Origin of the sequence: Nocardioides endophyticus, from assembly GCF_039543845.1 — a bacterium.
GTDB lineage: Bacteria > Actinomycetota > Actinomycetes > Propionibacteriales > Nocardioidaceae > Nocardioides > Nocardioides endophyticus.
Map to the genome: position 1 here is coordinate 170573 of NZ_BAABKN010000019.1, position 57671 is coordinate 228243.

The following is a 57671-nucleotide window of genomic DNA, read 5'->3' on the forward strand; positions in this document are numbered from 1 at the left end:
GGCTTCGTCGTGAAGGTCGCCGGGACGTCGGACATCGCGAGTGCCATCCGGCGAGTCGGCGCGGGCCGCTCGCTGCTCGACACGTCGGCCAGTGAACGGGCACGCACCCTGCTCCGTGACCGCGCGAGAGCGGCGCGACCGTCCCTGTCGGAGATTGAGCTGGAGCTGCTCGATCACCTCGCCGCGGGCGCTACCGACCGCGAGCTGGCGGATCGGCTCAACGCCTCCGAGACGGAGATCGAGGCCGTGGTCACCGATCTCGCGCTGCGAGTGGTGACGGTGTCGCGCCCGGCGACGACGTTCCTGAACTCCGCCGGTCCAGGCAAGCACCGTCGCCAGGTCTAGCGCAGCTCATCGCCGGACGACCAACAACATTCCTACGCACGAGAGGGCCATCACGACCAGGCCGGTCACGATCAGGACGTTGCCCAGCGTGCCGAGAGCGGGCACCTCGGCGCCGACCGCGACGTTGGCTGCAACGGGGGTCGTGCCGTCGCTGTTCATGACCACCAGAGTCCAGCTGCCGTTCGCGGGCTCCCACGTGATGCTCTGCTGTCCTGGGCCGCTGGCCGACGCCACCCAGAAGTCCGCGGCGGCCGGGGCGACGGAGGGCGGCCCGCCGGCGAAGAACCGTGCCATCGGCATCATGACGTTCCGGTGGTGGCCCGCCGGGTCGACGATCGTCGAGTGGGCGACGCCGCCCAGGTATCGGTCGACATCGACGCTTCGAGCGACGCCGATGAAGACGGGTCCCGGGGCCGTCGGGTCGGCCGTGGCTGTCATCGTGCCGAGGACTCGACCAGGGAGATCCACGATCGTCGCGTCGGCGTGGAACTCGGCGCGCTCGGACTGCACGGCGTACCCCGGCGACCACCAGGTCTCGGCCGGACTCATGAGGAAACCGTGGTCGTCGCGGCCGGGCCCGTCTGCGAGGCGCGCGGCACCTCCTCCCAGGAGCAGGCCCGTGCCGAGCAGCAGGAACAGGACGGCGGCGACGGCAGCGACGACGCGGCCTGGTTCCCAGCCAGAGCCAGGGCGTTGGGTGGGTGTAGGAGTGATGGGTGTCGAGATGGCCATCACGATCACGACCTTCAGATAGGACCGAGAACTACTGAAGGCCAGCGTCTCGCCGCGGGTTGCGCCGCAGCAGAGCAGAAGGTCCTCGAGGGGCTGGGGAGTTGGCCACGACCCGCGGTTCGGCTCTAGGCGTCCGGCTCGTCCCCGACGGGGACGACGGCGACCGAGCAGTGGGCGTGCTCCACCACCCGGGGTGCCACGGATCCGTAGATGAGCTCCTGGAGGAAGGGCTTGCGCCGGTGACCGAGGACGAGGAGCGCTGCACGACGCGACGACGCGATCAGCTGGACATCCGCGAACCCCCGACTGAGGAGATGGTGCACCGCCACGGACGGGTAGCGGCGAGATGGCGGGCCGGCCGCCTCGAAGAGGACGGCCAGTTGGTTCGCGTGGCGCGGGTCATCGGCGGGAACCTCACGGGTCTCGGCCTGTCCCACCGCGTCCCAGAAGGTGTGCACCAGCGTGACCGGAAGTCCGCGGGCGTCGGCCACACGGAAGGCGAAGTCGAGAACGGTGGCGTCGTGGCCGTCCCCTGCGACGCCGACCATGACGCCGACGTCGCGGTTCTTCTGCTCCGCACCCCGGATCACGGCCACCGGACACCCGGCGTGCTTCACTGCTGCCATCGCCACGGAGCCCAGGAGCAGCTGACGGATCGGGCCGAGTCCGCGGGTTCCTACGACCAGCGCCGAGGCACCTGCCGCTGCTTCGAGCAGCGCCGTACGAGGGTCCGACATCCGCACCCGTTCGTAGACCTCCGAGACATCGTGCTCGGCTCGCACCCTCTGCGCGGCATGCCGGAGGAGGGCGTGGCCGTCGCTCTCCAGCCGAGCGAGCAGGTCGCCGTACTCCATGCCGCTGGACTCCACGTACGCCATGGCGCCGAGGGACGGCGGGTGCACGGCGTGGAGGAGCACCAGGGGACGGTGCTCCAGTGAGGCTTCCCGCGCGGCCCAGTCGAGGGCGAGCTCCGCACAGGCGGACCCGTCGATGCCGACCACGATCGCGTCGGTCGGGATGCTGGTGTCAGTCGAGGTGGTCATGATCGGTCTAGTTCCCGTGTCCAGTTCGTGCAGTGAGGACGGTCATCCGCGAAGGCGGATGACCGTGTTGGGTGAATGTCTGCGGGCTACCGCAGAACCTTGTTCTTCCGGACCGCATCGGTCTGGCGCCACTGGCGACCGAGGCCCCAGGTGTCGCCGGCGTTGAACGCCGCCAGGACGACCAGGCTGATGGCGCCGAGGACGTGCTCGTCGAGGACGGGGTTGTTCTCAGGCGGCAGCACGACGCTCCACATCAGCAGGTAGAGAAGTGCACCGGCGGCCGCGGCGATCCGCATGCCGATGCCGAACGTCAGCGCTAGGCCGATGGCGAGAAGGCCGAACATGAAGAGCCAGTCGGCCCAGGCGTCGCCCGCGATCGAATGGTAGAAGCTGTCGAACGGGCCGTCTGCGCCGAACTTCAAGAAGCCCTCGGTCGGGCTGCCGCCGTGGATCCAGGCGGCGTCTCCGAAGCGGTCGAGGTTGCCCTGGGCGTCGTACCCGGTGTGGAAGCCGAGCGCGAACGTCTTGTCGACGAAGGCCCACAGGAAGGTGAGTCCGAACGCGATGCGCAAGGTCGCCAGCGCGCGCCGAGCGAACGGGGTGGGTGTCTCGTCGATGCCGACCGAGGTGTCCGCCTCGGTGCGGTGGTGGGTCGTGGTCATGACATGACCTCCTCGGTCGTTGGTGTTGATCTGTCGAGGCAAGCGTTTCGCCGGGACCGGTGTGGTGTCAGGGCCTGAGGTCCCGCTGGCCGGGGTTCGTTGGTCCTGCTGACCGGGGGACCACGGCGACGACCGTGCGGGCGTGCTCCACGAGGTGGCCGGCAACGTCGCCGGCGGCGGCCCTGGACAACATGTTGGGAGATCGGCTCCCGACCACGAGCAGGTCCATGCGCTCGGCGGCCGACCTCAAGGTCTGCTCGGGCAGGCCTGGACTGACCTGGACCGTCACGTGGACGTCGGGGTACTTCTCGGTCATCCCTGCCACCGACTCGGCGAGGATCAGCCGCGCGTCCTCGAGCCTGCGCTCCGAGGGCGGAACGACGGCCCCCTGGTACTCCACTGCGAAGGTGTCAGACACGCAGTGCATCACCGTCAGCGGCAGACGGCGGATCGACGCCTCCCGGTAGGCGAAGTCGAGTGCGGGCTGGGATTCTGAGGTCCCGTCCGCGCCGACGAGGACGCCGCGGCGTACGACGCCGATGCGGTGCGGCCGGACGACGACGACCGGGCAGGTTGCGTGCCTGGCGACCGCGGAGCTCACCGATCCGAGCAGCAGGCTGCGGACCGGGCCTCTGCCGCGAGAACCCACGACCACCATGTGGGCACGCTCGGCGGCAGCGAGGAGGGCCTGGCGGGCGTCGTCGGTGACGACGCTGGTGAGTGTCTCGTTCGCAGAGTGTCGTGAGGCAACCTCTCGTGCCGCCGCTGCGGCGACCTCCTCGCCGTGCCGTCGCATCTCCTGGACGACGGGATCCACGCCGGTGAGCCAGACCGTCCCGGGGGTTCCTAGGGTGCCGACCGCGTTGATGAGGACCAAGGGGCGGTGGTCGAGCGCAGCCTCCTCGGCCGCCCACGCCAGCGCCTGCGAACACGACTCGGAGCCGTCGACACCGACGACGATGCTGCCAGGCGGGATGTAGGTGGTTTCCATGGCTCAACGATCGATCTCCGAGTTCGTGGGCGACACGGCCGCATGACCCGTCGGGGTCAGGACCTAGTGCCCGCCCGGGCCGTTCAGGTGATCAGGACGTCGTCCACGGGACGCCGCGGAGTGAGCGGCCGGGTGCTGTGGCCGATCTCCTGCCATCCGATCCGGAGCAGGGCCTGAGGTGCGGCCCTACCTCCGAGGAGCTCGTGCGTGAGGGCCAGACGCGTCTCCTCGATCTCGACGACCTGGCTGAGTGGGACCACGGAGAGCCCATCCGTCGTGGCGCGCAACCATGCCGCGCTGAGGACCTCCCCTGCCTGCAACCAGGCCGCTCGGTCGTCCTCCTCCGTGCTGATCAGGAGCAGACCGTCTGAGCTCTGGACGAGTTCGTCGAGGTCCATCGGGTCATGGGAAGTGAACCGCGACATCCGAGGCCGCGGATCCGCGCCGGCGCAGACCGCGGCGGACGGGATGCCGTCCGCGGGACTGCGGTCGATCCACTGCCGCTGCTCCTCGTCGTACCGCGGATCGGAGCTCTCCCGTGCGATCGCGCGACGGAGCAGGAACTCGAGTCGGAAGCGCTCGGACACGTTGGTCATCGGCACCACCTGGACGCCGTCACGGCTGACCGCCCTCGACAGCGCTGCGAGCCGCTCGTCTGACATCGGCCACGACGTGAACCTGCTGCGGTCGGTGCGTCGGCGCTCGAGCGCGCGCAGGTCTGCCGTGGCGTGGGCCGACCTCCGCCCGGGAGCCAGGTCGATGGTGGCGAGGTGGTCGTGGCTGCCTGGGGTCGGGAGCCGGGCCACCCGTGCATCGAGCCCGACGGCATCGGCGGCGACCTGCGCGTGGTGCAGTGCGGCGCCGCAGCTGACCGTCAGGCTCCGACCTCGACTGTCGGCGACGGGCAGCTGCCGGGTGGGGTCGCCGTACAGGTCGATCCGGGTGTCCGAGATCCGCCACAGCCAGGGTTGGGTGTTGTGGATGCTCGGCGCGCGGCACGCGAGTTCGACGATGCGGCGCAGGGTCGTCGGTCCGGGCGAGGTGCGGGCGCTCACGACGTCCCCTGGAACGTGAGGTCGCGGCGCGCGAGGACGGTGAGGAGGACGAGAGCCGGGACGGACCACAACCAGAAGCCGAATCCGAACAGCATCAGCAGGACGTGGAACGAGATGACGCCGTACCAGCCCCACCGTGCGGCGCGACCGCCGATGAGCAGGAGGGCGCCGAGCACGATCTCGCCGCCCATCAGGAGCAGGCCCCAGACGGTCGGCGCGGCCATCACGATCTCCTGCCAGCCGTCGCGCACGAAGGCGAACAACCCCGCGTCGGCGAACGGTCGGTAGATCTGCGGATCCGCGGCGACGAGGCCGAGGTGGACACCCCCCATCACCAGGAAGAACCCTCCGACGAGCTGACGGCCGACGGCATGCCGGGTTCGGACCCGTTCGGGCCTGGTCCGTTCCGTCGCGGGTGTCGTCGGCGTGCTGGCCATGCTGGACCTCCTCGTGTCGGCTTCAACGCTGCGTCGTGGCGGGTCGTGGGCGTAAGGGACGAAGGTCCCGGGAAAGGCGGGTCGATGGAGGGGGACAGGCGCGATCGGACGGATCTACATTGTCGCTATGCCCGAAGAACCGCAGCCGCCCGCGCCGATCACGGTCTTCCTCCTGGACGACCACGAGATCGTGCGCCGTGGCATCCGGGAGCTCCTCGAGTCCGAGGGGGACATCACCGTCGTGGGTGAGTCCGGCTTGGCCGAGGAGGCCGCGCGCCGGATCCCGGCGCTACGTCCCGATGTCGCCATCCTCGACGGGCGCTTGCCTGACGGGTCCGGCATAGACGTCTGTCGAGAGATCCGCTCGCGGGACCCGGAGGTCGCGGCGCTGATCCTGACGTCGTACGACGACGACGACGCGCTGTTCTCGGCGATCATGGCCGGAGCCGCTGGCTACATCCTCAAACAGGTCCGGGGCAACGACCTCATCGACACGGTCCGCCGGGTCGCCGCCGGCCAGTCGATGCTCGATCCCGCTGTCACGGCGCAGGTTCTCGAGCGCCTGCGGAACGGCCCCAAGACAGACCACTCCCTCGACCACCTGACGTCCCAGGAGCATCGCATCCTGGAGCTCATCGCCGACGGGCTGACCAACCGGCAGATCGCCAGTGAGCTCTTCCTCGCCGAGAAGACGGTCAAGAACTACGTCTCATCGGTGCTCGCGAAGCTCGGTCTCGAGAGCCGGACCCAGGCGGCCATCTTCGCCACGAAGCACCTGCCCGAGTGAGGTCACGTCTCCACCGGCGGAGGCAGCAGCTTGCGGCCCGTCAGCTCGACCGGTTCGACCCGGACGAACAGGGGTCGCGGCCCTGCAGGCCAGACCTGGAAGTCGGCCAGGTGCTCGGGCACGTCGTTGCCGTCCAGGATCTCGGCGACTCCCCGGACCACGGTGCTCCATCCCGCACCGCCCTCCAGGTCGAGGCCGTCGACCTCGACGGTGATCCACTGCCCGCCGCACTCGCGGGCGAGCTGGGAGTACGGCGTGGTGCGGAACCACATGGCGCCGTCCGCGATGGTGTAGTTCACCGGCACGACTGCGACGCCCCGGGGCCCGTTCCAGGCGACCCGCGCGATCTGCGCCAACTCCAGCAAGTGCCGGCAGTCGAACGCAGGGATCTCGACCAGTCGGGCGCCGGGTCCAGGTGTCGGGTTCATGTCCTCGCCTCCTCGAATATGGGCATCCTCATGCTCGCCGCCACGGCCAGGTGGAGCCAGGTGAAGGTGGCCCGAGCTTCCCGGGACCTTTGGCCCGTCCGAGCACTACGATGCTCGTGACGACCGGAGGAGGACGTGACTGCTGACGAGCCCAAGCACGCGTCACAACCTGGGGTAGCGGTCCGTCCGGGTCTTCTTGCCGATGCGGACTTCGACGACCTGGTGCATGAGGTCCTCATCCGGATGCACGGGGTGCTGGATGCCCAGGTCCGATGGCGGCTGCTGCTCGACGCCGTCGTCACGATGGCCGCGGACCTCTCCCTGGACCGGCTGCTGTCACGGATCGTCGAGATCGCCGGCGACCTGGCGGGCGCTCAGTACGCCGCCCTCGGCGTGCTCGACGCCGGGCCTGAGCGACGACTCCGGACGTTCGTCACTCACGGGCTGTCGCCCGCCACGGTGAGCGAGATCGGAGACCTGCCCACCGGCCACGGCTTGCTGGGTCTGCTGATCGACCACCCGGAGCCGGTGCGCCTCCACGACATCGCCCAACACCCGGCGTCGTACGGCTTTCCGGCGAACCACCCGCCGATGCGCTCCTTCCTCGGCGTACCGGTCCGCATCCGTGATCGGGTCTTCGGGAACCTCTACCTGACGGAGAAGGTCGGCGGAGGCGACTTCACCGAGCAGGACGAAGAGATCGTCGTCGCGCTGGCCGCGGCCGCCGGCGTCGCCATCGAGAACGCCCGGCTGGCCGAGGACGCGACCAGGAGGGAACGGTGGCTGGCAGCCACCGCCGAGTTCACTGCGCTCCTCTCCGGATCGACTTCAGGACACGATCCGCTCGAGCTCGTCGCGGACCGGGCACGAGAGGTCGCGGAGGCAGACGTGGCGTGGGTGGTCACCGGGACCTCCGTCGAGAGCCTCCGGGTCCGAGTCATGTCGGGGGCTGTGGCCAGTCCTGCTGCCCTGGACTCCCTCGACCTCGAGCAGTCCTTGGCGAGCCGCGTCGTCCAGTCGGGGCTCCCCGTCTCGGTCGAGGATCTGGCAAGCGACCCGCGAGCGATCGATGTCTCGGCTGCGCTCGGCCTGCCCGCCCTCGGCCCTGCCATGGTCGTCCCCCTCCGCAGCCAGTCCGGGATCGAGGGCGCGCTCGCGCTCGCCTGGACGCCGGACCACATCGCCCGCTTCCGCGAGGTCGATCCCGCCATGCCGGCCAACTTCGCCGAACAGGCTGCGCTCGTACTCCAAGTCACGCGCGGCCGCGACGACCGCGAACGTCTCGCCGTCCTCGAGGACCGCGACCGGATCGGCAGAGACCTGCATGACCTCGTCATCCAGCGGCTGTTCGCGATAGGACTCGGGCTGCAGAGCACGTCCAGACTGGTCGACCACGAGGAAGCGACGAGTCGTCTCGATGCCGCGGTCGACGACCTGGATGCGACGATCAAGGACATCCGGCGGTCGATCTTCGCCCTCGGCGCCGTCGGCGACACGGCCGACATCCAGGCCGAGGTGACCCGTCTGGTCGACCGGGCCGCCGGCACGTTGAAGTTCCGACCGTCGTTGACGTTCGAGGGCCCGGTGCGCACACTCGTGACCGAGGTGGTCGCGCCCGACCTGCTGGCCGTGCTGGCCGAGGCCCTGTCCAACGCCGCCCGCCATGCTGAGGCGAAGCTGGTGGAGGTGGTGCTGAGTGCGGGCGCGGAAGGCGTCACCCTCACGGTCTCCGACAACGGTCGGGGGATTCCCGGCGAGATCGTGGAGAGCGGGCTCTCCAACATGCGCGAACGCGCGGAGCGACTCGGGGGTCGATGCGAGGTGACGTCCTCCGGCGAGCAGGGCACGACAGTCCGCTGGTCGGTGCCGTCCCACTGACCTCCAGAGGGCGTGCCGTCCTCAACCGGCCGGCACGAGCGCGCGGCGAGCTGCCACCGCAACGGCACGACCCCAGACAGCTGCGCGCTCGAGCTCGCCGTCGACCAGCGGCCCGTCGGTGTCCTGCACCAGGAACGGAGTCGGCCGTGCCACCAACGAGAAACGATGGTGCGCGAGGAGGTGTGCCGCCCTCGTCGATGCTGCCTTCGGCAGGCGCCGCGCCTTCGTGACGCGGGTGTCGAAGGCTGCTGCCGGACGGCCCCGTCCCTCCCCGGGTGGCGTGGCTGTGAGCCATTCCCGAAGACCAGTAGTGGCGGCGTCAGGCCGGCCACCTTGCCGTACGGCGTCGGCACGGGTCGCGGGGCGGCTCAGGGAGAACGCATGGGTCGGCGCACCGACGACGAGGACGTCGAACTCCGCCTCGGCCGCGGACAGCGCTCTCCCCACGTCAGTCACGGCAACCGCCAGTCCTTCGGCACGCAGTCCGTCAGCGACGGCATGGGCGGCCCGTTCGGTGCAGCCGAACATGGACTCGTAGACCACGAGTGCCCGCAGCGGGTTGTCAGAGCTTCTCATCTCATCCTCCTTCGGTGTCCGACTTCAGCCTCGCGCCGACCAGGGTCGAGGAGATGGGCCGTGGGACCCCCCGGGGCCGTGACCTAGGTCCTGGTCGCCGGGAATCCCACGCCGACGGGGTCGAAGGTCCCTACACGGCCCGTGCGGCGCCGACGAGTCTGGAAGTGAGTTCCCCAGCTGAGGAGGCCACCATGCTCGACTCCACCCCCCGCAAGATCCTGGTCGGTGTCACCGGTGACCAGGACATCCGCGCAGCCCTGGCGTTCGCTGCAGGAGAAGCACGGCGACGCGGCACCGGGGTGCACCTCGTCCATGCCGTGCACCCCGTCCACATGGCCCCAGACGGTGCCACCGTCACCGTCGAGGACCATGCGGTCCGCAAGCTCGGCCGGAAGGCGCTCGCGGATGCATCGCTGGCGCTCGAGCACGAGCTCGGCGAGGACCTTCCCGTCAGCACGGAGCTCGTCCGCGGCACAGCACCTCACGTCCTGGTCGACATCGCCCAGCACGCGTGCCTCGTCGTACTGCAGCACCAGCGGATGGGCAAACCGATGTTGGTGCCGTCCCTGTCCACCACCAATCCGGTGGCTGCCCTGTCGCCCGTGCCCGTCGTGGCAGTGCCTGCTGAGTGGGCCGAGACCGCGGACCGACGCGGGGTCACGGTGGGGGTGGACGATCCCGATCGGTCCCGCGAGATCGTCCGCGCAGCCCTCGAGGAGGCACGCAGACGAGGCACCAGCGTGCGCTTGCTTCACGCATGGCACTACAGCACGGCGTACGACGACCTCGTCTTCGAGGGCGATGCGGGTCGCCGTCATGAGGCCGAGCAGGCGGAGGGACTGACGGCCGGCCTAGAGGCGATGCTCGCCCGTTACCGGGACGTGCAGACCGAGGTCGTGGTCGTTCACGCCCGGGCGGCGGACGCCCTCGTGGACGAGTCCCACCGGGCGGCCCTGCTCGTCGTCGGTCGCCACCGGCACGCGATCCCTCTCGGGCCGCACTTGGGCTCTGTGGCGCGCGCGACGCTGCGGCACGCCACCTGTCCTGTCCTGGTGGTCGACCCGGTCAGGGCAGCGACCCAGCAGCCCGCAGTCGCGACGTCTACGACGTCCGTCGGCTCAGGAGGTGGGTCATGACTCTCCGCTCCGGCCCTGTCGTCGTCGGGGTCAACGGGTCCGCCCTGGACGAGGGCGCACTGCGAGCCGGCGTGGCGGAGGCGCACCGCCTCGGTGTCGGCATCACCCTCGTCCACGTGGTCCCGGACTACGTGTCGGTCTCCCCGTTGCTCCCAATCACCCCGACCGACCTCGATGGTCTCGGCTCTGAAGTCGTTGCGCGGGCGGCGAAGCTCCTGCGTGAGATCGACCCCGAGATCGCGGTCAACCAGAAGCTCGAGCACGGCTCGCGCACCAAGCGCCTCGCCGAGGCCGCCGCCCAGGCACGCGCACTCGTCGTCGGCCGGGACGACCGGTCGCTGGCGGTTCGACTCCTACGAGGCAACGCGGCGACCGGCGTGGCCGCAGTTGCAGTCTGTCCGGTGCTCGCCGTACCCGCCGGTTGGCAACCGGTGCCTCGCCGTGGGCAGATCGTCGTCGGCATGAAGTCGCGGGCGCACTCGCCCGAACTGCTCGAAGATGCGTTCGCCCTGGCATCGGCGCTCGGCGACAAGCTCGTCCTTCTCCATGCGTGGCGGTTGCCGACCGGTTACGACGACATCATCGAGTCCCGGGTGGCGGTTGATCAGTGGTCAGAGCGGATCGTCCTCGCCTTCGATGCCCTGGTGAAGGACTTCCGGACCGCCTATCCCGACGTGGACGTCGAGATCAGGGCGGTGCACGACCGTCCGGTCTCGGCCCTCGTCGAGGCATCGCGGGACGCTGACGCGCTGGTGATAGTCCGGCGCTCGCACGGCGTCCCGGCGGCGGTCCTTCTTGGTGGTACCGCCAGAGCCGTGCTGCGATCGGCGTACTGCCCGGTGCGAGTCGTCCCCGCGGCCTTGCGGCTCGACGCCCTTCCGGGGCTCGTGCTCGAAGAGGCCGGGGCGTTGGCGAAATGACGGACGGTCCCGCCGCGCCGGCGGGGCTGAGCAGCGCCGAGGCTGCCGCCCGGCTTCGCGACGTCGGACCGAACCTGCCGCCGCGAGCACACCCACGGAGCTTCATCAGCCGAGTCGGCGACCAGTTGCGGGATCCGATGATCCTGCTCCTGCTCGGCGCGTTCGTCGTCGTCGGCGCGCTCGGCGACGTCGCAGACGCGAGCATCATCGCCGCCGTCGTCGTGCTGAACACCGCGATCGGCGTGGTCCAGGAGGTGCGTGCGGCCAACGCCTTGGCCGCACTCGACGAGCTCGCTGCACCCCAGGCGACCGTGACTCGCGACGGCCAGCTGGTCCGGATTCCGGGCGCGGACGTCGCGCCCGGTGACCTGCTCCGCCTCGAGGCCGGGGACGTCGTCGCGGCCGACGGCGATGTCATCGACGCTGCGGGCTTGCAGATCGACGAGTCTGCCATGACGGGGGAGTCGGTGCCGGTCGCACACGGCCAAGACGAGCCGGTGCTGGCGGGCACGGTGGTCACCCGCGGCCGCGGGACGGCCATCGTCAGCCGTACTGGCGCCGACAGTGGTCTGGGTCGCATCGCCGCCGGCGTGCTGGCCGCTGGTGTGCGTCCGACACCGCTCCAGCTCAGGCTCGCTCGGCTCTCTCGCCAGCTGGTGCTCGTCACGCTCGGCCTGGCTGCCTTGGTCCTCGTCCTCGGACTTCTGCGCGGTGAGGCCCTCGACGACATGGTGATCCTGGCCGTGAGCCTGGCAGTGGCCGCGATCCCTGAGTCGTTGCCGGCCGTCGTGTCGATCGCCCTCGCTCTCGGTGCCTACCGGATGGCCAGGCGTTCGGCGCTCGTGAAGCGGCTGCCGGCGGTCGAGACGCTCGGTTCGGTGACGGTGCTGGCGTCCGACAAGACCGGTACCCTGACGGAAGGGCGCATGGTCGTCCAGGAGCTGTGGACACCGACGGGCACCTGGACGGTGACCGGTAGCGGCTACGGTGCGGACGGCGAGGTGGTCGGTGGGTCCGACGGGGCGGCTCTCGAACCGTTGCTACGTGACCTGGTGCTCTGCAACGACGCCCAGATCGACGGACCGGAGGCCGGCCAGTGGTCGATCGTCGGGGACCCGATGGAGGCCGCATTGCTGGTCGCGGCGGCCAAGCACAGCCGGACGACGTTGGCGTCTCGGGGGCAGTGGACACGCGTTGACGAGGTCTCGTTCGACAGCGTCGCCAAGCGGATGACGACGGTGCACCGGTCGGCGGCCGACAACTGGCTGGTGGTGTGCAAGGGCGCGCCGGAGGCCGTCCTCGAGCTGCTCGCTGAACCGATTGGCGCGGAAGCCGCACGTCGAGCTGCGGCGGAGCTGGCGGCGCGAGGCTTCCGGGTCCTGGCCGTGGCCGATGCGTCGTACGACGCTCCGCCGGGCGCCGACCATCTGCACCGCGGTCTCGTGCTGCGCGGTCTCGTCGCGCTGTCCGACCCACCCCGTGACACGGCGCGCGAGGTCGTCCAGGCCTGCCGTGACGCGGGAATTCGCACCGTGATGATCACCGGTGACCACCCGGCGACCGCCCGCGCCGTCGCCGACGAGCTCACCATCACCCGCGAAGGCCCCGAGGTCGCAGACGGTGACGCGGTCGTGCGCGGCGAGCACCTCGATCAGGTCGAGCAGATCGGCGTCTACGCGCGCACTCAGCCTGAGCACAAGGTAGACATCGTCACCGCGTGGCAACGACGCGGCGACGTCGTGGCGATGACCGGCGACGGAGTCAACGACGCGCCCGCGCTTCGAAAGGCCGACATCGGAATCGCCATGGGCGACCGTGGGACGGAGGTGGCCCGTCAGGCCGCAGACCTGGTGCTCGCCGACGACGACCTGCGCACCGTCGTGGTCGCGGTCGGCGAGGGCAGACGCATCTATGCCAACATCCGGCGCTTCCTGAGGTACGGACTGTCTGGTGGCTTCGCCGAGGTCCTCGTCCTGGTCGCCGGCCCGTTCATCGGCATACCGATGCCGTTGGGACCGGCTCAGATCCTGTGGATCAACATGATCACCCACGGGCTTCCCGGCGTCGCGTTCGGTGGCGAGCCGATCGATCCCACCGACATGCGCCGTCCCTCGCCCTCCCCGGAGCATTCGGTGCTCGGCAACGGCCTCCTGGTCCAAATCCTGCAGTCGGGCGTCCTCATCGGCGTCGTCGCGTTGCTGGCAGGGTTGGTCTGCCCCGACGCGGCGAGCGTGCAGACGTGGATCTTCCTCTGCCTGGGGCTGTCCCAGCTCGGTGTCGCGCTCGCACTGCGCGCTCCTCGTGCCGGATTCGCCTGGCGATCGCGCGGGCTTGAGGGTGCCGTACTGCTGGCGGGGACGCTCCAGGTCCTGGCGGTGGCGTGGGCGCCGCTCCGCGACCTGCTGGGCACGACCCTCATCAGCCCTACGGCGGCAGGCGCAGTTTTGGCACTCAGCGCGGTGCCGGGATCGGTCCTGGTGCTGCGTCGCCAGTGGCATCGGCACCGAGCCGTGCGCGGCGCCACTTAGCCAACCCGTCGACCAGCACCAGGACGATCCCTCCACCTAATGCCAGGCCCCAGCCGAGGGTCCCGGGCCAGGTGCCACCCAGCAGCTCGGCGAGATCGGGGACGCCGAGGAAGACGACCAGCAGCGCGGCTTCGGCGGCGACTGCGACCAGGACGAGCGGGTTGCCGCGAGGATCGAGCCGCCAGACGGGGCGTGTCGTGCTCCGACAAGCCACGGCGTTCGCCATCTGGCAGATGGCGATGGTGGCGAATGCCGTGCCCGAAGCGTGCGCGAGCAAGGCCGCCGACGGCGTGGCACCCCATGACCAACCGCCCCGAACGAGTACCACGGCAAATGCACCGAGTGAGGCCGCTGCCTCGGTGGCTCCGAGCACGAGGAACGCCTTGGCCAGGACTGCGCGGTCGATCACGGAACGGCGTCGGTGACCCCGCATGATGCCCTTGCGCGGCGGCTCCGTGCCGAGCGCGAGAGCAGGCAACATGTCGGTGCCGATGTCCAGGGCCAGGACCTGGAGCACACCGATCGCGAGCGGGAACTGACCGGCAGTCAGCGCCCAGAGGACGAAGGGGGCGAGCTCCGCGACGTTGTCGGTGAGGTGGAACGTCAGGAAGCGACGGACGTTCTGAAAGGTGGCTCGGCCGAGCTCGACGGCGGCCACCATGGTCGCGAAGTTGTCGTCGAGGAGCACCAGGTCGGCGGACTCGCGCGCGACATCGCTCCCACTCGCACCCATGGCAACCCCGACGTCGGCCTCCCGAAGCGCGGGGGCGTCGTTGACCCCATCGCCCGTCATGGCAACCACGTGGCCGCCGGCACGCAGTGCACGAGCGATGCGGAGTTTGTCGGCAGGGGTGACCCGAGCGACGACCGCGCCGTCACGATTGTCGAGGAGGGCCGCGATCGCGGCATCGTCTCTCGGAAGATCTGATCCCTCGATGACGACGCCGTCGGGACCCATGAGACCCACCTCGTGGGCGATGGCGCACGCAGTTCGCGGATGGTCGCCGGTCAGCATGGCGACCCCGATCCCGGCATCACGGCAGGCGCGCAGGGAAATGGCGACGTCGGGCCGGGGCGGGTCCTGGAGCGCGAGCAGGCCCATGAGCTCGAGGTCCCGCTCGATGTCGTCGCTCCAGCCGTGGGTCCACGCACGCGAGGCGACGGCCAGCACCCGGCGACCTTGTCCGGTGAGCCGTCGCAAGTCGTCCTCCACGCCGGCGGCAACCTGCGCACACCGAGCAAGTACGTGCTCTGGAGCGCCGAGGACGTACAGGCGTCCGGGCACCAGGCATGAGCTGATCATTCGGTCAGCCGTGAAGGGCCGACGTTCGCCCTCGACGGCAGCGGCTGCGGGGGAGTGGCCCGCCCGCAACGCAAGGCAGTGGATCGCGGCGTCCATCGGGTCGCCGTCGACCGTCCACGTGGTTCGGTGGACCACCCGACCCGTGACACACGTGAGTGCCGCCTCAGCGATCGGTGCGACGACCGCCACCGGCTCCTCGGCGCCGCTGAACGTGGCCACCGGCTCGTAACCGGTGCCGGACACGTGAACTCGAGTGCCGGGAACGACCACCTCCACGACGCTCATCCGGTTCTGCGTGAGGGTGCCGGTCTTGTCGGTGCAGATGAAGGTCGTCGCGCCGAGCGTCTCGACCGCGTCGAGCCGCCGGATCAGGGCATTTCGCCGGGCCATCACCTGGGCCCCTCGGGCCAGCGAGAGGGTCACCGTGGGAAGCAGCCCCTCAGGCACCAACGCGACCGCCACTCCCACGCTGAAGAGGAAAGCCTCGGTCAGGGGAAGGCCGAGGGCGACGGACACCGAGCCCAAGAGCACGCCCGTTCCGGCGGCGATGATCGCGACGACACGCACCACTCGATGCAGCTGGACCGTCAGCGGGCTCGGCGGCCGCTGAGCGGTGGCGCTGAGCGCAGAGATGTCAGCCAGGGTGGTGTGGGAGCCGGTCGCCGCCACCTCGGCTCGCGCTTCGCCCTGGAGCACGAACGTCCCCGCCATCAAGGTGTCGCCCGCGCGGTGTGCCACCGCGCCGCTCTCACCGGTCGTCAGCGACTCATCGAGCGTCAGATTCTCGGAGGTCAGCACCCGCATGTCGGCACCCACACGGTCGCCAGCGCCCAGCAGGACGAGATCGCCGACCACGAGGTCGCGAACCTCGACGGTGCACACCGCACCGTTGCGGACCACCCGCGCACCCGCGGGGAGCAGGGCACGCAACCGCTGCGTTGAGCGGTCGGCTCGATACTCCTGCCAGAAGGCGAAGACGGCATTGAGAACGACGATGACGGCGATCGCGATCGCGAGGGACGGCATCTGAGCCAACAGCGCGAGGCCGGCGGCCACCCAGAGCAGCACCGCGAGCAGGTGGGTGAGCTGCCGTACCAGGAGCCGGACCGGTGTCGGGGAAGCAGCATCCGGGAGCTCGTTCGGCCCGTCATCGGCGCGACGGCGCTCGGCCTCGGCAGTGGTCAAGCCCCGGGGGTGCGCTGCCATATCAGAGCACCCGCGTGCCGTCTCAGTGCTCCCTCGCATCTCGGGCACACCGGCCGGCGTTCACGTAGCGAGCTGCCGGGCACTCGGAGCACGGTGCTCCGCCCGGTCGGGGCCAGTGGGGACTACCACGACGATCGTGGACGCGTGGTGGACCAGGTAATCCGACACCCCACCTGCTGTCGTGTGCGAGTGCCCGGACGTGTCGTCTCTGCCGATGACGAGCACGTCCATGGTTGCCGCCTCGACCGACAGCGCGCGTTCCGGCCCGCCTCGGTGCGATGCGGCACTGTGGACGTTGACCTGGACCTCGGGATGCAATGCGCGTAGAGCGTCGAGCGACTCGACGAAGGGGGGTTCGCCCCCGGCGCCGGTGCTGCAGGGCATTGCCCGGGCGGCGGTGCGGGAGTCGAAGGTCATCACCGTCAGCGGAAGCCTGAACGCGGCTGCCTCACGGAAGGCGAAGCCCAGGACCGGCAAGGAGCGGGAATCTGCGTCGACGCCGACCAGTACTCCCCGACGCCGCGGCCCGGGAGGGTACGGCCGCATCACGATGACCGGGCAGGAAGCTCGCTCGGCGAGCTCCGCGCTGACCGAGCCGAGCATCCGCCTGCGGATGGGACCACGCCCGTGCGAGCCGACAACAAGCAGCTGAGCGGTCTCTGCAAGATCGAGCAAGACCTGACGAGGATCGCCGCTCACGACGCGCGTGCGCACAACCAGAGAGGGATGGCCGGTGGTTGCGTGCTGGGCTTCCTCGGCAAGCACTTCGTCGGCGCTGGGGACGGTGGAGGCGGCCCGTGGACCGGGCTCGGGCAGGTTCGGGCTTTGCCGCGAGACGGATCCGTCGAGCGCGTGGATCAGCAGAAGTGTGGAGTGTCGCGCCGCCGCCTCGTTGGCAGCCCACCACACGGCGCGCTTGCTGTCCGTGGAACCATCGACGCCGACGACGATCGTCGCGGGCGGAACAAGTGACGTTTCCATGGAACCACTGTGTTCCGACCGCGGCAGGCCCGGGCACGGGCGGATGACCTCGGCCGGCGGGACCTAGGACCCAAGCCTGTCGCACCGAGGCGATGCGCGAATCGTCCCAGGTCGCAGGGACCAACGGCACTGTGTCAGTCCCGACTCGCCCTCCAGGATCGGAGTACGTAGTCAGACGTCGAACGGAGGAGCACCGATGTTCGCGGCAGCTGGTGATCGCCTGATCGTCCACGGCAATCGCGTGGGCCAGACGATCCGCGATGGAGAGGTTCTCGAGGTCCGTCGGGCGGACGGTGCTCCGCCGTACCTGGTCCGGTGGTCGGATACCGGCCGCGAGGCCCTGGTGTTCCCAGGGCCAGATGCCGAAATCCACCACTTCGAGCATTCGACCAGCGCCTTAAGGTGCGTGCAGGTCTGAAACGCGAGATCTCGGTCGCCCTGGCGATCAAGAGCAGGCTTCGCGATCCGTCAACACATGGGTGGGTCCGATGTGTACGTCCGCACAGTCTCGACCTCAACCTCCGCGGCCGGCACCTAGCGTCGCGGGCACGGGATCCTTGGACGGTTCGACGCCGCCATGGCACGCGCTTCGCTGCGTTGGCAGCACTCGGAAGACACCCGGTATGCCGTCGTGCCGCCGCCTTGCGAGGCACGCACCCCGACGACGCCAACCATCCAACTATTTCGCACCCGCGCCACTAGGACGGCTGCGCCCCGGGGGGCGGTGCGGCGATGCACTCTCGGAAGACCTCCTCCATCAACGGGTCCAGGCCCGCTGGTCGGCTCGTCCAGCACGAGCAGGTCCGTGTCTTCGGCGAGCGCCGCGACCACGGCCACCTTCTGGTGGCTGCCCCGCGAGTAGGCACGCGCCCTGGTCGTGAGGTCGAGCCTGGATCGCTCCACCAGTTCGATCTTGCGGCTTGCGCAAGGCTCGATGCCGCGCACCCGCAGCAGCAGGTCCACCGTCTCGCCGCCCTACAGGTTCGGCCAGAGCGCCACGTCGCCGGGCACCTAGGCGAGCCGGCGGTGCAGATCTGGTGCATTGGTCCAGGGGTCCTGCCCGAAGAGGCGCGCGGTCCCGGCTGCGGCGCGCATGAGACCCAGCAGGATCCGCAGGGTCGTCGACTTGCCGGCACCGTTGGACCGAGGAGCCCGTGGACCTCTCCTGACCGGACCCGTCAGGTCCATTCCGTCGAGCGCGCGAACGCGACCGACGGTCTTCACCAGGCCGCGCACCTCCGCCACCGCGTCGCCGGTCTGTGGGGGTGTGTCTGAGCTGCTCATGTGGTCTGGCCTCTCCGTCGGGTGGGTCTCGGCCAGCGTGATGCCGGTCAGGAACCAGAGTCAGGGGTCGTTTCGGGTAGCGACACCAACCACTCTGCGATGCGATCGCCCGCAACGTCCGGCTGATAGATGGTCTCGTGATCTGCCGTCGGCACGATCTGCACGGTGGTCGGGTGCCGGGCATCCTTCAGGGCCTTCGCGAACTGGTTTGTGAAGGCGACAGGCACCGTCTCGTCGACCTCCCCATGCAGCAGGAGGACGGGTACGTCGGGACGCAGGTCGGCGCGCTCCACCGGGTTCGCGTCCGACCAGGTCTCGGGGTCGTCCGACGGGCTGCTGCCCAGCAGCGCGACTGCGACGTCGGGGATCTGGCTGATGTCGTAAGGCCCGCTGAGCCCGACCAGGGCATCGGGTCTCACGGCGGGGGAGTCGCAGCTCGGCGAGTAGTCGTCGACCGCCAGGACCGACAGGGCGGCAAGCTGCGCTCCGGACGAGTGCCCGAGCACCGCCACCGGACCGGGGAGGTACCCGTGAGACTGGATGCTCTCGGCCGCAGCAGCCACCGCGCAGAGCACGTCCTCGACCGGAGCGGGGTAGACCACTCCGTCCTCGGCGGCCCTGATGTGAGTGGGTGCTGCAGCGATGCCCCTGGCCGCGAGATCCGACGCCAGCCCGGCGAGACCGGCCGGGTCGGCTGTGGTCCAGGATCCACCGGGGACCAGCACGACCAGCGGCACCCGCCCCTGGTGCCCCGGTAGGTAGACGTCCTCCGTCAGCCCGGGCGAGTACTCAATCGTCATCGAGGGACGTACGCCGGACGATGGGACGCCGGGCGTCGGGCTGGTGGATCCGCCGCACGACACCAGGAGTGCGACGGCGACGGCGATTGACGTCACCGTGCAAGCACGGCCACGTCCGGCTCGGATCGACATCACGCTCCAGCTCATGCCTCAGTGTGTGTCGCGGACGAGACTCTCGACAGAGTTGAGCTCGGAGGCTGGCTGGCGTGTCGTTGCCCTCCGGTGATGCTGGAGCACTCGGAGAGCCAGCTCCTTCACGCGACGTGGTGCGTTGGTGCGGTCGGTGCCTTCGAGCCAGCCGTTGGGTAGCGACAGTCGCAGGACCTTGTGCCACGCGCTCGCGACCTGCTGAGGCATCGGCGCGACGTTGTAGGTGAACCCGTACCGCTCCATGAGGGAACGAACCTGCGGAGCCAGCTCGGCGTACCGATTGCTCGGAAGGTCCGGGAAGAGGTGGTGCTCGATCTGGTGAGAGAGGTTGCCGGTCAAGAGGTGCAGCAACGGTGGACCAGAGATGTCAGCCGATCCCAGCATCTGGCGCAGGTACCACTCACCGCGGGTCTCTTCCTCGGACACCGCCTCCTGCTCGAACGTCGCGACCCCCTCGGGGAAGTGCCCGCACATGATCACCGAGTGGCTCCACAGGTTCCGCACCACGTTGGCGGTGAGGTTCGCTGTGAAGGTCGATCGCCACGCGCGCCCCGACAAGAGAGGGTGAACGATGTAGTCCTTGGTCACCTGCTTGCGAACCTTGCGGAGCATCTGGCCCACGCGGGGCTTCATCTCCGGGGCGATGTGGCGCTTGTCCCGCAGGGTCTCGCCCAGGTCGAGGTCGTACATCGCGATGCCGTACTCGAAGATCACAGCGTTGATCAGGTTCCAGAGCGGCTGGGCCAGGTGGCGAGGCTCCCACGGTTGGGCCTCGTCGACCCGCATGATCCCGTAGCCGAGGTCGTTGTCCTTGCCGAGGATGTTGGTGTAGACGTGGTGGACCTCGTTGTGCGCACGCTTCCACTGCTCAGGTGGTGACGCGTGGTCCCAGTCCCAGGTCGTGGAGTGGATCTTGGGGTCACGCATCCAGTCCCACTGCCCGTGCAGGACGTTGTGGCCGATCTCCATGTTGTCGAGGATCTTGGCGGTCGCGAGCATCGCTGAGCCGAGGAGCCAGGCGGCTCTGTTCCGGCTGGCGAGCAGCACGACTCGGCTGGAGAGCTCGAGAGCGCGCTGTGTGCCGATCACTCGCCGGATGTACGCGGCGTCCGCGGCGCCCCGACTCGCGAGCACTTGCTCTCGCAGCTGGTCGAGCTCGCCGCCGAGCTGCTCGACGTCGGCCAGCGTGAGATGCCGGAAGTACGGGTGCGCCGGACTGGCGAGGACCGTCACCGCGCCTCCACTCCTTCGCGGCGGCAGCTGACCTGGAAGGTCTGTGGTCCGCTCATCGGTCTGCACCCGACTCGGCGCTGCGCTGTCGGCTGTGGTGATCCATCGAGACTCCCGGCGGTCCGTAGTAGTGATTGCGCCGGGGTCCGGGGCGACTGACTGTCTGGTACCCGATATGGGGAACCTCGATGCGGATGGGGACGACGTCACCCAGGTACCCGACGTCGTGACGTGGCTCGAACGCACACGCGGTGGCGGGTCGATGGGCCAGCGACGGCTGTCACCTCGATCTCACCGAGTGCCGTACGCCGTTTCGGGTACCTAGCCAGGACTGGCGTGCCCGTCTGCCGGATGCGGACGCCACCACCACAGCATTCCGGTGTCCAAGGGAGGCGCACATGTCGTCGTTGTGGCTTGATCGCGAGCACATCTCTGGTGACGAAGAGCTGTCGGACAGGTACGACGACGTGGTCGTCGGCGCGGGCCTGACCGGGCTGACGACTGCCCTCCTTCTGGCGCGGGCAGGCCGTTCGGTGGTGGTGTTGGAAGCGCGGCACATCGGTGCCGGCGCCACCGGCAACACCACCGGCAAGGTGTCCTTGTTGCAGGGCACGAAGCTCTCCACGATGCTGCAGTACCAGTCTCGTTCCGTGGTCGAGCGCTACCTGACGGCCAACCGGGAGGGCCAGGCGTGGCTGCTGCGGTTCTGCGAGACCCACGCCGTGCCGTTCCAGGTCCGAGACGCGGTCACCTACGCGCCCGATGCTGGGCCTGGCCTGCGGTCGGCGCGAGCGGAGTACGAGGCTGCGTCCTCGCTCGGACTCGACGTCCGCTGGGACGAGAGGTTGCCGGTTCCGTTCCCGCACGCTGGAGCCGCTGTATTGCACGGACAGGCCCAACTCGACGCGATGGACGTGCTCAGCACCTTGGTGCAGCAGCTTCGTGGCCATGGAGGCCACGTTGCCGTTGGCCGCCGGGTCGTCGCGGTCACCCGCCGGGGTACACCGGTCGTCTCGCTCTCGGACGGAACCCGCGTTCGTGGCCGCACCGTCGTGCTGGCCACCGGGGTGCCCACCCTCGACCGGGGACTCTACTTCGCCAAGGTCGAGGCCAAGCGCTCGTACGCGTTGGCGTTCTCCCACCCTGGGCCCCCGGCCCTGATGATGCTCTCCGCGGGGCGGCCGTCGCGTTCAGTACGAGACGCGCTCGGTCCGGGCGGTTCCCCCATGTTGCTGGTTGGTGGTGATGGGCACGCCGTCGGACGAGTGCGCAGCGAGAGTGAACACCTCGAGCGGCTCCGGTCGTGGACCGGTGAGTTCTTCCCGGACGCGGTCGAGACTCATGCCTGGTCAGCACAGGACTACTCCTCGCACGATGGCGTGCCGTACGTGGGGCCACTGCCTCGCGGTGGCGGCGACATCTACCTCGCTACCGGCTTCGACAAGTGGGGGATGACGAATGCGGTCGCGTCCGCGCTCGACCTCACCGGTCAGATCCTGGGGGAGGCGCCGTCCTGGGCGAAGCCCGTGCACCGTCGCATCACCCGACCGCGGGGTGTGCTGCGCATAGGGCGGATGAACGCCGACGTCGTCGTGGCAGCGGCGACCGGCTGGGGTGTCGCCGAGCTGCGGTCGCCACCCGACGTGGCTCCCGACGACGGCCGCGCCGACGTCGGGCGGGTCGGTCTCCGTCCCGTGGGTCGGTCGAACGTCGACGGGAAGGCCTGCTCCGTGGTTGCCGTCTGCACGCATCTCGGGGGTGTGCTGAAGTGGAACGACGCGGAGTCTTCGTGGGACTGTCCGCTGCACGGGTCGCGCTTCGCGGCGACCGGTGAGGTCTTGGAGGGCCCGGCGACCGTGTCGCTGCGTCAGCCGCCTCCTGAGCACCGGGAAGCGTGACCGGAAGCGCCTCGCAGGTCCGGGCTCCCGGGCAGCGACCTTGCCGGAGGCCGGAGCCGGCCGCGATGGGAGGAGTCATCTTGATGGCGGGTCGGTCAGGACCGGTGTTCGAGTCGAAGTAGCCACTGATCGGCCGTTGACGGCCGGGGTGATGGCGGTCGGGCTCACCTGCCTTGGTCGCATCGGATCGAGTTGGTCCCGAGTCGAGCAGCGTCCAGCTCTCGGTCCACGAGGGCGAAGACGACCGCGCATGGTCCGGACCACCCCCGCCGGGGCAGCGCAGCGGCCGCGCGTCGGGGGACGAGATCGCTCATCGTCGTTGACGGCCAAGGACCCCCGCCTGGGAACTGGTCCGTGTCCAGGCACCGTTCTCCCGGACGATGAGCCCGCGGCGTTCGAACTCGTCGAGCCAGCCCTGCATCGGCCAGGAGCCCCAGCGACGCCGATAGATGTCCGCGTTGCGGAGGATGTCGTCGAGATGCTCGACGGGAGGTCGGGAGACCGGGTGATGCTGGTGGTAGGCCCGGGCGTCACCGGTCCATCCCAGGTCGATCCCCTCGGCGCGCAGGATCTGGCCGAAGTCGGTGTCCTCTCCGCCGTAGCCGACGTACTCCTCGCAGAACCCTCCAGAACGGCGCCACGACTCTCGCGAGAGCGCGAACGACAACGACCAGAAGAGCTCCGGACTGGCTCCACGTCGAGTCTCGCTGCGGTTGAGTCGTGGGCGGGCGGGGTGTGGGTCGTCGAACGCGTCAAGGGCTGCCAGCGGGTACCCACCCGCTGGTGGCGGCGGGAGGTACGTGACCGGTCCCTGCCATACGGTCTCGGGAGCGTTCGACACGAGGCGGTGGTAGTCCGCGACCAGGTCAGGGGAGACGAGGCAGTCGACGTCCAGGGCGATCACGACGTCGCAGCCGGCTGCGAACACGGAGTCGATGCCTCGGTTGCGGGCCGCAGCCAACGGAAGGCCAGCTGGATCGGTGGCGATCGGAAGGATGCGTGGTTGGAGGCCGTCGCGCACGTGCCCCGCGAGGAGAGCGGGATCGTCCATGGCAACCACGACGTAGACGTCTACCTGGCGGGTTGAGCCAGCGAGCGAGAGTTGTTGCAGTCGGAGATGCTCATGTCGGCCGTGAGCGATCGTCACGACGCCCACGGAACTCACGTCGCGACCAGGTCGGCGAAACGTTGCGCGGCGTGACCGTCGCACCACGACGACCAGAGGCTGCCGTCGAGCTGCGATGCAGTCTGCAGCCGCTCCGACCAGCCTTCGTCCGGGAATCGGTCCTCCACCATCACCGGCCAGCCCCCGGCCGCGAGCACGGTGGCCGTGGTCCGTTGCTCCATGAAGGGTCGGGCCTGCGGGACCACGACCGCCGGCGTCCGTGACGCTGCGATCTCCGCCAGGTTGTTCTGGCCGGCCGCAGTCACCACGACGTCGGCCTCGGACAGCGCGCTGCTCGGGTCGTCGGCCCATACGCCGTGACGGCCCAGGACGGTCCACTCCCACTCGGGAGACTGGAGCTGCGCACGCTCGATCTGTGCGGCACGAAGGTCGTCGCCCCCGGCGCCGGTCATCAAGAGGACGCGAGGCCGACCGGGGGCCCGCGATGTGCGGACACGGACCGGATGACGCGAGAGGGCGCCGACCGCACACACGCGTCCGCGGATCGTGCGGGGCAGCCCGGGCAGCATGCCGCGAGCTGACGGCGGCCACATGGCAACCAGGCGGGTCGACACGTCGTAACCGAGCAGGTGAGCAGGGTCCGATCGCTCTCCAGGGAGCACGACGGTGACCACCGGTACGCCGTGCAGCCGAGCCAGCACTGCGATCTCAACCGAGACGTCGACCACGACCAGTCGAGGTCGATGCTCGTCGAGCCAGTGCGAGATCTGGGCGGTTCTCGCGCTGAGGCCGATGTCTGCTGTCGGAACCCAGTGCAAACGTCCTCGTGCCGTTGGGTCGCTGACCGTGGAGGACAGGTCGTCCTGGTCGAGACGTACCCAGGCGCCGGGCCAACCCTCTGGGGCAGGGAGCGAGGACAGTCCCGTCACGGGCTCTGTGAGGTGCCGGGCGAGCTCGAGCGCTCGATGTGAGTGGCCACGGCCGTGGTGGTGGACGTAGTAGCCGATCATGCGGCAGACCTGATGTCGATCACTTCGGAATAGCGCGCCTCGTAGCCGTCCACCATCTGCGCCGCACTGAAGCGGTGGACGGCGTGCTGGCGGACCGCCCCACGATCGCAAGCGAGTGACTGATCGATGGCAGCGGCCAGATCGGCCGGGTCATCGCCGGCCGCGAGGGCTCCGGTGCCTGCCGCGACGATCTCGGGCAGCGCGCCATGCGCCAAGCCGGCGACAGGGGTTCCGCAGGCCATGGCCTCGATGGCCACAAGGCCGAACGGCTCCTCCCATACGGGCGTCACGACAGCAACGGCCGACTGGGCGACGAGCTCGGCCAGCCGTTGATGATCGAGGTGCCCGACGTACATGACGTCGCCGCTCAGGCGAGGCTCGATCTCACGGGCGAAGTACGCCGTGTCCGGTGCTGGCCCGGCGAGGACGAGAGGGATGCCAGCTAACAGTGCCGCTTCGATGGCCACGTGTGGGGCCTTCTCGGCGACGAGTCGCCCCGTCCAGACTGCCGATCGGCCCCCGACACCGGGCTGCCAATGATCGAGGTCCACACCGTTGTGGACCACTGTGGCGTCGGCGACGTGGCGCCAGGCCGCAGCGGTGCACAGGCTCACCGCAGTGCACTCGACCGGTGCTGTGGATGCTCTCATCGCCGATTCGAGCCAGGGCGTCGGGGGAGTGTGAAGGGTGGTGAGGACGGGCACGTCCAACATCGCCGCCATCGCGACCGGCAGGTGATGAAGGCTGTTGTTGTGCACGACGTCGAAACGGTGCGATCCGGTGCTGGACAGGTCCAGCATGAGCGAGAGATAGGCGTGGTGGTCGGCCATCCACTCCTCAGCGGGGGCGTGGACGTCGCGCAGGGCTGCTGAGGTGAACTGGATGCTCTGGACGTCGAGCGCGGCGACGGGGAGGGCCGGATCAGAGCCAGGTGCGGCGAACAGGGTGACCTCGTGCCCTCGCCGGACCAGCTGACCGGCCAACTGGTGGGTGAGCGACTCGAGGCCGCCAGCGAACGGCTGACGGACCGGGTATCGGTTCGAGGCGATCAGGCAGATCCGCAGTGGTCTCACCGGGCGAGCGATTCATAGAGTCGGTCGTGTGCCGCTGCGACCATGCGACGCTGGTCTCGGCGCTGCTCGACGCTGGCGCCGAAGGCCGGTCGCTCCCGGTACGCCGTCGCGATCGCGGCGATCAGCGAGTCGGGGTCGAAGCGGTCTTCATCATGGAGATAGCTCAGCACCGGACCCTGCTCCGCGTAGAACCCGCACGTGGGGGCGACCACCGTCGTGCCGAGGTCACGGCACGCCTCCATCCAGCCGGAGTGGGTGCCGAAGCGATAGGGCAGGACCGAGACGTCCAGCGCGGACAGGTAGGCCCACAACGCGTCGTCGGGCAGGAAGTCGTGTACTCGAAGGTCGAGGTCGCCTGAAGCCGCGGCGGACTGCAGGTAGCCGGCGAGCTCGTCGTCTCGTCGACGCCCGTCGGCGTCCATGACGTCGTGGTGGGCGTTGACCTGTAGGACGGCGCCGGGCAGGCCGGCGACCGCCCGCACCAAGGTCGGCAGGATACGGAGGGGGGCCATGCTCGGGCGCAGGCTCTTGACGTGCACGCCGACACGGAACTCCGTGTCCGGGGTCGATCGGTCTCGCCGCAGCCTCGAGATGTCCTGAAGCTCAACGACGTGCGGGTGCGGGATGACCACTGCCTCCCGGCCCCAGCGCCGGCGGATCTCCGAGGCCGCCCCTGCAGTCAGCGTCACCAACGCGTCCGCGGCGGGGATGAGGACGTCGAGCTGGGCGTCGTGCGCCTCCGAGGAGAGGTGGTGGGGGTTTCGCAGATCGTGCACGGTGAACACCAAGGGCTTTCCGCGGCGCTTCAGCGTCGCGACCAGCTCGGCGAGTTCCGACGGATCGCAGGCGTCAAAGCCGAAGTGGAGGTGGAACAGGTCGAAGTCGGCCGAGTCCGCCCACTCTGGCCGCAACATGACTGGTGGCCACCACACCGCGCCAGCGGGTGTCGTCGGCTGCGAGGGGTCCGGGTCGGGCAACCGGTCGGGGCCACTCCCGGACTCGGGAGATAGGTGTCGGACGTAGACGTGGCCGGACGGCACAGACGCGATGCGCAGGCGCTGATCACGTCCGTCCGCGATCCGTCGGGCGGCGAGCAGAGCCTGGGTGTCGGTCACGACCTTCAGTACCCCGTCGTACCTCGCACAACGTCCACCCTGAGGGGTGGTTCGACCGGCTCGGTCGGGTGGGTTCCGGAAGGCAGGTCCACGACCCGAGCCATGAACGCTACGCCCGGCCAGGTCTGGAGCGTGCTGGCGGACGTGATTCCACGCAGATATCCACGTAGACAGGGTGCGAAGACGCGGTCGGCGATATCGTGCTGCGCTGAGTCGACGAGGGCCGGAAGCGCACACGCTTCCGGCCCTCGTCATCTCGCTAGCTCTGTCCGGGTGCTTCTGCCCTGACGGACTCGGCCGAGGACCTGCCTTCGTCCTGGACGCGCTGCACTGAGTCCTGCGCGGTCTCCTTGACCTGCTGGGCGGCGCCGGCCGCGGACTCCTTCAGGTTGCCGCCGAGGTCCTGTCCCACGGACTTCGCCTCGTCGACCAGCGGCTGCGCCGCGTCGACCATGCGCTGCGAGGCGCGCTGCTCCGCATCGGTGGCCGGGATGAGTGCCGCGATGACCAACCCGGCGCCGAAGGCGATGAGGCCAGCGGCCAACGGGCTGCCTTCGATCGCGTCGCCGGCGGCGTCCTTGGCGTCGCCGACACTGCCCTTCACGCCGGCCACTGCATCGCTGCCGGTCGAGCCGGCTGAATTGGCAACGTTGTAACCGCTGCCCATGACCTTGTCCTTGACCGAGCGGACCTTGCTACGCGCGGCCTCCTTGCGTCGCTCGACGATGGCGCTCGGGCTGACTCGGTCCTGCAGTGCGTCGAGATCGGTGGCCAGGGACTCCCTGGTGCCGGCGATCTGGGTGCTCAGCTCTTCTGTGCTTTGGCCCATCGGACGTCCTCCTTCAAGGTTTGCTGCGTCTGGGGAAGCTGCGGCCTGCTGGCCTCGAGCTTCTTCTTGCCAATGAGGGCGAGCACCGCGGTCGCGATGGCCCACAGGACTGTGACGATCAGTGCCGAGAGCCACAGCTCGAGGAACTCGTCCAACACGAACATCAGGGTCGTGGAGAGGAACAGCACGGTGAAGTAGCCGGCGAGGCCGGCACCACCGAGCATCCCGGCTCCCTTGGCGGCCTTCCTCCCCTCCTCCTTCAGCTCGGTCTTGGCCAGGTCGATCTCCTGGCGGATGAGCGTCGTGAGGTCCTGGGTGACGTCGCTGACGATCTCGCCGAGGCTGCGCTGGTCCGATTCGTGGCCGGGGGTGGGCGCTGGGGGCGGGGTGACGGTCATGGCAGGAATCCCTGCGGACCCGCACTTGCGCCATTCTCGTCAGTCAGCTCATCCGCGAGCGGTGAGGCCGGCACGGCGCCGACGCCGCCGGGGTACGTCGGCTCGACCGGGGAGTTGGGAACGGCGATGACCGGCTGTCCGTACGACGGCGCGGCCGACGTCCCGCTCGACCTCGGGTCGCCCGTCAGCGTCGGAGTGGGTCTCACCTCCGGCGTACCGGTGGTCGAGGAAGACGCGGTGTCCTGGCTGTGCGCCTGCTTCGCTCCTCGTGCGAGGCGACCGACGACGACACCGGCGCCGAGTGCCCCGAGGAGGAACAGGCCGGGACGGCGGCCCGCGAACTGACGGACGTCGTCGAGAACCTCGGAGGGTTCGCGGCCCTCGAGATGGGTGCCGAGGCTGCGAGAGCGGTCCGCCACCTGCTGGGTCAGCTGGGCTGCTAGGCCGGAGTCGGCGGACGAGGCCATCGACTCGAGGTCCGTGGTGACGCTCTGGAGGGTGCCGACGAGCCGTTCGAGCTGGGTGCGGGACTGCTCGCTGACCTGCCCGAGGGCCTCATCCAGGAGCCCGCGCATCTGGTCCTTGGCCTGACCGGCGACGTTCTGTGCTTCCTCGCCGACGACTGCGGCGACGTGCTTGCCCTCATCCGCAGCGGTGCCGGCGGTCTGTTGCACTTGTTCCTTGGTTTCCTGAGTCGATGTCATTGCTTCTCCTCGACTGTTTGGTGGGTGTGGTGCGTGGGTTGCTGACGAACTTCCGGGCGCATCGCCAGCCCGTTCTCAGTGCGGTGCCCCGATTCGCCTCCGGGGTCTGCACCCCAACGGGTGAACCCGCGTTCGCTCGTCGGCTCGCACTCGCCGGCGGGAGTCGGTACGCCGACAAACCGGAGCCACCCCAACGGGCGGAGTGCGCGCACGCATCGGCGGGTACTGCCGACTCGTGGCGAGTCCGCTGCGCGGACAAAGAGGCCGACAACGCCCGGCATCGTCACCCAGGCCGACGTCGCCAAGAACCCGCCGGACGACCAGATCGCGAAGCTGGTCGAGGCGACCTCAGCGGCCTCGCCAACTACTGACACACCCAACCAATACGAGGAAGCGGTATCGCGTGGAGATCATCGGAGTCATCGTGGCCGGCGTCATCATCGGCCTGCTCGGCAAGTGGGTCGCGCCCGGCGACAAGGACAACATCCCGATCTGGCTGACCATCCTGTGCGGGGTCGGCGGCGTCATCATCGGCTGGTTCGTCTACACCGCCTTCGGAGGCAACGGCAGCGACGGCATCGACTGGATCCGCTGGATCGTCGCCATCGCGTGCGCCGCCGTACTGGTGGTCATCGCCTCGAGCGTCACGGGTCGCACTCGGGCGAGGACGCGCTGAGCCTGCAGGACCGGCTTCCATACCTGCAACGCCAAGTCGGCGCCCTGGTCCGCGACAGCCTCGCGATCCGGGGCGCCGGCACGGCGCTGCCAGCTCTTGCGCGAGCCGGGCGACCTCAGGTCGGGGGGCGGAGCGTGGCGACGAAGACACGCCGCCCGTTGGTGGTCGGCAACGCCTCCACGAGCAGTTCGAGGTCTGCTTCGGTTCCGTCGGCGCGCACGAACGGCACGATCGCGGCCGTCCCGATGAGCGGCGCTCGTCCCTGCGTCAGGTGGAGCGTGAACCCAGCCAGGTGGCCTTGGTGGAACCTCGACGGGATGAGCGCCAGCAGCCGCTGCCCCACGAGCTCACCAGGGTTGTCATAGCCCAGGAGCGCGAGAGCAGGCGCGCTGACGGCGATGATGCGGTTGGTGTCGTCGGCGGCGACGAGAGCTTTCGTGGAGCGGTCGACGGGGTCACGATCCCAGTCAGCAGCGAGAACGCCGGTGCCCGGGGCCGGTAGTGCGGCGGGTGGCGGGCTCCACGGAACCGGCTCGGCGCCGACGCTCTGGGAGGCGACCTGTCCGCACAGCCAGCGGCGCAGCTCACGTAGCTCGGGCTGCATCGGGGCGGCTAGCAGCTCGTGGGCTTCGGCCAGGACGATGGCCGCGTCCATCAGCTTGTCGAGGACTTCGAAGCCCGCCACCGTCTCCGCCGGTATCCGCAGCTGCCCCACGCGCAGGGTGACGGCGGGTTCTACGACCGAGGTGAGCAGCTCGGTCACCTCGTCGAACGTGCTCGCGCCTCCGGGAAGCGCCGGCGACGGGACTTGTTCGTGCAACAGCGCCATGACGGCGCTTGCGACCGCGTGCTCGGTCAGGGCCAGGGCCTCGTCCTGCTCCAGGCGGGACAGGAGGTACTCGCGCAGCATCGTCTCGGCGTGCTCGTGCCATGCCAAGTGCATCAGCAACGGCACGTTCTGCAGGACGACCGCCACGTCAGCGGGGTTCGGCGCGAGCGCGACGCCCTGGGGGACCGTCGAGCCTGGTACGTCGAGGCCCAGCGCCTCGTCCACCGGCTCGAGGCTGAGTTCCCAGAGAGTGGGGGCGTGGACGTCCTCATGGGGCGCAGCGGCTTCCTGGCTGGTGGTGATGCGGGCCCAGACCACCTTGCCGTTCGGCAGCTCTCGGACGCCCCAGCCGCCACTCAGATCATGGATCAGCATGAGGCCGCGCCCGGTCCCGGCGAGCGCAGCGTGGTCGCGTTCAGTCGGCGGCGTCGTCGAACCGTCGCTCACCTCCAGAAGGAGGCCGCCGGCGTCGACGCGCGCGAACAGCTCGATCGGCGTAGCGGTGTGCAAGATGGCGTTCGTGACCAGCTCGCTGACCACCAGCTGCGCGGCGTCCAGGATGTCGTCGCGGTCCGCGGCGAGGAGGAGGTCTCGCACGAGGCGTCGTGCGCCTCCGGCACTACCCGGGACCGGGTCGTACCGTTGACGGACCCCAGCGTCTTCCCCCACGAACGCACCGTACCCGCCGCGCCGGTTCGGTATCCCCACAGGTCGACCTGGTCGGACGCGCACGGCGTCCGGCATGCTCGTTCGACTCAGCAACAGCGTCACTCGGCTTGGTGAGCGCTACCGTCCGGGCGTAGCGGGGGTTGAGGTGCTCCGTGAACCGCTTGATCGTCCCGCCCTTGCCGGCGGCGTCGCGGCCCTCGAAGAGGATCAGGTGCTTGGTGCCGGTGTCCGCTGCCCAGTTCTGGAACTTCAGCAGCTCGACCTGGAGAAGGTACTTCGCCTCGTCGTACTCCTCGCGCGGCATCCGCTCCTCGTACGGGTAGTTCTCCCGCCAGGTGTCCACGGCCCGGCCCTCGGGGTCGATCAGCACCGGTCGTCGTCGTGGTCCTCACCGATGGTGTGGCCGTCGATGTGGAGTCGGTCTATGTACTCCCGGAAGTCCCGCAGCATGCCGGGACCCTAGTGTCGCGCGCACCAATTCCTTGGACGGTTCGACGCCGCCATGGCACGCCCCTCGCTGCGTTGGCAGCACTCGGAAGACACCGGTATGCCGTCGTGCCGCCGCCTTGCGAGGCACGCACCCTGACGACGCCAACCATCCAACTACTTCGCACCCGCGCCACTGGTCACCGCATCTGAACACCAGGTGACGCGCACGACCGGATGGATCGCGGACCGTTGGCCCCGTCGCGTACGGCGCGAATCCACAGATGATGGTCATAGACCGGCCCGAGAGCGCCGTGGTCGGCCTTACCCGCTCTTGCCGGTTGCGGCGAGGAGGGTCAGCCGAGATACCTCTCCCAAGGACCGGTGATGGCGAGCGTGAGGCCGGGGTCTTGGATGTTGACGTAGAGGACCTTGCCGTCTGCGGAGAACGTCGGACCGGTGAACTCCGAGTACTCCGGTTGTGCCTCATCACCGACGTTGAGCATGTTCCGGGCGATGGCGTACGTCGGGCCGCCGGGAGTGGCGCTGAGGACGTGCGAGGCGCCGACGCCGTCCTCAGCGAGGACCAGAGATCCCCACGGGGTGACCGTCACGTTGTCGGGACCGTCGAAGTTGAGGTCTGGGTACGCCGGCTCGAACGTCTCGTCGTGGGCGTAGTTCTGGTACGGGAAGTAGTTGACCAATTGAATCGTCTCGCGGGCGTAGTCGTAGAACCACACCATGCCGCTGTGCGGCACGGCCTGGTCGGGCAGGTCCTCGCCCTTCTCGTACGCGTAGGAGTTGACGACGTAGACACCCGAGCTCGTGCCCCAGACGCCCTCGAACTTTCGGCCCCGGGTGACCTGCCCGTCGTCGAACTGCTCACGCACGTCGGTATCGGTCGCGTCCCGGTCGGGCACCTCCACCCACCGCACGTCGAAGGGCCGACCCAGCTGCGATGAGGTGAGGTGAGCGACGTCCGGCACCACGCTGCCGTCGTCCATGAGGATCGCCATCGCGGCCAGCGTGCCGAACGACTTCGAGCGGAGGCGCCCGACGGTGTCCGCGCTGACTCGGAAGCCTCGTGGACCTTGCCAGCGGAAGAACAGGCCGTTGGGCTCGTCTGCGTCCTCGGACAAGAAGACGTGGGTGCGATTCTTGCTGATCGCGCACGCTTCGTGGTCGTAGCGGCCGAGCGCCTTCAGCGGCGACGGGTCCGCGTGGCCGTCGCCGAGGACTTCGAAGACGTAGCCGTGGTCCTTCCGATAGACACCGGTTGCGCCGGTGTCCTCGTGCTCCCACCTGTCACCGGCTCTCGCAGTCGCTTCCTCGCAGGTCCACCAGCTGCCCCACGGAGTCGGTCCACCGGCACAGTTCGCGATCGTCCCCGACAGACCGACGGTCTGGCCGAGGTTGCGTCCGTTGCCGTCGGTGCGGATCACCGTGCAGCCGCCGCCACCGACGGCGCCGGGGTCGTACACGGTGCCGGCCAGGTGTGGCACGCCGAGGACGTCTCCGGCATCGCACTCGTGGTTGAGGATCAGGTACTGGCGTCGACCCGTGCCGAAGCTCGCGGTGCCGTCGTGGTTGCTGGGGCATGGCTCGCCGGACTCGAGCCTCGACGCCCCGGCCCGGGTCATCACCCGGTAGGAGAAGTCAGGCGGAAGCGCGAGGATGCCCTGCGGGTCGTCCACCAGTGGCGGAAACGGCCTCGGGGAGCGACCCGAGCCGGCCGACGATCCTGGCCGGGACTCGGCGAGTGAGGGGAAGCTGCCCGTGACTGCGATGCCCACCCCCGCTGCAGTGCTGGTCACGATTCGGCGACGAGTGATGCTCATTGAATCCTCCCGGGACGTCGGCAAACGGCCCATCCAACGTCCAGGCAGGACGTGAACTTCGCGCTTTCCTCGGCAGAGAACCCGATGACGAGAAGGTGAACGAGACCTGGAGACGCAAGCCGCGAGCCGGCGACCAACTGCTGGGTCGGCAGTGGGCCCAGACGCCCACTGCAGGCAGGACTGCGCGAGGGTCGCGGTTTGCCGAGCTCCGACGTACTCTGATGGCAACGGCAGCGCACGGTTGTCCCCCCGTCCGGCGCTGCCGGTCGACGGTCGCGTCGCTTGTGCACGCGGGTTGCGTGGCCGCCGAGAACGTGATGTTCCGCCTCGGCCCGGACCCTGCCGAGCGGGCTCGCAACAGGTCTCCGCCCACTCGCTGTTCGCCGTACCGATAGTCGGGCCTAGGGAGACCTTGTCGCCACCCTTCGCTCCGCGAACGACTGATCGATCCTCGCCCGCGGCAGACCGGGTACGCACCCGTGCGCGCCCGTTCACCTACTGCGGGTGAGCTCGAACCCCCACACCACCGTGAAGGGGGACGCATGTCATCGTCACGTCCTCCGGCCTCGGGTCTCGCTCGCGCCGGCCTGGGCCCGGTCCATGCCGGCCGCTCCGGCAGCATCGGCCAACATCACCCCGGCGTACGTCGAGCAGGTCGGTCGGGACCCCTACATCTGGGCGTGGCCGATGGTCAACGTCTTGAACCGGCGCCTGCACGCAAGATGTGTTCGCGGGTCACCACGAGCGCCGTCTCTGCGGCATCGTTCTGTCCTCGCCGTGCTGCCGCGCGGAGAGCACGACGATCGGGACCTTCGTCGCGAGCGCGCGGGCCAGCGCCGGTTCGTCATCGACCACCAAGACCTTGCTCACGCCGCATCGCCCCCCGAGCCCGCCCGCGGGAGCGACAAGACCATCGTCAACCCTCTGCCAGGGGTGTCCTCCGCGGACAGCGTGCCGCCCACCGCCTCGGTGAGGCCGCGTGCCACGGCGAGGCCGAGTCCGAGCCCGCCGCCGGAGGTGTCATCGAGGCGCTGGAACGGCTCGAACATCCGCTCGCGCTGAGCCGGGGGTACGCCAGGCCCGCGATCGACGACGAGCACTTCGACGGTGGTCGGCAGCACATGGGCGAGCACGCGTACGGGCTCGCCGAGCGAGACCCGGACGGCATTGCCGACCAGGTTGGCCACGACGCGCTCCAGAAGTCCGCGGTCGGTGTGCACCAAGGGCACCGACTCCTCGACCTCGAGCTCGGCGGAGCCGGGAGGGTGCCCCGCCATGGCGAGCGGCAACACCTCCTCGAGGCTGAGGTCGCGCAACGCAGGGTGGACGAGCCCGGACTCGATGCGGGACAGGTCCAGCAGGTTGTCGATGAGATGTTCCAGCTGCTCGGTCGACGACTCGACCACCCCGACCAGCTCGATGCGGGCGAGGGGGTCGACGCCGTCGGACACCAACCCGTCGACGGCGGTGCGCATCGCCGCCAGCGGTGTGCGCAGGTCGTGGGAGACCGCGCGGAGGATGGCGGTGCTGGTCGCCTCTGCGCGTTCCAAGGTGGCCGCCCGTTCCTCGCGCTCGCGCAGGCGGCGGTACTCGAGCACCAACCCGGTCTGCACGGCGAAGGCCTCCAGCACCCGCTGGTCGGTTGCTCGCAGGGGCGAGCCGCAGAGCACGATCACGTGGTCGTCGTCGACGGTCACGCGGGTGTCACTCTCCTCGGGGGAGCAGGCGGGCGTGTCGCCGCTGGATGCCGTGACCGTCCAGCCGGCCTGGTCTCGCGTGAGCAGAGACACGGCGCGCTGTCCGAAGGTCTCCCGGAGTCGTTCGACGATTGCCCCGGCGGTGTCGTGGCCGGTCAGAACCGATCGCGACAGCGAGCTCATGGTGGCCGCCTCGGTCCGGGCGCGTACGGCGTCGGATGCGCGCCGCGATGCCCGGTCCACCACGCTGGCGACTCCGATGGCGACTGCCACGAAGACCAGCAGCGCGACGACGTTGGTGGGTTCGGAGACGGTGAATCGGTTGACGGGTGGGGTGAAGTACCAGTTCATCAGGAGGAATCCGCCGAGCGCCGCGACCAGCGCTGGCAGCAGTCCGCCGACGAGCGCGACCAGCACTGTCACCGCCAGGAACAGCAGCACGTCGAGCGGCAGCTGGTCGGGGTCGTCGGAGAGCTGCAGCACGAGGGTGAGCAGCACGGGGATCAGCACCGACAGGAGTAGCCCGGCGATCTGGCGTTGCTTGGTGAGAGGGGAGAGATACCAGCGCGGCCTGCCCACGCGTGTGCTTTGGTCGTGTGTGACGAGGTGGACGTCGATGGTGCCGGCGAGCGAGGCGATGTGCTCACCCGTCGTCCCGGCAAAGAGGCGGCGAAGTCGGCCGTGGCGGGAGACGCCGACGATGATCATCGTCGCGTTGGCACCGGTGGCGAAGTCGACCACCGCCTGGGAGACATCCTCGCCGACGACCGAGTGGAACGACCCACCGAGCGATGCCACCAGCTGCTGTGCACGGGCGATCCGCCGCTCGTCGGGGTTCGCGATGCCGTCGCTGGAGATCACGTGCAGCGCGATCAGCTCCGAGCCGGCCGCCCGTTGCGCGAGTCGCGCGCCGCGCCGCAGCAGAGTCTCGCTCTCGGGTCCGCCGGTGACGGCGACGACGATGCGCTCCTTGGCGGGCCAGGGATCCTGGATGCCCTGCGCTCGCCGGTAGTCGTCGAGCGCGTCGTCGACCCGGTCGGCCAGCCAGAGCAGCGCGAGCTCGCGCAGGGCGGTGAGGTTGCCGACGCGGAAGTACGACGTGAGCGAGGCGTCGACCTGGTCGGCCCGGTAGATGTTGCCGTGCGCCATGCGGCGACGCAGGGCATCGGGAGACATGTCGACGAGCTGGATCTGGTCGGCGGTGCGGACGGCCTCGTCCGGTACGGTCTCGCGCTGCCGGACGCCGGTGATCCGCTCGACGGCGTCGTTGAGCGACTCCAGATGCTGGATGTTGACCGTGGTGATCACGTCGATGCCGGCGCGGCGGATCTGTTCGATGTCCTCCGCGCGCTTCTCATGCCTGCTGCCGGGGACGTTGGTGTGGGCGAGCTCGTCGACGCAAACGACCGCCGCCTTGCGGGCGATGACCGCCTCGGTGTCCATCTCGGTGAAGGTGGTGCCGCGGTAGGAGATCTCCTTCCGCGGCACCACCTCGAGCCCGTCGAGCATCGTGGTGGTGTGCTCGCGACCGTGGGTCTCGACGTAGCCGATGACGACGTCGGTGCCCCGCTCGCAACGTCGCTTCGCCTCCGAGAGCATCGCGTAGGTCTTTCCCACGCCGGGTGCGGCACCGAGGTAGACGGTCAGCCGACCGCGCCTGACTTCCTCCACGAGACGTCCTCCCAGCTTGTCGGGGTCGGTCGCGGTCAGGACGCGTCGGCGGCCTGGACGACCGCGATGTTGAGCTCGAGCACGTTGACCCGCGGTTCGCCGAGCACGCCCAGGTCGCGACCGTCGGTGTTCTCGTCGACGAGCTGCTGCACCTGGTCATCGGTGAGGCCGTTCACTTCGGCGACCCGCGGCACCTGGATCTCGGCGTACGCCGGCGAGATGTCGGGGTCGATGCCCGATGCCGAGGCCGTGACGGCATCGGGCGGTACGTCGCTCGGGTCGACGCCCTCGCGCTCGGCGATCGCTGCCTTGAGGTCCTTGATGGAGGCGACCAGGTCCGGGTTGTTGGGCCCGAGGTTGGAGCCGTAGGTGCTCAGCATGTCGTATCCGTCGCCGGCAGCGGAGGGCCGGTTCTGGAAGAGGTCCTCGTCGTCGACGACCTGGCCGATGAGCTTTGAGCCGACGGCGTCGCCGGCGTGGTCGGTGTGTTGCCCGGTGGCGGTGACCAGCGACCCGTCGGCCTTCCACGGGAAGGCGACCTGGGCGATGCCGGTGATTGCCAGCGGGTAGGCGAGGCCGAGCAGCAGCGTCAACGCGACGAGCACGCGGAGACCGGCGAGGCTGTGTCGGAAGAGGGTGTAGATGTCCTTCATCGTCTTCTCCTAGAGACCTGGGATCAGTGAGATCACGAGGTCGAGCAGCTTGATGCCGAGGAACGGGGCGACGAGGCCGCCGACGCCGTAGATCAGCAGGTTGCGACGTAGTAGGGAGCTCGCCGACGAAGGCCGGTAGCGGACACCACGAAGTGCGAGCGGGATCAGCAGCACGATGATGAGCGCGTTGAAGACGACCGCGGACACGATCGCAGACTGCGGGCTCGACAACCGCATGATGTTGAGGACCTCGAGATCCGGGAACGCGACCACGAACATCGCCGGCAGGATCGCGAAGTACTTCGCGACGTCGTTGGCGACCGAGAACGTCGTGAGCGCGCCGCGCGTGATCAGCAGCTGCTTGCCGATCTCGACGACGTCGATGAGCTTGGTCGGGTCGGAGTCGAGGTCGACCATGTTGCCGGCCTCCTTGGCCGCGGTCGTGCCTGTGTTCATGGCGACTCCTACGTCGGCCTGCGCCAGCGCGGGTGCGTCGTTGGTGCCGTCACCGCACATCGCGACCATCCGCCCGCCCTGCTGCTCCTTGCGGATCAGCGCGAGCTTGTCCTCCGGGGTGGCCTCGGCGAGGAAGTCGTCGACGCCTGCCTCCCTCGCGATCGCCGCGGCTGTCACCGCGTTGTCGCCGGTGATCATCACCGTGCGGATGCCCATCGCGCGCATCTCCTCGAAGCGCTCGCGGAGGCCTTCCTTGACGACGTCCTTGAGGTGGATGACGCCGAGCAGCCGGGCCGGCTGCGTGCCGACCTGCTCGGCGACGACCAGAGGCGTACCACCGCTCGAGCTCACCCGCTCGACCAGGTCGGTCAGCTGCGGTGCCGAAGCCTGCTCGGCCGGGAGACCGGTCTCGTTGGCCCACGACGCGACCGCCGACGCCGCGCCCTTGCGAATGACTCGGTCGGGGAGGTCGAGGCCGCTCATCCGGGTGGTCGCCGAGAACTCGACCAGGCTGCCGGCCGAGCCCTCGGAGGCGTCGATCCCGGTGTACTGCTCTCGGATCAGGGTCACGATGCTGCGGCCTTCGGGCGTCTCGTCGGCCAGCGAGGCCAGCAATGCGGCGCGGGCCAGGTCGTCGGCGGCGACGCCGTCGACCGGGAGCAGCTCCGACGCCTGACGGTTGCCGTAGGTGATGGTGCCGGTCTTGTCGAGGAGGAGTACGTCGATGTCACCGGCCGCCTCGACCGCCCGGCCCGACATGGCCAGCACGTTGCGGCGTACGAGCCGGTCCATGCCGGCGATGCCGATCGCGGACAGCAGCGCTCCGATGGTGGTCGGGATGAGGCAGACCAGCAGGGCTGTCAGCACCAGCACCGACTGGTGGGCGTCGCTGTAGTCGGCCACGTAGTAGAGCGAGGCCACGACGACGACGAAGATCGCTGTCAGTGCGGTGAGCAGGACGTTGAGCGCGATCTCGTTCGGTGTGCGTTGCCGTTCCGAGCCCTCGACCAGGGCGATCATCCGATCGACGAACGACTGCCCCGGATCCGAGGTGATCCGGACGACGATGCGGTCGGACAGCACTGTGGTGCCGCCGGTGACCGCGGAGCGGTCTCCGCCTGACTCCCGGATCACCGGGGCCGACTCGCCGGTCACCGCAGACTCGTCGACCGATGCGACGCCCTCGACGACGTCGCCGTCGCCGGGGATCCGTTCCCCGGCCTCGACCACGACGAGGTCGCCAGCGCGGAGCGCGGTGCTGGGCACCTCTTCGATGGTCTGGGTCGCGAGGTCGCCGGCGGACCTCAGGTGGTCGACGCTGCCGCGCAGCCGACGCGCCATCGTCTCCTGCTGCAGGGCGCGCAGGCTCGCGGCCTGTGCCTTGCCGCGGCCTTCGGCCACCGACTCGGCCAGGGTGCCGAACAGGACCGTCAGCCAGAGCCAGACGGTGACGAGCCAGCCCATCGTGCTGGGGTCCACGATGGAGAACACCGTGGTCGCGACCGCGCCGATCTCGACGATGAGCATGACCGGTGTGCGCAGCAGCTCGCGCGGGTCGAGCTTGCGGAGCGCGCCGGGGAGTGCCTCGACGAGCTGCGCCGTGCTCAGCACGGTGGGACCAGGCTGCACCTGGTGATGTGGCTGGGCCAGCGTGGCCGACCCGCCTGGGGTGTTGTCGTTCACGAGAGGGACTCCACGATCGGGCCGAGGGCGAGCACGGGCACGTAGGTCAGACCGACCACGACCAGGGCTACGCCCGAGAGGAGGGTGACGAAGAGCGGGCTGTGGGTCGGCAGCGTGCCGGCCCCCAAGGGCAGCCGCTTCTGGGATGCGAACCGGCCGGCCAGCGCGAGCACGAAGATCATCGGCAGGAAACGTCCGAGGAGCATCAGCAGGCCGAGCAGCGTGTTCCAGAATGGTGTGCCCGAGGTGAGGCCACCGAACGCTGAGCCGTTGTTGTTGGCGGCCGACGTCACGGCGTACAACGCCTCGGAGAGACCGTGCGGTCCACTCTCCTGCAGGCCGGCCAGTCCGTCGCTCGCGGTGATCGCGACGGCGATGCCGGTCAGTACGAGCACCGGGGTGGCGAGCACGTAGAGCGCGACGAGCACGATCTCGCGCTGTCCGATCTTCTTGCCCAGGTACTCCGGTGTGCGTCCGACCATGAGGCCGCTGAGGAACACGGTGACGATGGCGAGCATCAACACGCCGTAGAGGCCAGATCCCACGCCGCCAGGCGCGATCTCGCCGAGCATCATGTTGAACATCGCGACGCCGCCGCCTGGCGCGGTCAGTGAGTCGTGCATGGAGTTGACGGCACCGGTCGATGTCCCGGTCGTCGAGGCGGCGAAGAGCGATGACGCGGCTTCGCCGAACCGGACCTCCTTGCCCTCCATCGCGCCGCCGGCGGCGTGCGGGGCCAGGCCGGGTCCGGCCATCTCGGCCCAGGTCAGCAGCGCGACCGCGGCTCCCCACAACAGGGTCATCACGGAGAGAATCGCGACGCCCTGGCGTCGGTCCTTGACGATGAGGCCGAACGCCCAGGCCATCGCGAAGGGGATCAGCAGCATCAGGAAGATCTGGAAGATGTCGGTGAACGGGGTGGGGTTCTCGAAGGGGTGGGCGGAGTTGACGTTGTAGAAGCCGCCTCCGTTGGTGCCGAGCTGCTTGATGACCTCCTGGCTGGCGACCGGGCCGCCGGTGATCACCTGGGTGCCACCGCTCAGAGTCTCGACCGTGCGGCTCCCCATGAGGTTCTGGATCGCACCGAAGGAGACGAGCACGATCGCGGAGACCGCCGAGATCGGCAGCAGGACGCGAAGGGTGCCGCGCACGAGGTCGGACCAGAAGTTGCCGACCCGCCCGTCGGTCAGGCTGCGCGCGAGGCCGCGGGCGAACGCTGCGGCGACGGCCATCCCGACAGCGGCGGACACGAAGTTCTGCACCGTCAGGCCGGACATCTGCATCAGATGCCCGATGGTGACCTCGCCGGAGTACCACTGCCAGTTCGTGTTGGCGACGAAGCTGACTGCGGTGTTCCAGGCGCCGTCGGACGGCAGCGCCGCAAAACCCAGGCTCAGTGGCAGGTGGTCCTGCAGCCGGCCGAGCGCGTAGAGCAGCAGGAGGCTGACGAGCGAGAAGCCGAGCGCCGACATGGCGTAGGTCTTCCAGTGCTGGTCGGCGTCGGGGTCGACCCGCAGGAAGCGGTATGACGTCCGCTCGACGGCGAGGTGCTTCGTCGAGGTGTAGACGTGCGCGAGGTAGCGCCCCAGGAGCGGGACGGCGATGGCCAGGGCGATGACGAGCACCGCTATCTGGCCGAGGGCGGGAGCAAGGCTGCTCACTTCGACAGCCTCCGATCCAGGGCGCCCACCAGCAGGGCGAGCAACCCGAAGACCGCGAGGGTCAGGAGCACGTAGATGAGATCGGACACGAGAGAATTGATAGACCTCAAAGAGGTCGTCAACTGTCTCCCTTGATGCTTCCTTGACGCTGCCGACAGGAATCTTGACGGCTTCCAGACGTCCGTGCCCGGAACTGACAGGACCTGACGGCGGGCGTGGCGTCTCGCGCGCATGCCCGGAAGGCCGTGCACCCGAACGACCAACACGGCCGGCGCTCGTCCTGGCCGGCGCCCTTCTGGCTCAGCGCATCCGAGCGAGATCCCGTCGGATGTAGCGCAGGTGCGCCCACTCCTCCTCCAGGATCACGCGCATGCAGTCACCGACGCTGGGACGCCAGTCACCGCCACCCCACGGGTCCTCACGCTCCTCCGCGAGCAGCTCCACCGTGGCCGTGGCCAGGAAGTCGGTCACCATCCGCTGTCGCTCGGCACGCACCGCGAGGACCTCCTCGTACGCCGGCGGCTCCGCACGGAAGATCGACATGTCGAAGCCCATCTCGTCGGCACCGGTGAAGATCTGGCCGATCTCGTGGAACGGCTGCTGGATCCGCATGATCCCGCCGCGGAGCCAGGCGTCGGTCGCCAGGATGAGGTGCCGCAGCGTCTGGGACAAGGACCACTCGTCCTCGACGTGGGCATCCACCAGGTCCGCCGGTGTGCCCGCTGCCGTCTCCTGCCACGCGGACTGCACGGCTACCCAACCCTCGCGCAGGCCTTCGGGCGTGTGCGCCTTCTGCAGCTCGCGGCCGGGGAACCGCCGGTTGAGCTCGGCCTCCACGAGCGGCACCACGTCGACCCCGTTGACGAAGAGGCTGCCGAAGGACAGGTCGTGACTGTCGATGTCGAGGCCGGCCACGTCGACGCCGCGCATCGTCACACCGCTGACATCGGAGAATCGCAGAGTGGCGCCTTCGAAGCTCGCCTTGACGAAGGTCGCGCCCTCGAACTCCAACGTGTCGGAATAGGTCGTCATCGCTCCATCATCACCGCTGTCGGGGACTGCGCGGACAAGCCGGTCGCGGTCGAGCCAGGCGGGCTCCTCGGTGAGCTGGTCGGGCAGCGCCGGCACCGACTGCTCAGGGTCGGTCGCGGCGGCGATGCCCTCGGCCAGCGGGTCGGCCTGCCACATCGCCGTCGGCCGGGCCGAGCCGGCGTCGAGCGTGACGACGGCGATAGAAGCACTCTTGGCGATCGGCCGACAGAGGCCCGATAGGTTGCGGCCGTGCTGTGCCACTCCTGCTACGCCGAGCCGAGCTCGATGCCGGACTGTGTCGCCTGCCGCGGCACCGGCCGCGCCACGTCGATGCCGCTGTGCGCCGACCCCTGGAACGAGGTCGTGCCCGGGCTCTTCCAGGGCGGCCACGACGTGCGCTCCCAGTCGGGGACGGCCTGCGTCGTCGACGACGAGTTCGACCTGGTGGTGAGCCTGACGACCCGGGAGGGCTACGGGCCGGCCGCGGGTGTCGAGCACGTCGTGCTTCGTCTGGCGGACGCCGCGATCGACCCGGCGACGGCGGTGCGGGTCGACGAGGCTGCCCGGCGGGTCGCCGCCGCCGTACGCGGCGGAAGCAGTGTGCTGGTGCGGTGCTCAGGCGGTCTCAACCGCTCCGGCCTGGTCGTCGCCAGCGCCCTGATCGAGCTCGGCCGTACGCCGGACGAGGCGATCTCGCTGGTCCGGGAGGCGCGAGGTCCGTGGGCACTGACGAACCCGGGCTTCGTGGCCCACCTGCGTGGGTTGCCGGCACCGCGACCCGCGAGCTGACTGTTTGCGTGACAGGCGCCACATCGGGCAGTACCTTGCAGGGACAAGAACCTGTTCTACTTTCCCGAGGGAGTCAGCATGAAGACCCGCGCCGCCATCTTGTGGGAGCCGCACACCGACTGGAGTGTGGAGGACATCGAGCTCGACCCGCCCAAGCGCGGTGAGATCCTCGTCAAGCTCGCTGCCTCGGGCCTGTGCCACTCCGACGAGCACATGGTCACCGGAGACATGGTCCTGGACCCGGAGTTGGCGGAGGCCTTCGGTCTCAAGCAGTTCCCGGTGATCGGTGGCCACGAGGGCGCCGGTGTCGTCCAGGAGGTCGGTCCCGACACGGTCGGCTTCGAGGTCGGCGACCACGTCGTCTTCAGCTTCATCCCGTCGTGCGGCAAGTGTCCGTCGTGCTCGACCGGGCATCAGCACCTCTGCGACCTGGGCGCGTTCCTGCTCAGTGGCATGCAACTCTCCGACTTCTCCTACCGCCACCACGGCAAGGACGGCCGCGACCTCGGCATCATGGTCGGCCTGGGCACCTTCTCGCCGTACACGGTCGTCAACATCGACAGTGCGGTGAAGATCGAGAAGCACATCCCGCTCGACAAGGCCGCGCTCGTCGGCTGCGGCGTGACGACCGGCTGGGGCTCCGCGGTGTACGCCGCCGACGTGCAGGCCGGCGAGACGGTCGCCGTGATCGGCATCGGCGGCATCGGCATGAGCGCCGTCCAGGGCGCCGCGATGGCCGGTGCGCGCCACGTGGTCGCGATCGACCCCGTCGACTGGAAGCGCGAGAAGGCGCTCACCCTCGGCGCCACCCACGCCGCCGCGTCGATGGCGGACGCGCAGGCGCTGATCAGCGAGATCACGTACGGCGCGATGGCGGACAAGGCGATCCTCGCGGTCGGCCTCGCCACCGGTGACCTGATCGCGCCGATGATGAGCCTGGTCAAGAAGGCCGGTCGAGGCGTCGTCACCGCCGTCTCGAACATGATGGCCGACGACGTGAAGCTCAACCTCTTCGAGATGTCGATGATGCGCAAGGAGCTGGTCGGCTGCATCTTCGGCAACGCCAACCCGCGCTACGACATCCCGCGGCTGCTCAACCTCTACATGGAGGGCAAGCTCAAGCTCGACGAGATGGTCACCACCGAGTACACCCTGGACGAGATCAACCAGGGCTACCAGGACATGCGTGACGGCAAGAACATCCGGGGCCTGATCCGCTACGAGTGACTCGACGCACCCCTACGCGACGTCGGCGTCCATCGCGGCGACGTACTCGCGCTTGACCGCACGCCAGGCCTCGTCGGTCATGGTGCGCCGCCAGTACGGCGAGCAGGACATGTCGGCGCGCGGCACTCCCCGGTCGCTGATCAGGTGTCGCCGGATGGCGCGGATCTCGTCGGCCTCACCGTGCACGAACGCGTGCACCCGACCCTCCGGGAACTCGATGTCGGCGACGGCATCGGCCAGCAGGTCGGCGTCGTCGTCGGCCCCGGTGCGGTGCAGCCAGACCAGGTCGAGCTCGCCGGGGCAGGTCAGTGGCACCTCGTAGTCGGGGCCGTCGCACACCAGGCGCACCACCGCGTGGCTGCCCGCCGGGAGGGCCTCGAGCGAGGCCGCGATCGCCGGCAGCGCGGACTCGTCGCCGACCAGCAGGTGCCAGTCGGCCGACGGGTCCGGGTGGAAGCCGCTGCCGGGGCCCTCGAACACCAGCACGTCGCCGGGCTTGGCCCCGGCTGCCCACGGGCCGCCGGCGCCGTGGCCGTGCACCACGAAGTCGAGGGTGAGCAGACCGGTCACCGCGTCCCAGCTGCGGACGGTGTAGCGACGGCGCGCCGGCCACGTCTCCTTCGAGTGCGACTCGCGCACGTCGGCGGGGGAGAAGATCGCGTCGTACGGCGCAGCCGCGGGCGGGATCGCCACGTTGACGTAGGTGTCGGTGTCGTCGGGCACCGCGAAGCCCGCGAGCCCTTCACCGCCGAGCACCACCCTGACCAGGGTGGGCGTCAGCCACTCGGTGGTGACGACTTGTCCGTGCCAGGCAGGCATCTGTTTCCTCTCGTGGTGCGTCCTCTAAGGTAAGGCTACCCTTAGTCGAAAGGACCCCTCTCATGCGGCTTCCGGTAGTGGACCACGCGCTCCCCACCGCCACCCACGGCGGTCGTCTCACGCGTCGCAGGTTCGGACTCGCGGTGGGCGCCGTGACACTGGCCGGTCTCCTCAACGCCTGCGGCTCCGACGACCCGGCTCCGGCCCTCGGAGCCACCGAGCCTTCGGGACCGTGGACCTGGACCGACGACCGCGACCAGACGGTCGAGCTCGACAGCACGCCGGAGCGCCTGGTCGTCTCGCAGTGGCTGCTGCCGGCCTTCTGGGCGCTCGGGATCAAGCCGGTCGGCGTCCTCACCTTCATGCCGTGGGGGGACATCGCGGGGTACGCCGAGGCCGGGATCGCCGAGGACGACGTGACCGTGCTCAGCACGACGTACGGCGAGGTCGACCTGGAGAAGATGGTCGGGCTGAAGCCCGACCTGATCGTCCTCGACTCCTACGCGGACTCCGAGACGCTGTGGGGCTTCACGGACCTCGCGACTCAGCAGAAGGCCGGCCGGATCGCGCCGTTGGTGGCCGTCTCCGCCGAGACCGACCTGTTCGAGGGCATCGATACCCGCCACGAGCTGGCGGCAGCCCTCGGTGCCGATCTCGATGCGACGACGGTGGTGGAGGCGCGCGGTGACTTCGAGGCAGCGAGCGCGGAGATCGAGAAGGTGCTGGCGGCCCGGCCCGGGCTGTCGGTGGCGTTCGTCGGGCCCTACGAGGATGGTCTCTGGGTTGCGCCTGCGGAGGACTACGCCGACCTCACCTACCTCGAGGGCCTCGGCCTCGACGTGTGGAAGCCGGCCCAGGTCCCGGACGGCGACATCCTGAGCTGGGAGAACGCCACAGGAGTGGACGCGGACCTGCTCATCCTCGACGACCGCGACGACGTCGCGCAGGCGTCGAAGGCGAACCCCGTCTTCGCAGAGCTGCCCGCCGTCGAGGCGCGGCAGGTCGCGGCCGCGTGGCGCTTCGCGCTGCCGTACGAGTACGGCGCCTACGCGCGGTCGTTCCGGGCGCTGACCCCGGCCCTGCAGCGCGCGTCCATACTGTCCGCGTGACGAACCAGCCGCACCCAGCCACGCCCGGTGGGTTGGTCCGCCGCACCCTCCGACGTCAGCGCCGTGGCCTCGCCGGCGCGATCGCGTTCATCACGCTGTGGCAGGTGTGCGAGGCCGCCGTACCGGTCCTGATCGGCGTCGTGATCGACCACGCGGTCGCCACCGGCGACGTCGAACGGCTGCTGCTGTGGGGCGTCGTGCTCTGCGTGCACTTCACGGTGCTGAGCCTGGCCTACCGGTTCGGCTCGCGGATCGGCTTCCGCGCCGGTCAGGAGGAGAGCCACCTGCTGCGCACCGAGGTGTCGGCCCACGTGTTGTCTCCGCGTGGCGCCCGCCTCGACCGGCTGCCCGGTGACGTGCTGGCTGTCGCGACCGGTGACGCGGACATGGTCGCGGAGGTCATCGACCAGGTCGTCTACACGGTCGCGGGCATCGCCGGCCTGCTCGTCAGCGCCGTGGTGCTGGCGACCATCGACCCGTTCATCGCCGTGGTCGTGCTCGTCGGCGTACCTCTCGTGCTCGTGTGCACGCAGGTCCTGGCGCCGCGGCTCGCGCACCGCGCTCACGAGCGTCAGGAGGCGATCGGCCGGGCGACCGGCCTCGCGACCGACCTGGTGCGCGGGCTGCGACCGCTCAAGGGGATCGGCGGCGAACGTACGGCGCACGATCGCTACCGGCGGCAGAGCCGTGAGGCGATGGGCGCGAGCATCGCCGCGGCCCGCTGGGAGGGGCTGCTGTACGGCGTCACCCATACCCTGAGCGTCGCGTTCCTCGCCGTCGTCGCCCTCGTGGCCGGGAAGCGCGCGCTGGACGGTGACCTGACGATCGGCGAGCTGGTCGCGGTCGTCGGGCTGGCCCAGTTCGTCGCCGAGCCGATGGGGATGATCGCCTACCTCGTGGCCAAGCTCGCTCGCTCCCGAGCCTCCGCGCGACGCATCGTCGGGCTGCTGGCCGCGCCGCCGCTGGTCGAGGTCGGCTCGAGCGCGGCGACCGGCCCGGCCGGTCTGACCTTCGAGTCCGTGAGCGAGGGCTCGTTGCGAGCGGTGAGCATCGAGGTGGGACCCGGTGAGACCGTCGCGATCGTGGCCGAGGACCCGTCCGATGCCGGGTCGCTGATGCACCTCCTGCGGGGCGAGGGCACTCCGACCGCCGGCCGGGTGCTGGTGGCGGGCGTGCCGCTGACCGAGCTGACGATCGAGGAGTCGCAACGGCTGCTGGTGGTCGCGGAGCACCATGTCGACCTCTTCGAGGGCACCCTGCACTCCAACATCGACCCAGCCTCGCGGATCGACGAGGCACGGTTCGGCGCCGTGCTCGCCGCGTCGGCGGCGGTGGACCTGCCCGACGATCCGGTGACGGTCAACGGGATGACGCTCTCCGGCGGCCAGCGGCAGCGCCTCGGCCTGGCCCGAGCGCTCGCGGCCGACCCGCCGGTGTTGGTGCTGCACGACCCGACCACAGCCGTCGACGCGGTCACCGAGCAGCGCATCGCCGAGGGGATCGACGACGTACGCCGTGCCGACGGAGCCACCCTCGTGGTCACCAGCAGCCCGGCCCTGCTCGCCCGCGCCGACCGGGTCGTGCACCTGGTGGACGGTGAGGTCGTGGCCGTCGGGACCCATGCGGAGCTGGCCACGGGCGAGGCCTACCGGGCGGCGGTGCTGAGATGACGGGCGCACTCCTCCCGATCTCCACCGCGCGCGAGGCCACGGCGCTGGCGCGCAGGCTGCTGGGCCAGCGGCCCTGGGTGGTCGCCGGCTGCGCGGCGATGTTCGCCGTCGAGGGGATGGCGGGCCTGGTCGCGCCGTTCATGCTGGGCCGGATCGTCGACGTGGTCGTCGACGGCGGCTCGGCGTCCGCGATCACCATTGCGGTGCTCTGGATCGTCGGCGCGGCCATCGTCGGCGGGCTGGCGACGTTCCTGTCCGTCGCACTGCTGGCGCGCACCGCTGAGCCGGCGCTGGCCGATCTGCGCGAGACCGTGGTCGAGCGGGCGCTCGAGCTCGAGGCTACCCAGCTCGAGTCGTCCGGGTCCGGTGACCTGCTCTCACGGGTCGGCGACGACGTACGACTCGTCACCGAGTCGTTCACCGAGGTCATCCCGCTGCTGGTCAACTCGGTCGTGGCCGTGGTGTTCACGGCGGTCGGGCTGTTCGCCCTGGACTGGCGGCTCGGGATCGCCGGTCTCGGCGCGGTGCCCTTCTACGTGCTCGCGCTGCGGTGGTACCTCCCGCGCTCCGGTCCCTACTACCGCCGCGAGCGCGAGGCGAACGGCGAGCGCGCCGAGGCCCTGCTGACCGGCATCCACGCCAGCCGCACGCTTCGCGCCTACGGCATCGCGGGCCGCCACCAGGAGCTGACCACCGCCGCCTCCTGGCGATCCGCGCAGCTCGCGATCGACGTGTTCCGCCTGCAGACCCGCTTCTACGGCCGCAACAACCGAGCCGAGCTGATCGGCCTGCTGCTCATCCTCGGCACCGGCTTCGCGCTGGTCGACGCGGACCAGGTGACCGTCGGCGCGGTGACCGCCGCCGCACTCCTCTTCCACCGGCTCTTCAACCCGGTCGGCGCGATCGTCGGGCTCTTCGACGAGGTGCAGTCGGTGGGCGCGTCGCTGGTGAGGCTGGTCGGCGTGGCCCAGCTGCCGCCGCCGGTCCCGGTGCACGACCCGCAGCGTCCGGCGGACGGGCACCTCGTCGTACGCGGCCTGCACCACGAGTACGTCGAGGGCAGGCCCGCGGTCGACGAGGTGTCGCTCGACGTCGCGCCCGGTCACCGGGTCGCCGTCGTCGGCGCCTCCGGAGCGGGCAAGACGACGCTCGGCGCGGCCATCGCCGGACGCCTGGCGCCGACGCGGGGCACGGTCCTGCTCGGCGAGGTGCCGCTGGCGCGGGTCGACGGCTCGGGACGCCAGCCGGTCGCGATCGTCAGCCAGGAGGTGCACGTCTTCGCCGGGTCGGTCCGCGACAACCTGACGCTGGCGGCGCCGTCCGCGTCGGACGCCGACCTCTCGTCCGCACTGGCGGCCGTCGGTGCCTGGGCCTCCGTGCAGGCGCTGCCGGACGGCCTCGCCACGATGGTCGGCGACGGTGCGCTGACCCTGACGCCCGCACTGGCGCAACAGCTCGCGCTCGCCCGGGTGCTGCTCGCCGACCCACACGTCGTCGTGCTGGACGAGGCGACCGCGGAGGCCGGGTCCGCCGGCGCCCGCTCCCTGGAGCTGGCCGCCCTCGCCGTCTCCGCGGACCGCACGTCGGTCACCATCGCGCACCGGCTCACCCAGGCGGTGACCGCCGACGAGATCGTGGTGATGGACGCGGGACGGGTGGTCGAGCGTGGCTCGCACGACGAGCTGGTCGCTGCCGGTGGCCGGTACGCCGAGCTCTGGGCGGCGTGGTCATCGGGCTGAGGCATGGCTCCTCATCCGTCAGCGCCTCAGCGCACCCTCTTTCCGGGCGAGCTCGAGGCTGACCTGGGCCGACTGCGGCATGGTGGCGGATCGGCGCGCGGACGGTCCCGCCGGCGACTCGGGCAGGGCGGGCTTGCCCGGGGTGAAGAGCCAGGCGTCGAAGAGGTCGTCGAGCTGCTGGCCCGAGACCCGCTCCGCGAGGCGGATGAACTGCGGGATTGAGACGTTGTCCCCGGCCCGGCTCTGCGCCCACTTCTTGAGGATCCGGAAGAAGTCATCGTCGCCGACCGTCAGGCGCAGGACCTGCAGGGTCATCGCACCGCGGAAGTAGACCGGGTACTCGAAGAGCAGGTCCGGCCCCGGATCACCGATGGTGATCTGCCACCAGGGGTCGTCGTCGGGGATGAAGTCGTTGTAGAAGAAGTCGAACGTCTCCTGGGTGGTCCCGAGACCCTCCCGCTCCGACCACAGCCACTCGGTGTAGGTCGCGAAGCCCTCGTTGAGCCAGATGTCGCTCCAACGCTCGACGGCGAGCGAGTCGCCGGTCCACTGGTGGGCGAGCTCGTGGACGACGACGGAGTCGCCGGAGACGGCGTCGGTGAAGAACCCCTTCGAGTAGATCGGCCGGGTCTGGGTCTCGAGCGCGAAGCCGAGACCGTCGACGTCGTCGACGATGCCGCCGACGTCGCGCCAGGGGTAGCGGCCGAAGTAGCTGGAGAGGAAGTCCACGATCTCCGGCTGCCGTGCGAACGAGCTGTCGATGATGGTGCCGATCGGGGGAGGCACGTCGGCGGCGGTGCCGACGACCCAGTCGTTGTCGTTGCCCAGGCTTCCGGCCGGCGGTCCGGGGACCGTCCACCCGTCGAGCCCGGACTCGAACGACGTGGATCCCTCGCCGGTCGAGACGACGATGTCATCGACGAAGAGGCCGCTGAGCTGCACCACGTCGTCGCTCGCGTAGCTGATCGAGAGCTCGACCTGGCTCCCGGCGTACGCCCCGAGGTCGACCTGCCACTGCTCGGGGCCGCCGCTGGCTCCGCTGGCGGCCCACCACTCGCCCGTGTCACCCGTGGGGTCGCACGTCTCGGCGTCCTGGTCGACGGTCTGGTAGTGCGTCGAGATGAAGGGGTGCAGGTCCGGCCAGAGCAGGCACGAGTTGCCGGTGCTCTGGTCGGTGTGGCCGTTGACGTCCGGCAGCGTGGTCCAGTCGTCCTGGCCGACGGTGTGCGCCTCGACGAACGCGAAGTCCCAGTCCGCCTCCGTGTCGCGGGTGACGGTGAAGCCGACGGTCGCACCGCCGGCCGGGACGTTGATGGTGTGGGTCAGCCGCTTGTACGACGAGTTGGCCGCCTGCGAGAGAGCGAACCGGGTGCCGGTCGACGGCGCTGCGACCGGGTCGTAGAGATCGGGGTCGACCGCGTCGAGGTAGCGCAGCCCGTCCTCCCGGTAGGCGTTGAGGTCGAACTCGCCGACGTCGACGGTCGTCAGGTAGCTCGCCATCGGGTCGCGAGCCTCCCAGGTCCAGGTGGACCAGCCGCGGTGCGAACGCGTCGAGACCAGGTGGCCGTTGGCCACCGCCTCGAGGCCGCGTGGGACGGTGACGCGGAAGGTGTAGGACGCTTTGTCGGTCGGGTGGTCGTTGACCGGGTACCAGCTGGCGGCGACGTGCGGCTGGCCGGCGATGTCGAAGCCGTCGTCGGTGGCGATGAAACCGGCACCCTCGAGCATCTGCGGCACGCCGTCGTACGTCGCGGTCACCGTGAACTTCCGGTTGTCCCGCAGGGCATGCCGCGGAGTCACGGTGAGCTCGTGGTCGGTGCGCGTCCAGCGGGCGCGATCGCCGTCGACCCGGATCTCGCGGACGTCGAGGCCGACCAGGTCGAGGTTGAAGGTGGACAGGCTCTGCGTGGCCTTGGCCTTGATGGTGGCGCGGCCCTGCAAGAGGTCTGTCGCCGGGTCGTAGCGCAGGTCGAGGTCGTAGTGGCCGACGTCGTACCCGCCGTTGCCGTCGAGCGGGAAGTAGGAGTCGCTCGCGCCGTCGGCGCCCGGCGTCGCGCGATCGGGGTGATGGCCACCGTGCGCCGTCGCCGGAGCGACGAGGGCGACGGCCAGCGCCAGTGCAGCGGCAGCGGTCAGGGCACGCGACGACGTCTTCATGTGGAGCTCCTCGTGACCGGTGGTGAGTGGCCCCTCGACTCACCCAACTCGCCGGGCGTCCGCCTGTCATACCCAATCTGTAGGACGCCAGGGCGCCCACTAGGCTGGCGGGACCACGTCTCGTGGGACAGGAACCCGGTGTGAGTCCGGGGCGGTTCCGCCACTGTGAAGCCCTCGCTGGACTTTCAGCGATCGGCCGAAGCCAGACACTGGCCACGAGACCTCCGACCAACGACGGGCGAGAACCCCGAGGAGGATCCATGCGCATCGCGCTGCTCTCGACTTCCGACACGGACCTGCTCTCTGCGAGAGCCTCCGGGGGCGACTGGCTGGTGGCCAACCCGGCCCGGACCGTGCCCGACCTCGACGGCGTTGCGCTCGTCCTGGTCCGGCTGCTCGGCTCGCCGAACGATCTCGACCCGTGGCGCGAGCAGCTCTTTGCAGGCGGCCGCCCGGTCGTCGTGCTCGGTGGGGAGGCGCAGCCCAGCGCCGAGCTGATGGAGCTGTCGAGCGTCCCGATCGGCATCGCCGCCGAGGCGCACCGCTACCTCGCCGAGGGCGGGCCGGCGAACCTCGGCCAGCTGCACGCGTTCCTCTCCGACACGGTGCTGCTCACCGGCGAGGGCTTCGAGCCGCCGGCCGTCGTGCCGCAGTGGGGGATGGGCGAGCGGCCCGGTGGTTTCGAGACAGGACATCGTCCTTCCTCAACCACCGTGCTGCCACGCGTCGGCGTCCTCTACTACCGCGCCCACGAGACCAGCGGCAACGCCGGCTTCGCGCACTCCTTGGTCGACGCGATCGACGCGACTGGGCAGGCCGTCGGCGTACCCGTCTTCGCCGGCAGCCTGCGCGCCGCACCCGACGAGCTGTACGACGCCCTTGGCACGCTCGATGCGCTGATCGTCACCGTCCTCGCCGCGGGTGGCAGCAAACCGGCGGGCGCCAGCGCCGGTGAGGACGACGAGGCGTGGGATGTCGAACGGATGGCCGCCCTCGACATCCCGATCTTCCAGGGCCTGTGCCTCACCAGCAGCCGCGAGGAGTGGGAGGCGTCCGACGACGGCGTCACGCCTCTCGACTCGGCGACGCAGATCGCGATCCCTGAGTTCGACGGACGGATCATCACCGCGCCGTTCTCGTTCAAGGAGATCGACGCCGACGGGCTGCCGCGCTACGTCGCCGACCCCGAGCGCTGCGCCCGGGTCGCGGGGATCGCGGTCAACCACGCGCGGCTGCGGCACATCCCGGTCGCCGAGCGACGGATCGCGCTGATGCTCTCGGCGTACCCCACCAAGCACTCCCGCGTCGGCAACGCCGTCGGCCTCGACACCCCGGTCAGCGCCATACGCCTGCTGCGCCGGATGCGCGAGGAGGGCTACGAGCTCGGGTCGGACAACGTGGTGACTCGAGTTCTTGACGGTGTCTTTGAGGGGGCGACTTCCGCAACCATCGGAGTCGGCGAGAGCGAGTCGTCCGCATCGACGGGGGAGACGGAGGCGGGCGACGCCCTCATCCACGCGTTGATCGCGGCCGGCGGCCAGGACGAGGAGTGGCTGACCGCCGAGCAGTTGAACGGGGGCAAGCTCACCGACGCCCACGTGCGGATCACGAAGGCGGAGTACGACGCCTGGACCGCCGACGTGCCGAGCGCGCTGATGGACGACGTGGTCGAGGCGTGGGGCGAGTCCCCGGGCAAGCTCTTCGTCAACGATGCGGGCGAGATCGTGCTCGCCGCGATCCAGGCCGGCAACGTCGTGCTGCTGATCCAGCCGCCGCGCGGGTTCGGCGAGAACCCGGTCGCGATCTACCACGACCCTGACCTCGCGCCGTCGCACCACTACCTGGCGGCGTACCGCTGGCTGGCCCACGGCTTCGGGGCCGACGCCGTGGTCCACCTCGGCAAGCACGGCTCGATGGAGTGGCTGCCCGGCAAGAACGCTGCCCTGTCGGCCGCGTGCGCCACCGACGCGGCGATCGGCAACCTGCCGTTGATCTACCCGTTCCTGGTCAATGATCCCGGCGAGGGCGCGCAGGCCAAGCGCCGCGCGCACGCCACGATCATCGACCACCTGGTGCCGCCGATGGCACGCGCCGAGACGTACGGCGACATCGCCCGGCTGGAGCAGCTGCTCGACGAGCACGCCAACATCGCGGCGATGGACCCGGCGAAGCTGCCGGCGGTCCGCGGCGAGATCTGGCAGCTGATGCACGCCGCCGAGATGCACCGCGACCTGGGGCTCGACGAGCGGCCGGGCGACGAGGAGTTCGACGACTTCATCCTCCACGTCGACGGCTGGCTGTGCGAGATCAAGGACGCCCAGATCCGCGACGGGCTGCACGTCCTCGGCCAGGCGCCGGAGGGTGAGGCCCGGGTCAACCTGGTGCTCGCGATCCTGCGGGCCTCGCAGGTGTGGGGAGGACAGACCGCCGCCGTGCCGGGGCTGCGGTCCGCCCTGGGGCTCAAGGAGGGCTCGGAGGCGGTGACCGCCGTCGACGCGATCGAGTCGCAGGCGCGTGACCTGGTGCAGCGGATGGAGGACGCGTCGTGGTCGCCGCAGGCGGCCGACACGATGCACGACGACCCGGAGGTGCAGCGGGTGCTCCGCTTCGCCGCCGAGCAGGTGGTGCCGCGGCTGCGTCGTACCACGGACGAGCTCGACGCCCTGCTGCACGCGCTCGAGGGCGGGTTCGTGCCGGCCGGCCCGTCGGGATCACCGCTGCGCGGGCTGGTCAACGTGCTGCCGACCGGTCGCAACTTCTACACCGTCGACCCGCGCGCGGTGCCGTCACGGCTGGCCTGGCAGACCGGGCAGGCGATGGCCGCGTCGCTGCTGCAGCGCCACCTCGACGACACCGGCGACTACCCCGCCTCGGTGGGGCTGTCGATCTGGGGCACGTCCGCGATGCGTACGTCGGGCGACGACGTCGCCGAGGTGCTCGCGCTGCTCGGCGTCCGGCCCGAGTGGGACGAGGCGTCACGCCGGGTCAGCAACCTGGCCGTCATACCTCCCGAGGAGCTGGGCCGGCCGCGGATCGACGTGACCGTGCGGATCTCGGGCTTCTTCCGCGACGCCTTCCCACACGTCGTGACGATGCTGGACGACGCGGTCCGCCTGGTCGCCGATCTCGACGAGCCCGACGACACCAACTACGTCCGCGCGCACGCCCGCGCCGACCTCGCCGAGCACGGTGACCAGCGCCGGGCCACGACGCGGATCTTCGGCAGCAAGCCCGGGTCGTACGGCGCCGGCATCCTGCAGGTGATCGAGTCCGGCAGCTGGCGCGACGACGCCGACCTCGCGGAGGTCTACACGGCCTGGGGCGGGTTCGCCTACGGCCGTGACCTGGACGGGGCGCCGGCCGCCGACGACATGCGCGCCAACTACAAGCGGATCAAGGTCGCCGCCAAGAACATCGACACCCGCGAGCACGACATCGCCGACAGCGACGACTACTTCCAGTACCACGGCGGCATGGTCGCGACCGTCCGCGCGCTGACGGGCACCGAGCCCAAGGCGTACGTCGGCGACTCGACCACGCCCGACGCCGTACGGACTCGGACCCTGCAGGAGGAGACCAACCGCGTCTTCCGGGCCCGGGTCGTCAACCCGCGCTGGATCTCGGCGATGCAGCGGCACGGCTACAAGGGCGCGTTCGAGCTGGCCGCGACCGTCGACTACCTCTTCGGCTTCGACGCAACCGCCGGTGTCGTGCACGACTGGATGTACGAGTCCCTCGCGCAGGAGTACGTGCTCGACGAGACCAACCGCGAGTTCATGACCAAGTCCAACCCCTGGGCGCTGCGCGGCATCGTCGAGAAGCTGCACGAGGCCAAGGACCGTGGGTTGTGGGAGTCGCCGGATCCGGAGACGCTGGCTGCCATGCAGCAGGTCTACCTGGAGCTCGAGGGTGATCTCGAGGACCGCGGATGAGTCGAGTGGTGGTGGTTTCGAGGTGTCGCTGGTCTCTCCCGCGAGCGCACCATCAGCGAGCGTCGTCGAGACCCCGTAACCGTGGGCACCGCCCCGAGTGGGTGCGGGGGTGTCGGCACGGTTGCTGCGCAGCCTGCTCGACCTACGGAAGTCGCAACCGATGAAACGAGTGCGCATCATCGGCGTCGGTCCCGGCGACCCCGACCAGGTCACGATCGAGGCAGTCCGCGCGCTGCGCGAGGTCGCCTACTTCGTCGTCACCGACAAGTCCGGTCGTGGCGGGATGCCTGATCCGCTGGTCACCGCCCGTGAGCGCCTGCTCGACCGGCACCTCGAAGCAGCGCCGGTGATCGTGCGCGTCGACGACCCTGAGCGCGAGCGCCGGCCGGACCGCACCGCCACGCAGGAGGAGTACGACGCGGCCGTGGCGCGCTGGCACGAGGAGCGGCAGTCGGCGTACGAGGAGGCTCTGCTCTCGCGCGACGGCGACGCGGGCTTCCTGGTGTGGGGGGATCCGGCCTTCTACGACTCGACGATCCGGATCCTGCAGTCGCTGCAGGAGCGCGGTCGCCTCGACCTCGAGCTCGACGTCATCCCGGGCATCTCCAGCATTCAGGTGCTCGCCGCCAAGCACCGGATCGTGCTGCACGAGGTCGGCCAGGCGCTGCAGGTCACCAGCGGGCGCCGCCTCCGCGAGGCGATCGCGCAGGGGCAGGACAACGTCGTGGTGATGCTCAACCGGGTGATCGAGCTCGAAGGTCTGGAGGACTGGACGATCTGGTGGGGCGCCAACCTCGGGACCGCGTCGGAGGAGCTCGTGGCCGGCCGAGTTGGCGACGTGCTGCCCGCGATCGACGAGGTCCGCGAGCAGGTGCGCGCCGCCGCCGGCTGGGTGATGGACATCTTCCTGCTGCGGCGCACGACCTGATGGCGCACAACGTCCTCGTGGTCCCGGTGCCCGAGCTGGAGCCGTTTGTCCTCGAACGGACCCATCACTACGACTCCTCCTTCGTCTCCGCGGATCCGGACTTCGGGCACGCGCACATCTCGGCGCTGGGACCGTTCCTCGACGATCCTTCGGAGGCCGACCTGGCACTGGTGGGCGACATCGCGCGCCGTACACCGGCCTTCGACTTCACGCTGGACTTGATGGGGGAGTTCCAGCACGGGCTCATCTACCTGCACCCGGAGCCGGACGCGCCGTTCCGTGAGCTGACCCGGCAGCTGGTCGCGTCGTTCCCCCAGTGCCCGCCGTACGGCGGCGCCTTCCCGGAGCCGGTCCCGCACCTCACCCTCGACCAGCGCGCAGAGGGCATCGACCTCGCGTCGGTGCGCGTCGCTCTCGGTGACGCCGTACCCGCGCGGTGCCGGGCCGACCGGCTCGTCCTCGCGCGCTACGCCAACCACGACTGCCGCGTGCTCGCCGAGTGGAAGCTCAGTACCACCCCACGAAACCGCGGTCTTCCCCCGCTTCGCTCCTCCAGCCCACGCTTCCGCGGGGACCCCGGATCGTGAGCGGCCTCCTCGTCGCCGGCACCACGTCCGACGCCGGCAAGAGCATCGTCACCTCGGGGCTGTGCCGGGCGTTCGCGCGGCGGGGGGTGAAGGTCGCGCCGTTCAAGTCGCAGAACATGTCCAACAACTCGATGGTCGTCGACGGCTCGACCGGCACCGGCGAGATCGGCCGCGCCCAGTGGGTGCAGGCGCTCGCGGCGAAGGTCGAGCCCGAGGTCGCGATGAACCCGGTGCTGCTCAAGCCCGGCAGCGACCAGCGCAGCCACGTGGTCGTGCTCGGCAAGCCAGCCGGCGAGGTGTCGTCGCGTGACTTCGTCGACGGCCGGCGGCACCTCGCGGCCGCGGCGTACGACGCCTTCGACGACCTCGCCTCGCGCTTCGAGGTGGTCGTCGCGGAGGGCGCAGGGAGCCCGACCGAGATCAATCTGCGGGCCAGCGACTACGTCAACATGGGTCTGGCCCAGCACGGCAACCTGGCCACGGTGCTGGTCGGCGACATCGACCGCGGCGGAGTCTTTGCGTCGCTCTTCGGCAGCGTCGCGCTACTCGCGCCGGAGGACCAGCGCCTGGTAACGGGGTTCGTGGTCAACCGGTTCCGCGGCGACGAGTCGCTCCTCGGGCCGGGGCTGACCGAGCTGGAACAGCTGACCGGGCGGCGGGTGTACGGCGTGCTGCCGTTCAGCTCCGACGTGTGGCTCGACAGCGAGGACACTCTCGACGTGGGCGACCGTCGGGTGACCGACGGGCCGGCGCCGCTGCGGGTGGCCGTGGTCCGGTCGCCTCGGATCAGCAACTTCA

Annotated in this window: 48 protein-coding genes, 1 pseudogene and 1 riboswitch (2 of these 50 running past the window's edge); of the genes and pseudogenes, 18 read left to right on the plus strand and 31 right to left on the minus strand. The window is 69.8% G+C overall.

Annotated features, from left to right (window positions below; translation table 11 throughout):
* Positions 1-345, plus strand: partial view of a response regulator gene (locus ABEA33_RS15435; RefSeq protein WP_345527703.1) — the 3' portion only. The gene continues 318 nt to the left of window position 1, outside the view; the window shows 345 of its 663 coding nt (coding positions 319-663); its start codon lies off the left edge, out of view; it ends in the stop codon at positions 343-345.
* A 6-nt stretch (positions 346-351) separates the two neighbouring features.
* Here ABEA33_RS15435 and ABEA33_RS15440 read toward each other — a convergent pair whose 3' ends face one another.
* From ABEA33_RS15440 to ABEA33_RS15465, 6 genes are all read right to left on the minus strand, one after another.
* Complete coding sequence (locus ABEA33_RS15440) at positions 352-894, minus strand: hypothetical protein (RefSeq protein ID WP_345527704.1); 543 nt, start codon at positions 892-894, stop codon at positions 352-354.
* Between the two features lie 308 nt (positions 895-1202).
* The gene (locus tag ABEA33_RS15445; protein ID WP_345527705.1) at positions 1203-2120 is read right to left on the minus strand and encodes a universal stress protein; all 918 of its coding nucleotides are present in this window, start codon (positions 2118-2120) and stop codon (positions 1203-1205) included.
* A gap of 86 nt (positions 2121-2206) precedes the next feature.
* Positions 2207-2782 (minus strand): hypothetical protein, encoded by a 576-nt coding sequence (locus ABEA33_RS15450; RefSeq protein WP_345527707.1) that lies wholly within the window; start codon positions 2780-2782, stop codon positions 2207-2209.
* A gap of 67 nt (positions 2783-2849) precedes the next feature.
* Positions 2850-3773: a universal stress protein gene (locus tag ABEA33_RS15455; RefSeq protein WP_345527708.1), complete on the minus strand. Its 924-nt coding sequence runs from the start codon at positions 3771-3773 to the stop codon at positions 2850-2852.
* Between the two features lie 83 nt (positions 3774-3856).
* Positions 3857-4828, minus strand: coding sequence for an Acg family FMN-binding oxidoreductase (locus tag ABEA33_RS15460; protein WP_345527709.1), 972 nt, complete (start codon positions 4826-4828; stop codon positions 3857-3859).
* Positions 4825-5265, minus strand: a complete 441-nt coding sequence (locus ABEA33_RS15465; protein ID WP_345527710.1) for a hypothetical protein — start codon at positions 5263-5265, stop codon at positions 4825-4827. The genes ABEA33_RS15460 and ABEA33_RS15465 overlap by 4 nt, the downstream gene beginning before the upstream one ends.
* Positions 5266-5392: 127 nt before the next feature.
* On the opposite strand from ABEA33_RS15465, the gene ABEA33_RS15470 reads away from it, so the two are divergent.
* A complete protein-coding gene (locus ABEA33_RS15470) occupies positions 5393-6052 on the plus strand; it encodes a response regulator (protein WP_345527711.1) in 660 nt (219 codons plus the stop codon).
* A gap of 2 nt (positions 6053-6054) precedes the next feature.
* On the opposite strand, the gene ABEA33_RS15475 is transcribed toward ABEA33_RS15470, so the two are convergent.
* Positions 6055-6480 (minus strand): pyridoxamine 5'-phosphate oxidase family protein, encoded by a 426-nt coding sequence (locus ABEA33_RS15475; RefSeq protein ID WP_345527712.1) that lies wholly within the window; start codon positions 6478-6480, stop codon positions 6055-6057.
* Between the two features lie 135 nt (positions 6481-6615).
* Between ABEA33_RS15475 and ABEA33_RS15480 the strand changes: the two genes are divergently transcribed.
* Positions 6616-8358 carry a sensor histidine kinase gene (locus tag ABEA33_RS15480; RefSeq protein ID WP_345527713.1) on the plus strand — a complete coding sequence of 581 codons (1743 nt, stop codon included), beginning with the start codon at positions 6616-6618 and terminating at the stop codon, positions 8356-8358.
* A 21-nt stretch (positions 8359-8379) separates the two neighbouring features.
* Here the strand turns inward: ABEA33_RS15480 and ABEA33_RS15485 are convergent, their stop codons facing one another.
* The gene (locus ABEA33_RS15485) at positions 8380-8934 is read right to left on the minus strand and encodes a flavodoxin family protein (RefSeq protein ID WP_345527714.1); all 555 of its coding nucleotides are present in this window, start codon (positions 8932-8934) and stop codon (positions 8380-8382) included.
* A 191-nt stretch (positions 8935-9125) separates the two neighbouring features.
* Between ABEA33_RS15485 and ABEA33_RS15490 the strand changes: the two genes are divergently transcribed.
* Genes ABEA33_RS15490 through ABEA33_RS15500 form a run of 3 tightly spaced genes read left to right on the plus strand, consistent with a single transcriptional unit; the run spans position 9126 to position 13518 of the window.
* The gene (locus ABEA33_RS15490; RefSeq protein ID WP_345527716.1) at positions 9126-10070 is read left to right on the plus strand and encodes a universal stress protein; all 945 of its coding nucleotides are present in this window, start codon (positions 9126-9128) and stop codon (positions 10068-10070) included.
* A complete protein-coding gene (locus ABEA33_RS15495) occupies positions 10067-10990 on the plus strand; it encodes a universal stress protein (RefSeq protein WP_345527717.1) in 924 nt (307 codons plus the stop codon). Before ABEA33_RS15490 ends, ABEA33_RS15495 begins: the two co-directional genes overlap by 4 nt.
* On the plus strand, positions 10987-13518 hold the full coding sequence (locus tag ABEA33_RS15500; protein WP_345527718.1) for a cation-translocating P-type ATPase: 2532 nt from the start codon (positions 10987-10989) through the stop codon (positions 13516-13518). The genes ABEA33_RS15495 and ABEA33_RS15500 overlap by 4 nt, the downstream gene beginning before the upstream one ends.
* On the opposite strand, the gene ABEA33_RS15505 is transcribed toward ABEA33_RS15500, so the two are convergent.
* Entirely contained in the window at positions 13442-16006 is a 2565-nt protein-coding gene (locus tag ABEA33_RS15505; RefSeq protein WP_345527719.1) for a cation-translocating P-type ATPase, read from the minus strand. The two genes, ABEA33_RS15500 and ABEA33_RS15505, sit on opposite strands and share 77 nt — an antisense overlap.
* 81 nt (positions 16007-16087) lie before the next feature.
* Complete coding sequence (locus ABEA33_RS15510; protein WP_345527720.1) at positions 16088-17008, minus strand: universal stress protein; 921 nt, start codon at positions 17006-17008, stop codon at positions 16088-16090.
* Positions 17009-17204: 196 nt separating this feature from the next.
* On the opposite strand from ABEA33_RS15510, the gene ABEA33_RS15515 reads away from it, so the two are divergent.
* Positions 17205-17426 carry a DUF1918 domain-containing protein gene (locus ABEA33_RS15515; RefSeq protein ID WP_345527721.1) on the plus strand — a complete coding sequence of 74 codons (222 nt, stop codon included), beginning with the start codon at positions 17205-17207 and terminating at the stop codon, positions 17424-17426.
* 593 nt (positions 17427-18019) lie between these two features.
* Here the strand turns inward: ABEA33_RS15515 and ABEA33_RS15520 are convergent.
* Genes ABEA33_RS15520 through ABEA33_RS15530 form a run of 3 tightly spaced genes read right to left on the minus strand, consistent with a single transcriptional unit; the run spans position 18020 to position 20475 of the window.
* On the minus strand, positions 18020-18292 hold the full coding sequence (locus tag ABEA33_RS15520) for an ATP-binding cassette domain-containing protein (protein ID WP_345527722.1): 273 nt from the start codon (positions 18290-18292) through the stop codon (positions 18020-18022).
* 47 nt (positions 18293-18339) lie between these two features.
* Positions 18340-19188 (minus strand): alpha/beta hydrolase, encoded by an 849-nt coding sequence (locus ABEA33_RS15525; protein WP_345527723.1) that lies wholly within the window; start codon positions 19186-19188, stop codon positions 18340-18342.
* Positions 19189-19242: 54 nt separating this feature from the next.
* Positions 19243-20475 (minus strand): fatty acid desaturase family protein, encoded by a 1233-nt coding sequence (locus ABEA33_RS15530; protein WP_345527724.1) that lies wholly within the window; start codon positions 20473-20475, stop codon positions 19243-19245.
* Between the two features lie 395 nt (positions 20476-20870).
* On the opposite strand from ABEA33_RS15530, the gene ABEA33_RS15535 reads away from it, so the two are divergent.
* Positions 20871-22370, plus strand: a complete 1500-nt coding sequence (locus ABEA33_RS15535) for an FAD-dependent oxidoreductase (RefSeq protein WP_345527725.1) — start codon at positions 20871-20873, stop codon at positions 22368-22370.
* A gap of 310 nt (positions 22371-22680) precedes the next feature.
* On the opposite strand, the gene ABEA33_RS15540 is transcribed toward ABEA33_RS15535, so the two are convergent.
* The 7 genes from ABEA33_RS15540 to ABEA33_RS15570 all read right to left on the minus strand — a co-directional run bounded on the left by ABEA33_RS15540 (position 22681) and on the right by ABEA33_RS15570 (position 28595).
* Positions 22681-23421 carry a glycosyltransferase family 2 protein gene (locus ABEA33_RS15540; protein WP_345527726.1) on the minus strand — a complete coding sequence of 247 codons (741 nt, stop codon included), beginning with the start codon at positions 23419-23421 and terminating at the stop codon, positions 22681-22683.
* A gap of 110 nt (positions 23422-23531) precedes the next feature.
* Positions 23532-24506 (minus strand): hypothetical protein, encoded by a 975-nt coding sequence (locus tag ABEA33_RS15545; RefSeq protein ID WP_345527727.1) that lies wholly within the window; start codon positions 24504-24506, stop codon positions 23532-23534.
* A complete protein-coding gene (locus ABEA33_RS15550; protein WP_345527728.1) occupies positions 24503-25579 on the minus strand; it encodes a glycosyltransferase in 1077 nt (358 codons plus the stop codon). Before ABEA33_RS15550 ends, ABEA33_RS15545 begins: the two co-directional genes overlap by 4 nt.
* Positions 25576-26694 carry a glycosyltransferase gene (locus tag ABEA33_RS15555; protein ID WP_345527729.1) on the minus strand — a complete coding sequence of 373 codons (1119 nt, stop codon included), beginning with the start codon at positions 26692-26694 and terminating at the stop codon, positions 25576-25578. The genes ABEA33_RS15550 and ABEA33_RS15555 overlap by 4 nt, the downstream gene beginning before the upstream one ends.
* Positions 26695-26953: 259 nt before the next feature.
* Positions 26954-27523, minus strand: a complete 570-nt coding sequence (locus tag ABEA33_RS15560; RefSeq protein ID WP_345527730.1) for a DUF3618 domain-containing protein — start codon at positions 27521-27523, stop codon at positions 26954-26956.
* Entirely contained in the window at positions 27499-27921 is a 423-nt protein-coding gene (locus tag ABEA33_RS15565; protein ID WP_345527731.1) for a phage holin family protein, read from the minus strand. Before ABEA33_RS15565 ends, ABEA33_RS15560 begins: the two co-directional genes overlap by 25 nt.
* On the minus strand, positions 27918-28595 hold the full coding sequence (locus ABEA33_RS15570) for a hypothetical protein (RefSeq protein WP_345527732.1): 678 nt from the start codon (positions 28593-28595) through the stop codon (positions 27918-27920). Before ABEA33_RS15570 ends, ABEA33_RS15565 begins: the two co-directional genes overlap by 4 nt.
* A gap of 433 nt (positions 28596-29028) precedes the next feature.
* Here ABEA33_RS15570 and ABEA33_RS15575 point away from each other — a divergent pair, with 433 nt between their 5' ends.
* Positions 29029-29301 (plus strand): GlsB/YeaQ/YmgE family stress response membrane protein, encoded by a 273-nt coding sequence (locus ABEA33_RS15575; RefSeq protein WP_345527733.1) that lies wholly within the window; start codon positions 29029-29031, stop codon positions 29299-29301.
* A gap of 115 nt (positions 29302-29416) precedes the next feature.
* Here ABEA33_RS15575 and ABEA33_RS15580 read toward each other — a convergent pair whose 3' ends face one another.
* The 9 genes and pseudogenes from ABEA33_RS15580 to ABEA33_RS15620 all read right to left on the minus strand — a co-directional run bounded on the left by ABEA33_RS15580 (position 29417) and on the right by ABEA33_RS15620 (position 42177).
* Positions 29417-30727 (minus strand): PAS domain S-box protein, encoded by a 1311-nt coding sequence (locus ABEA33_RS15580; RefSeq protein WP_345527734.1) that lies wholly within the window; start codon positions 30725-30727, stop codon positions 29417-29419.
* A 169-nt stretch (positions 30728-30896) separates the two neighbouring features.
* A pseudogene (locus tag ABEA33_RS15585) lies at positions 30897-31249 on the minus strand (polyphosphate kinase 2); the annotation flags it as partial.
* 332 nt (positions 31250-31581) lie between these two features.
* Entirely contained in the window at positions 31582-33063 is a 1482-nt protein-coding gene (locus ABEA33_RS15590) for an alkaline phosphatase PhoX (protein ID WP_345527735.1), read from the minus strand.
* Between the two features lie 735 nt (positions 33064-33798).
* The gene (locus ABEA33_RS15595) at positions 33799-33933 is read right to left on the minus strand and encodes a hypothetical protein (protein ID WP_345527736.1); all 135 of its coding nucleotides are present in this window, start codon (positions 33931-33933) and stop codon (positions 33799-33801) included.
* Entirely contained in the window at positions 33930-36431 is a 2502-nt protein-coding gene (locus tag ABEA33_RS15600; RefSeq protein WP_345527737.1) for a DUF4118 domain-containing protein, read from the minus strand. The genes ABEA33_RS15595 and ABEA33_RS15600 overlap by 4 nt, the downstream gene beginning before the upstream one ends.
* 35 nt (positions 36432-36466) lie before the next feature.
* On the minus strand, positions 36467-37084 hold the full coding sequence (gene kdpC / locus ABEA33_RS15605) for a potassium-transporting ATPase subunit KdpC (RefSeq protein ID WP_345527738.1): 618 nt from the start codon (positions 37082-37084) through the stop codon (positions 36467-36469).
* Between the two features lie 9 nt (positions 37085-37093).
* On the minus strand, positions 37094-39169 hold the full coding sequence (gene kdpB, locus ABEA33_RS15610) for a potassium-transporting ATPase subunit KdpB (RefSeq protein WP_345527994.1): 2076 nt from the start codon (positions 39167-39169) through the stop codon (positions 37094-37096).
* A gap of 50 nt (positions 39170-39219) precedes the next feature.
* On the minus strand, positions 39220-40884 hold the full coding sequence (gene kdpA, locus ABEA33_RS15615) for a potassium-transporting ATPase subunit KdpA (RefSeq protein ID WP_345527739.1): 1665 nt from the start codon (positions 40882-40884) through the stop codon (positions 39220-39222).
* A gap of 300 nt (positions 40885-41184) precedes the next feature.
* Positions 41185-42177: a DinB family protein gene (locus ABEA33_RS15620; protein WP_345527740.1), complete on the minus strand. Its 993-nt coding sequence runs from the start codon at positions 42175-42177 to the stop codon at positions 41185-41187.
* Here ABEA33_RS15620 and ABEA33_RS15625 point away from each other — a divergent pair.
* Both ABEA33_RS15625 and ABEA33_RS15630 read left to right on the plus strand, forming a co-directional pair.
* Complete coding sequence (locus ABEA33_RS15625) at positions 42166-42705, plus strand: protein-tyrosine phosphatase family protein (RefSeq protein ID WP_345527741.1); 540 nt, start codon at positions 42166-42168, stop codon at positions 42703-42705. The genes ABEA33_RS15620 and ABEA33_RS15625 overlap by 12 nt on opposite strands.
* A 78-nt stretch (positions 42706-42783) precedes the next feature.
* Complete coding sequence (locus ABEA33_RS15630) at positions 42784-43932, plus strand: NDMA-dependent alcohol dehydrogenase (RefSeq protein ID WP_345527742.1); 1149 nt, start codon at positions 42784-42786, stop codon at positions 43930-43932.
* 12 nt (positions 43933-43944) lie between these two features.
* On the opposite strand, the gene ABEA33_RS15635 is transcribed toward ABEA33_RS15630, so the two are convergent.
* On the minus strand, positions 43945-44751 hold the full coding sequence (locus tag ABEA33_RS15635; RefSeq protein ID WP_345527743.1) for a siderophore-interacting protein: 807 nt from the start codon (positions 44749-44751) through the stop codon (positions 43945-43947).
* Between the two features lie 62 nt (positions 44752-44813).
* Between ABEA33_RS15635 and ABEA33_RS15640 the strand changes: the two genes are divergently transcribed.
* Genes ABEA33_RS15640 through ABEA33_RS15650 form a run of 3 tightly spaced genes read left to right on the plus strand, consistent with a single transcriptional unit; the run spans position 44814 to position 49269 of the window.
* Entirely contained in the window at positions 44814-45860 is a 1047-nt protein-coding gene (locus tag ABEA33_RS15640) for an ABC transporter substrate-binding protein (RefSeq protein WP_345527744.1), read from the plus strand.
* Positions 45857-47530 (plus strand): ABC transporter ATP-binding protein, encoded by a 1674-nt coding sequence (locus ABEA33_RS15645; protein WP_345527745.1) that lies wholly within the window; start codon positions 45857-45859, stop codon positions 47528-47530. The genes ABEA33_RS15640 and ABEA33_RS15645 overlap by 4 nt, the downstream gene beginning before the upstream one ends.
* Positions 47527-49269, plus strand: a complete 1743-nt coding sequence (locus tag ABEA33_RS15650; protein ID WP_345527746.1) for an ABC transporter ATP-binding protein — start codon at positions 47527-47529, stop codon at positions 49267-49269. Before ABEA33_RS15645 ends, ABEA33_RS15650 begins: the two co-directional genes overlap by 4 nt.
* Before the next feature lie 18 nt (positions 49270-49287).
* Here ABEA33_RS15650 and ABEA33_RS15655 read toward each other — a convergent pair whose 3' ends face one another.
* Positions 49288-51426, minus strand: a complete 2139-nt coding sequence (locus ABEA33_RS15655; RefSeq protein WP_345527748.1) for a M1 family aminopeptidase — start codon at positions 51424-51426, stop codon at positions 49288-49290.
* Positions 51427-51510: 84 nt separating this feature from the next.
* Positions 51511-51658, plus strand: a riboswitch (cobalamin riboswitch).
* A gap of 28 nt (positions 51659-51686) precedes the next feature.
* On the opposite strand from ABEA33_RS15655, the gene cobN reads away from it, so the two are divergent.
* The 4 genes from cobN to ABEA33_RS15675 all read left to right on the plus strand — a co-directional run.
* The gene (gene cobN, locus ABEA33_RS15660) at positions 51687-55358 is read left to right on the plus strand and encodes a cobaltochelatase subunit CobN (protein ID WP_345527749.1); all 3672 of its coding nucleotides are present in this window, start codon (positions 51687-51689) and stop codon (positions 55356-55358) included.
* A 160-nt stretch (positions 55359-55518) separates the two neighbouring features.
* Positions 55519-56286: a precorrin-6A synthase (deacetylating) gene (gene cobF / locus ABEA33_RS15665; protein WP_345527750.1), complete on the plus strand. Its 768-nt coding sequence runs from the start codon at positions 55519-55521 to the stop codon at positions 56284-56286.
* A complete protein-coding gene (locus tag ABEA33_RS15670) occupies positions 56286-56873 on the plus strand; it encodes a 2'-5' RNA ligase family protein (RefSeq protein ID WP_345527751.1) in 588 nt (195 codons plus the stop codon). The genes cobF and ABEA33_RS15670 overlap by 1 nt, the downstream gene beginning before the upstream one ends.
* On the plus strand, positions 56870-57671 hold the 5' portion of the coding sequence (locus ABEA33_RS15675) for a cobyric acid synthase (RefSeq protein ID WP_345527752.1). Its footprint extends 692 nt past the window's final position; only the first 802 of its 1494 coding nucleotides appear in the window; the start codon lies at positions 56870-56872; its stop codon lies off the right edge, out of view. Before ABEA33_RS15670 ends, ABEA33_RS15675 begins: the two co-directional genes overlap by 4 nt.

Coding starts and splice junctions, on each gene's coding strand:
- ABEA33_RS15440 (WP_345527704.1), bottom strand. CDS start 894: ATGAGTCCGGCCGAGACCTGGTGGTCGCCGGGGTACGCCGTGCAGTCC.
- ABEA33_RS15445 (WP_345527705.1), bottom strand. CDS start 2,120: ATGACCACCTCGACTGACACCAGCATCCCGACCGACGCGATCGTGGTC.
- ABEA33_RS15450 (WP_345527707.1), bottom strand. CDS start 2,782: ATGACCACGACCCACCACCGCACCGAGGCGGACACCTCGGTCGGCATC.
- ABEA33_RS15455 (WP_345527708.1), bottom strand. CDS start 3,773: ATGGAAACCACCTACATCCCGCCTGGCAGCATCGTCGTCGGTGTCGAC.
- ABEA33_RS15465 (WP_345527710.1), bottom strand. CDS start 5,265: ATGGCCAGCACGCCGACGACACCCGCGACGGAACGGACCAGGCCCGAA.
- ABEA33_RS15470 (WP_345527711.1), top strand. CDS start 5,393: ATGCCCGAAGAACCGCAGCCGCCCGCGCCGATCACGGTCTTCCTCCTG.
- ABEA33_RS15475 (WP_345527712.1), bottom strand. CDS start 6,480: ATGAACCCGACACCTGGACCCGGCGCCCGACTGGTCGAGATCCCTGCG.
- ABEA33_RS15485 (WP_345527714.1), bottom strand. CDS start 8,934: ATGAGAAGCTCTGACAACCCGCTGCGGGCACTCGTGGTCTACGAGTCC.
- ABEA33_RS15490 (WP_345527716.1), top strand. CDS start 9,126: ATGCTCGACTCCACCCCCCGCAAGATCCTGGTCGGTGTCACCGGTGAC.
- ABEA33_RS15495 (WP_345527717.1), top strand. CDS start 10,067: ATGACTCTCCGCTCCGGCCCTGTCGTCGTCGGGGTCAACGGGTCCGCC.
- ABEA33_RS15500 (WP_345527718.1), top strand. CDS start 10,987: ATGACGGACGGTCCCGCCGCGCCGGCGGGGCTGAGCAGCGCCGAGGCT.
- ABEA33_RS15510 (WP_345527720.1), bottom strand. CDS start 17,008: ATGGAAACGTCACTTGTTCCGCCCGCGACGATCGTCGTCGGCGTCGAT.
- ABEA33_RS15515 (WP_345527721.1), top strand. CDS start 17,205: ATGTTCGCGGCAGCTGGTGATCGCCTGATCGTCCACGGCAATCGCGTG.
- ABEA33_RS15520 (WP_345527722.1), bottom strand. CDS start 18,292: ATGAGCAGCTCAGACACACCCCCACAGACCGGCGACGCGGTGGCGGAG.
- ABEA33_RS15535 (WP_345527725.1), top strand. CDS start 20,871: ATGTCGTCGTTGTGGCTTGATCGCGAGCACATCTCTGGTGACGAAGAG.
- ABEA33_RS15540 (WP_345527726.1), bottom strand. CDS start 23,421: ATGGACGATCCCGCTCTCCTCGCGGGGCACGTGCGCGACGGCCTCCAA.
- ABEA33_RS15545 (WP_345527727.1), bottom strand. CDS start 24,506: ATGATCGGCTACTACGTCCACCACCACGGCCGTGGCCACTCACATCGA.
- ABEA33_RS15560 (WP_345527730.1), bottom strand. CDS start 27,523: ATGGGCCAAAGCACAGAAGAGCTGAGCACCCAGATCGCCGGCACCAGG.
- ABEA33_RS15565 (WP_345527731.1), bottom strand. CDS start 27,921: ATGACCGTCACCCCGCCCCCAGCGCCCACCCCCGGCCACGAATCGGAC.
- ABEA33_RS15590 (WP_345527735.1), bottom strand. CDS start 33,063: ATGAGCATCACTCGTCGCCGAATCGTGACCAGCACTGCAGCGGGGGTG.
- kdpC (WP_345527738.1), bottom strand. CDS start 37,084: ATGAAGGACATCTACACCCTCTTCCGACACAGCCTCGCCGGTCTCCGC.
- ABEA33_RS15630 (WP_345527742.1), top strand. CDS start 42,784: ATGAAGACCCGCGCCGCCATCTTGTGGGAGCCGCACACCGACTGGAGT.
- ABEA33_RS15635 (WP_345527743.1), bottom strand. CDS start 44,751: ATGCCTGCCTGGCACGGACAAGTCGTCACCACCGAGTGGCTGACGCCC.
- ABEA33_RS15640 (WP_345527744.1), top strand. CDS start 44,814: ATGCGGCTTCCGGTAGTGGACCACGCGCTCCCCACCGCCACCCACGGC.
- ABEA33_RS15650 (WP_345527746.1), top strand. CDS start 47,527: ATGACGGGCGCACTCCTCCCGATCTCCACCGCGCGCGAGGCCACGGCG.
- ABEA33_RS15655 (WP_345527748.1), bottom strand. CDS start 51,426: ATGAAGACGTCGTCGCGTGCCCTGACCGCTGCCGCTGCACTGGCGCTG.
- cobN (WP_345527749.1), top strand. CDS start 51,687: ATGCGCATCGCGCTGCTCTCGACTTCCGACACGGACCTGCTCTCTGCG.
- cobF (WP_345527750.1), top strand. CDS start 55,519: ATGAAACGAGTGCGCATCATCGGCGTCGGTCCCGGCGACCCCGACCAG.
- ABEA33_RS15670 (WP_345527751.1), top strand. CDS start 56,286: ATGGCGCACAACGTCCTCGTGGTCCCGGTGCCCGAGCTGGAGCCGTTT.